General features: G+C 59.4%; 58 protein-coding genes, 1 tRNA gene and 3 pseudogenes (1 of these 62 running past the window's edge). 34 read left to right on the forward strand and 28 right to left on the reverse strand.

What is annotated here, in order from left to right; genetic code table 11:
- Positions 1-175, forward strand: a pseudogene (locus tag AC2FMY_RS14405) (DNA-3-methyladenine glycosylase 2 family protein); the annotation flags it as partial.
- Entirely contained in the window at positions 172-837 is a 666-nt protein-coding gene (locus AC2FMY_RS14410; RefSeq protein WP_496744429.1) for an alpha/beta hydrolase, read from the forward strand. The pseudogene AC2FMY_RS14405 and the gene AC2FMY_RS14410, both read left to right, overlap by 4 nt.
- Positions 838-930: 93 nt before the next feature.
- Here the strand turns inward: AC2FMY_RS14410 and AC2FMY_RS14415 are convergent, their stop codons facing one another.
- On the reverse strand, positions 931-1,533 hold the full coding sequence (locus tag AC2FMY_RS14415) for an rRNA large subunit pseudouridine synthase E (RefSeq protein WP_496744457.1): 603 nt from the start codon (positions 1,531-1,533) through the stop codon (positions 931-933).
- A 214-nt stretch (positions 1,534-1,747) separates the two neighbouring features.
- Between AC2FMY_RS14415 and AC2FMY_RS14420 the strand changes: the two genes are divergently transcribed.
- Positions 1,748-2,332, forward strand: coding sequence for an HNH endonuclease (locus AC2FMY_RS14420; protein WP_480750488.1), 585 nt, complete (start codon positions 1,748-1,750; stop codon positions 2,330-2,332).
- A gap of 8 nt (positions 2,333-2,340) precedes the next feature.
- Here the strand turns inward: AC2FMY_RS14420 and AC2FMY_RS14425 are convergent, their stop codons facing one another.
- The gene (locus AC2FMY_RS14425; RefSeq protein WP_496807626.1) at positions 2,341-2,805 is read right to left on the reverse strand and encodes a disulfide bond formation protein B; all 465 of its coding nucleotides are present in this window, start codon (positions 2,803-2,805) and stop codon (positions 2,341-2,343) included.
- Positions 2,802-3,380 (reverse strand): YqaA family protein, encoded by a 579-nt coding sequence (locus AC2FMY_RS14430; protein ID WP_480750490.1) that lies wholly within the window; start codon positions 3,378-3,380, stop codon positions 2,802-2,804. The genes AC2FMY_RS14425 and AC2FMY_RS14430 overlap by 4 nt, the downstream gene beginning before the upstream one ends.
- Before the next feature lie 137 nt (positions 3,381-3,517).
- Here AC2FMY_RS14430 and AC2FMY_RS14435 point away from each other — a divergent pair.
- Positions 3,518-3,603, forward strand: a tRNA-Leu gene (locus AC2FMY_RS14435).
- A gap of 484 nt (positions 3,604-4,087) precedes the next feature.
- On the opposite strand, the gene AC2FMY_RS14440 is transcribed toward AC2FMY_RS14435, so the two are convergent.
- Complete coding sequence (locus AC2FMY_RS14440; protein WP_480750491.1) at positions 4,088-4,510, reverse strand: hypothetical protein; 423 nt, start codon at positions 4,508-4,510, stop codon at positions 4,088-4,090.
- A gap of 200 nt (positions 4,511-4,710) precedes the next feature.
- Here AC2FMY_RS14440 and AC2FMY_RS14445 point away from each other — a divergent pair, with 200 nt between their 5' ends.
- Complete coding sequence (locus AC2FMY_RS14445) at positions 4,711-6,342, forward strand: winged helix-turn-helix domain-containing protein (RefSeq protein ID WP_496807627.1); 1,632 nt, start codon at positions 4,711-4,713, stop codon at positions 6,340-6,342.
- Positions 6,343-6,472: 130 nt separating this feature from the next.
- On the opposite strand, the gene AC2FMY_RS14450 is transcribed toward AC2FMY_RS14445, so the two are convergent.
- On the reverse strand, positions 6,473-7,216 hold the full coding sequence (locus AC2FMY_RS14450) for a methyltransferase domain-containing protein (protein WP_496744423.1): 744 nt from the start codon (positions 7,214-7,216) through the stop codon (positions 6,473-6,475).
- A 350-nt stretch (positions 7,217-7,566) separates the two neighbouring features.
- On the reverse strand, positions 7,567-9,336 hold the full coding sequence (locus AC2FMY_RS14455; protein WP_496744421.1) for an adenylate/guanylate cyclase domain-containing protein: 1,770 nt from the start codon (positions 9,334-9,336) through the stop codon (positions 7,567-7,569).
- A gap of 222 nt (positions 9,337-9,558) precedes the next feature.
- Between AC2FMY_RS14455 and AC2FMY_RS14460 the strand changes: the two genes are divergently transcribed.
- Entirely contained in the window at positions 9,559-10,422 is an 864-nt protein-coding gene (locus AC2FMY_RS14460; protein WP_496744420.1) for a proline iminopeptidase-family hydrolase, read from the forward strand.
- 201 nt (positions 10,423-10,623) lie between these two features.
- Here AC2FMY_RS14460 and tyrS read toward each other — a convergent pair whose 3' ends face one another.
- Entirely contained in the window at positions 10,624-11,877 is a 1,254-nt protein-coding gene (tyrS, locus tag AC2FMY_RS14465; protein ID WP_496744418.1) for a tyrosine--tRNA ligase, read from the reverse strand.
- Between the two features lie 119 nt (positions 11,878-11,996).
- On the opposite strand from tyrS, the gene AC2FMY_RS14470 reads away from it, so the two are divergent.
- On the forward strand, positions 11,997-13,106 hold the full coding sequence (locus tag AC2FMY_RS14470) for an anhydro-N-acetylmuramic acid kinase (RefSeq protein WP_496744416.1): 1,110 nt from the start codon (positions 11,997-11,999) through the stop codon (positions 13,104-13,106).
- Here AC2FMY_RS14470 and AC2FMY_RS14475 read toward each other — a convergent pair.
- On the reverse strand, positions 13,087-13,977 hold the full coding sequence (locus AC2FMY_RS14475) for a fatty acid desaturase (RefSeq protein WP_496744414.1): 891 nt from the start codon (positions 13,975-13,977) through the stop codon (positions 13,087-13,089). The two genes, AC2FMY_RS14470 and AC2FMY_RS14475, sit on opposite strands and share 20 nt — an antisense overlap.
- A gap of 146 nt (positions 13,978-14,123) precedes the next feature.
- Positions 14,124-14,543 carry a cupin domain-containing protein gene (locus AC2FMY_RS14480; RefSeq protein WP_480750499.1) on the reverse strand — a complete coding sequence of 140 codons (420 nt, stop codon included), beginning with the start codon at positions 14,541-14,543 and terminating at the stop codon, positions 14,124-14,126.
- An 87-nt stretch (positions 14,544-14,630) separates the two neighbouring features.
- Between AC2FMY_RS14480 and AC2FMY_RS14485 the strand changes: the two genes are divergently transcribed.
- Complete coding sequence (locus AC2FMY_RS14485; protein ID WP_480750500.1) at positions 14,631-16,049, forward strand: protein adenylyltransferase SelO; 1,419 nt, start codon at positions 14,631-14,633, stop codon at positions 16,047-16,049.
- Between the two features lie 70 nt (positions 16,050-16,119).
- Complete coding sequence (locus AC2FMY_RS14490) at positions 16,120-16,836, forward strand: endonuclease/exonuclease/phosphatase family protein (protein ID WP_480750594.1); 717 nt, start codon at positions 16,120-16,122, stop codon at positions 16,834-16,836.
- 145 nt (positions 16,837-16,981) lie between these two features.
- On the opposite strand, the gene AC2FMY_RS14495 is transcribed toward AC2FMY_RS14490, so the two are convergent.
- Positions 16,982-17,509: a nucleoside deaminase gene (locus AC2FMY_RS14495; RefSeq protein WP_496807628.1), complete on the reverse strand. Its 528-nt coding sequence runs from the start codon at positions 17,507-17,509 to the stop codon at positions 16,982-16,984.
- Between the two features lie 300 nt (positions 17,510-17,809).
- Between AC2FMY_RS14495 and AC2FMY_RS14500 the strand changes: the two genes are divergently transcribed.
- From AC2FMY_RS14500 to AC2FMY_RS14525, 6 genes are all read left to right on the forward strand, one after another.
- The gene (locus tag AC2FMY_RS14500; protein WP_480750502.1) at positions 17,810-18,223 is read left to right on the forward strand and encodes a Fur family transcriptional regulator; all 414 of its coding nucleotides are present in this window, start codon (positions 17,810-17,812) and stop codon (positions 18,221-18,223) included.
- Positions 18,224-18,436: 213 nt separating this feature from the next.
- Positions 18,437-19,321, forward strand: coding sequence for a DMT family transporter (locus AC2FMY_RS14505; protein WP_496744411.1), 885 nt, complete (start codon positions 18,437-18,439; stop codon positions 19,319-19,321).
- 173 nt (positions 19,322-19,494) lie between these two features.
- Positions 19,495-20,769, forward strand: a complete 1,275-nt coding sequence (gene eno / locus AC2FMY_RS14510) for a phosphopyruvate hydratase (protein WP_496744409.1) — start codon at positions 19,495-19,497, stop codon at positions 20,767-20,769.
- Positions 20,770-20,853: 84 nt separating this feature from the next.
- Positions 20,854-21,540, forward strand: coding sequence for a haloacid dehalogenase type II (locus AC2FMY_RS14515; RefSeq protein ID WP_496744407.1), 687 nt, complete (start codon positions 20,854-20,856; stop codon positions 21,538-21,540).
- Positions 21,533-22,051: a GNAT family N-acetyltransferase gene (locus AC2FMY_RS14520; RefSeq protein WP_496744405.1), complete on the forward strand. Its 519-nt coding sequence runs from the start codon at positions 21,533-21,535 to the stop codon at positions 22,049-22,051. The genes AC2FMY_RS14515 and AC2FMY_RS14520 overlap by 8 nt, the downstream gene beginning before the upstream one ends.
- A 312-nt stretch (positions 22,052-22,363) precedes the next feature.
- Positions 22,364-22,519 (forward strand): hypothetical protein, encoded by a 156-nt coding sequence (locus tag AC2FMY_RS14525; RefSeq protein ID WP_480750507.1) that lies wholly within the window; start codon positions 22,364-22,366, stop codon positions 22,517-22,519.
- An 11-nt stretch (positions 22,520-22,530) separates the two neighbouring features.
- Here the strand turns inward: AC2FMY_RS14525 and AC2FMY_RS14530 are convergent, their stop codons facing one another.
- From AC2FMY_RS14530 to mazG, 3 genes are all read right to left on the reverse strand, one after another.
- A complete protein-coding gene (locus AC2FMY_RS14530) occupies positions 22,531-22,980 on the reverse strand; it encodes a GNAT family N-acetyltransferase (RefSeq protein ID WP_496744403.1) in 450 nt (149 codons plus the stop codon).
- Positions 22,977-23,918, reverse strand: a complete 942-nt coding sequence (locus AC2FMY_RS14535) for a nucleoside hydrolase (protein WP_496744401.1) — start codon at positions 23,916-23,918, stop codon at positions 22,977-22,979. Before AC2FMY_RS14535 ends, AC2FMY_RS14530 begins: the two co-directional genes overlap by 4 nt.
- A gap of 63 nt (positions 23,919-23,981) precedes the next feature.
- The gene (mazG, locus tag AC2FMY_RS14540) at positions 23,982-24,848 is read right to left on the reverse strand and encodes a nucleoside triphosphate pyrophosphohydrolase (RefSeq protein WP_496744399.1); all 867 of its coding nucleotides are present in this window, start codon (positions 24,846-24,848) and stop codon (positions 23,982-23,984) included.
- A gap of 66 nt (positions 24,849-24,914) precedes the next feature.
- Between mazG and AC2FMY_RS14545 the strand changes: the two genes are divergently transcribed.
- From AC2FMY_RS14545 to AC2FMY_RS14560, 4 genes are read left to right on the forward strand one after another with little or no spacing between them, the layout of a single operon-like run.
- Complete coding sequence (locus tag AC2FMY_RS14545; RefSeq protein WP_496744397.1) at positions 24,915-26,078, forward strand: M20 aminoacylase family protein; 1,164 nt, start codon at positions 24,915-24,917, stop codon at positions 26,076-26,078.
- Between the two features lie 52 nt (positions 26,079-26,130).
- Positions 26,131-27,093 (forward strand): agmatinase, encoded by a 963-nt coding sequence (gene speB / locus AC2FMY_RS14550; protein ID WP_496744395.1) that lies wholly within the window; start codon positions 26,131-26,133, stop codon positions 27,091-27,093.
- Complete coding sequence (gene speB, locus AC2FMY_RS14555) at positions 27,090-28,037, forward strand: agmatinase (RefSeq protein WP_496807629.1); 948 nt, start codon at positions 27,090-27,092, stop codon at positions 28,035-28,037. The genes speB (AC2FMY_RS14550) and speB (AC2FMY_RS14555) overlap by 4 nt, the downstream gene beginning before the upstream one ends.
- A 2-nt stretch (positions 28,038-28,039) precedes the next feature.
- Positions 28,040-28,453: a DUF1499 domain-containing protein gene (locus tag AC2FMY_RS14560; RefSeq protein ID WP_496807630.1), complete on the forward strand. Its 414-nt coding sequence runs from the start codon at positions 28,040-28,042 to the stop codon at positions 28,451-28,453.
- Here AC2FMY_RS14560 and AC2FMY_RS14565 read toward each other — a convergent pair.
- Complete coding sequence (locus AC2FMY_RS14565) at positions 28,394-28,681, reverse strand: hypothetical protein (protein WP_480750515.1); 288 nt, start codon at positions 28,679-28,681, stop codon at positions 28,394-28,396. The two genes, AC2FMY_RS14560 and AC2FMY_RS14565, sit on opposite strands and share 60 nt — an antisense overlap.
- Before the next feature lie 62 nt (positions 28,682-28,743).
- Here AC2FMY_RS14565 and prfA point away from each other — a divergent pair, with 62 nt between their 5' ends.
- From prfA to AC2FMY_RS14585, 4 genes are all read left to right on the forward strand, one after another.
- Entirely contained in the window at positions 28,744-29,799 is a 1,056-nt protein-coding gene (gene prfA / locus AC2FMY_RS14570) for a peptide chain release factor 1 (RefSeq protein WP_496744455.1), read from the forward strand.
- 26 nt (positions 29,800-29,825) lie between these two features.
- A complete protein-coding gene (gene prmC / locus AC2FMY_RS14575) occupies positions 29,826-30,641 on the forward strand; it encodes a peptide chain release factor N(5)-glutamine methyltransferase (RefSeq protein ID WP_496744453.1) in 816 nt (271 codons plus the stop codon).
- 240 nt (positions 30,642-30,881) lie between these two features.
- Positions 30,882-31,493, forward strand: a complete 612-nt coding sequence (locus tag AC2FMY_RS14580) for a DUF4167 domain-containing protein (protein ID WP_480750597.1) — start codon at positions 30,882-30,884, stop codon at positions 31,491-31,493.
- Between the two features lie 189 nt (positions 31,494-31,682).
- Positions 31,683-33,260, forward strand: a complete 1,578-nt coding sequence (locus tag AC2FMY_RS14585; protein WP_496807631.1) for a trimethylamine methyltransferase family protein — start codon at positions 31,683-31,685, stop codon at positions 33,258-33,260.
- A 2-nt stretch (positions 33,261-33,262) separates the two neighbouring features.
- Here AC2FMY_RS14585 and rsmA read toward each other — a convergent pair whose 3' ends face one another.
- The 5 genes from rsmA to lptG form a co-directional block, all read right to left on the reverse strand.
- A complete protein-coding gene (gene rsmA, locus AC2FMY_RS14590; protein ID WP_496744389.1) occupies positions 33,263-34,102 on the reverse strand; it encodes a 16S rRNA (adenine(1518)-N(6)/adenine(1519)-N(6))-dimethyltransferase RsmA in 840 nt (279 codons plus the stop codon).
- Positions 34,103-34,186: 84 nt separating this feature from the next.
- A complete protein-coding gene (gene pdxA / locus AC2FMY_RS14595) occupies positions 34,187-35,152 on the reverse strand; it encodes a 4-hydroxythreonine-4-phosphate dehydrogenase PdxA (RefSeq protein WP_480750518.1) in 966 nt (321 codons plus the stop codon).
- Positions 35,149-36,363 carry a peptidylprolyl isomerase gene (locus tag AC2FMY_RS14600; RefSeq protein WP_496807632.1) on the reverse strand — a complete coding sequence of 405 codons (1,215 nt, stop codon included), beginning with the start codon at positions 36,361-36,363 and terminating at the stop codon, positions 35,149-35,151. Before AC2FMY_RS14600 ends, pdxA begins: the two co-directional genes overlap by 4 nt.
- 26 nt (positions 36,364-36,389) lie before the next feature.
- Positions 36,390-38,555 (reverse strand): LPS-assembly protein LptD, encoded by a 2,166-nt coding sequence (locus tag AC2FMY_RS14605; protein ID WP_480750520.1) that lies wholly within the window; start codon positions 38,553-38,555, stop codon positions 36,390-36,392.
- On the reverse strand, positions 38,555-39,655 hold the full coding sequence (lptG, locus tag AC2FMY_RS14610) for an LPS export ABC transporter permease LptG (protein WP_496744384.1): 1,101 nt from the start codon (positions 39,653-39,655) through the stop codon (positions 38,555-38,557). Before lptG ends, AC2FMY_RS14605 begins: the two co-directional genes overlap by 1 nt.
- A gap of 225 nt (positions 39,656-39,880) precedes the next feature.
- On the opposite strand from lptG, the gene AC2FMY_RS14615 reads away from it, so the two are divergent.
- From AC2FMY_RS14615 to AC2FMY_RS14640, 6 genes are all read left to right on the forward strand, one after another.
- Complete coding sequence (locus AC2FMY_RS14615) at positions 39,881-41,359, forward strand: leucyl aminopeptidase (protein WP_496807633.1); 1,479 nt, start codon at positions 39,881-39,883, stop codon at positions 41,357-41,359.
- A gap of 2 nt (positions 41,360-41,361) precedes the next feature.
- A complete protein-coding gene (locus tag AC2FMY_RS14620; protein WP_480750523.1) occupies positions 41,362-41,820 on the forward strand; it encodes a DNA polymerase III subunit chi in 459 nt (152 codons plus the stop codon).
- A 50-nt stretch (positions 41,821-41,870) separates the two neighbouring features.
- On the forward strand, positions 41,871-42,659 hold the full coding sequence (gene budA / locus AC2FMY_RS14625; RefSeq protein WP_480750524.1) for an acetolactate decarboxylase: 789 nt from the start codon (positions 41,871-41,873) through the stop codon (positions 42,657-42,659).
- 63 nt (positions 42,660-42,722) lie between these two features.
- A complete protein-coding gene (locus tag AC2FMY_RS14630) occupies positions 42,723-43,202 on the forward strand; it encodes a hypothetical protein (protein ID WP_496807634.1) in 480 nt (159 codons plus the stop codon).
- The gene (locus AC2FMY_RS14635) at positions 43,199-43,399 is read left to right on the forward strand and encodes a tetratricopeptide repeat protein (RefSeq protein WP_496744378.1); all 201 of its coding nucleotides are present in this window, start codon (positions 43,199-43,201) and stop codon (positions 43,397-43,399) included. Before AC2FMY_RS14630 ends, AC2FMY_RS14635 begins: the two co-directional genes overlap by 4 nt.
- A 146-nt stretch (positions 43,400-43,545) precedes the next feature.
- Entirely contained in the window at positions 43,546-43,740 is a 195-nt protein-coding gene (locus tag AC2FMY_RS14640) for a hypothetical protein (protein WP_496807635.1), read from the forward strand.
- On the opposite strand, the gene AC2FMY_RS14645 is transcribed toward AC2FMY_RS14640, so the two are convergent.
- Genes AC2FMY_RS14645 through AC2FMY_RS14660 form a run of 4 tightly spaced genes read right to left on the reverse strand, consistent with a single transcriptional unit; the run spans position 43,737 to position 47,218 of the window.
- Entirely contained in the window at positions 43,737-44,318 is a 582-nt protein-coding gene (locus AC2FMY_RS14645) for a retropepsin-like aspartic protease family protein (protein WP_480750526.1), read from the reverse strand. The two genes, AC2FMY_RS14640 and AC2FMY_RS14645, sit on opposite strands and share 4 nt — an antisense overlap.
- A gap of 37 nt (positions 44,319-44,355) precedes the next feature.
- Positions 44,356-44,976, reverse strand: coding sequence for a MarC family protein (locus AC2FMY_RS14650; RefSeq protein WP_480750527.1), 621 nt, complete (start codon positions 44,974-44,976; stop codon positions 44,356-44,358).
- Complete coding sequence (locus AC2FMY_RS14655) at positions 44,973-45,365, reverse strand: ACT domain-containing protein (protein WP_480750528.1); 393 nt, start codon at positions 45,363-45,365, stop codon at positions 44,973-44,975. Before AC2FMY_RS14655 ends, AC2FMY_RS14650 begins: the two co-directional genes overlap by 4 nt.
- Positions 45,362-47,218 carry an ABC-F family ATP-binding cassette domain-containing protein gene (locus AC2FMY_RS14660; RefSeq protein WP_496807636.1) on the reverse strand — a complete coding sequence of 619 codons (1,857 nt, stop codon included), beginning with the start codon at positions 47,216-47,218 and terminating at the stop codon, positions 45,362-45,364. Before AC2FMY_RS14660 ends, AC2FMY_RS14655 begins: the two co-directional genes overlap by 4 nt.
- A gap of 142 nt (positions 47,219-47,360) precedes the next feature.
- On the opposite strand from AC2FMY_RS14660, the pseudogene AC2FMY_RS14665 reads away from it, so the two are divergent.
- Positions 47,361-48,209 (forward strand): annotated as a pseudogene (locus AC2FMY_RS14665) (MFS transporter).
- A 64-nt stretch (positions 48,210-48,273) separates the two neighbouring features.
- Positions 48,274-48,522, forward strand: a complete 249-nt coding sequence (locus tag AC2FMY_RS14670; RefSeq protein ID WP_496744374.1) for a hypothetical protein — start codon at positions 48,274-48,276, stop codon at positions 48,520-48,522.
- Between the two features lie 19 nt (positions 48,523-48,541).
- On the opposite strand, the gene AC2FMY_RS14675 is transcribed toward AC2FMY_RS14670, so the two are convergent.
- On the reverse strand, positions 48,542-48,817 hold the full coding sequence (locus tag AC2FMY_RS14675; protein ID WP_496807637.1) for a hypothetical protein: 276 nt from the start codon (positions 48,815-48,817) through the stop codon (positions 48,542-48,544).
- A 199-nt stretch (positions 48,818-49,016) separates the two neighbouring features.
- Here AC2FMY_RS14675 and ndk point away from each other — a divergent pair, with 199 nt between their 5' ends.
- The gene (gene ndk / locus AC2FMY_RS14680; protein WP_068334875.1) at positions 49,017-49,439 is read left to right on the forward strand and encodes a nucleoside-diphosphate kinase; all 423 of its coding nucleotides are present in this window, start codon (positions 49,017-49,019) and stop codon (positions 49,437-49,439) included.
- A 77-nt stretch (positions 49,440-49,516) separates the two neighbouring features.
- Here the strand turns inward: ndk and AC2FMY_RS14685 are convergent.
- Positions 49,517-49,855, reverse strand: a pseudogene (locus AC2FMY_RS14685) (TfoX/Sxy family protein); the annotation flags it as partial.
- Between the two features lie 121 nt (positions 49,856-49,976).
- Here AC2FMY_RS14685 and AC2FMY_RS14690 point away from each other — a divergent pair.
- Positions 49,977-51,203: a cytochrome P450 gene (locus tag AC2FMY_RS14690; RefSeq protein WP_496807638.1), complete on the forward strand. Its 1,227-nt coding sequence runs from the start codon at positions 49,977-49,979 to the stop codon at positions 51,201-51,203.
- Positions 51,204-51,207: 4 nt separating this feature from the next.
- Here the strand turns inward: AC2FMY_RS14690 and AC2FMY_RS14695 are convergent, their stop codons facing one another.
- On the reverse strand, positions 51,208-51,789 hold the full coding sequence (locus AC2FMY_RS14695) for a peroxidase-related enzyme (protein ID WP_496744368.1): 582 nt from the start codon (positions 51,787-51,789) through the stop codon (positions 51,208-51,210).
- 148 nt (positions 51,790-51,937) lie between these two features.
- Between AC2FMY_RS14695 and AC2FMY_RS14700 the strand changes: the two genes are divergently transcribed.
- The gene (locus AC2FMY_RS14700; RefSeq protein ID WP_480750532.1) at positions 51,938-53,044 is read left to right on the forward strand and encodes a hypothetical protein; all 1,107 of its coding nucleotides are present in this window, start codon (positions 51,938-51,940) and stop codon (positions 53,042-53,044) included.
- A 9-nt stretch (positions 53,045-53,053) separates the two neighbouring features.
- Here the strand turns inward: AC2FMY_RS14700 and AC2FMY_RS14705 are convergent, their stop codons facing one another.
- Together AC2FMY_RS14705 and AC2FMY_RS14710 are read right to left on the reverse strand one after the other, a co-directional pair.
- Complete coding sequence (locus AC2FMY_RS14705; RefSeq protein WP_480750533.1) at positions 53,054-53,398, reverse strand: carboxymuconolactone decarboxylase family protein; 345 nt, start codon at positions 53,396-53,398, stop codon at positions 53,054-53,056.
- A gap of 10 nt (positions 53,399-53,408) precedes the next feature.
- Positions 53,409-53,468: the 3' portion of an amino acid ABC transporter permease gene (locus AC2FMY_RS14710; RefSeq protein WP_480750534.1), read on the reverse strand. It continues 702 nt past the right edge of the window; the window shows 60 of its 762 coding nt (coding positions 703-762); the start codon falls outside the window, past its right edge; the stop codon is at positions 53,409-53,411.

Raw genomic sequence — 53,468 nt, forward strand, 5'->3', positions numbered from 1 at the left:
ACCGGGCGACCTGGCACTTCAGGAGGCTGCGCGCGTTCTTTATGACCTTTCGGAACGGCCAACAGAGAAACAACTGCGGCAAATGGCCGAAGCCTGGTCCCCGTGGCGGTCGGTTGCAGCCCGTGTGTTGTGGGCCTATTACCGCGTGGCGAAGGACAGGGAAGGGATCAGATGACACGGGTTTTGAATGCGGGCCGCAAAGAGCCGGTTTCTGGCAGCACGCGCTCGGCTGTCGTGTTCGTTCACGGATACGGAGCCAATGGGGCCGATTTGCTGGGGCTGGCAGATGTGTTGGGAGAGCATTTGCCGGATACGCTGTTCGTCGCACCTGATGCGCCCGAATCCATTCCGGGGATGCCATTTGGATTTCAGTGGTTTCCGATTCCGTGGATTGACGGCTCGTCCGAGGAAGAGGCGCGTCGTGGCATGGAAATGGCTGTGGAGGATTTCAACGCCTTTCTGGACGCACTTATGGTGGATGAGGATCTATTGCCCGAACAGGTCGTTCTGTTCGGGTTCAGTCAGGGCACGATGATGAGCCTGCACGTGGCGCCGCGCCGCGAAGATCCGGTGGCAGGGATCGTGGCCTTTTCCGGACGGCTGCTGGAGCCCGACATTCTGGTCGACGAAGTGGTCAGCCGGATGCCGGTTCTTCTTGTTCATGGCGATGCCGACGATGTCGTGCCGCCACAATCCCTGCCAGAGGCCGCCGAGGCACTGCAAGGCGCGGGGTTCAAGGAAGTATATGCGCATGTGATGAAAGGCACCGGTCACGGTATTGCTACGGATGGGCTGAGTGTGGCGTTGGCGTTCATGCGCGACAAGCTGGGCTTGTAATCCGCTGGAGAGGATGAGGGGCGCTGCCCCTCTTGTCCTTTGGGCAATTCACCCCCAGGGTATTTCGAACCAGAAAGAAGCCCGTCTTGCTGGTCATCGCCTTGTCTTTTCGTGGTTGTCCGGTCTTCGTGCGACCGAAGCTGGAAGGGGAAGGGCTTCCCAAGCACCGGGAGCGAGATCATCCAGTGTCCACTCTCCGATACTATACCGGATAAGGCGCAGGGTGGGGTGACCGACGGCGGCGGTCATGCGGCGCACCTGCCGATTTCGGCCTTCACGAAGGGTCAGTTCGATCCAACTGTCGGGCACGGACTTCCTGACCCGGATTGGCGGGTTGCGCGGCCAAAGATTCATCGGCTCTCCGATCAGGCGGGCCTTGGCTGGTCGCGTCAAGCCATCTTTCAGTTCGACCCCCTGTCTCAAAACGGACAATGCGGCGTTGTCGGGAAGTCCCTCGACCTGAACCCAATAGGTCTTGGATGTTTTGTGTTTCGGGTCCGCGATCCGGGCTTGCAGCCTGCCGACATCCGTCAATAGCATCAGTCCCTCGCTGTCCCGGTCGAGACGTCCGGCGGGATAGACGCCAGGCAAGTCGATGAAATCCGACAGGGTCCGGCGCGGCGATGCGACGCTGCCGCGATCGGTGAATTGTGGCAGCACGTCATAGGGTTTGTTGAAGCGGATGAACCAGGACATGATCACTCACATATCCTGCTTAGGGGATACTGGGCAAGCTGTGGATAACTGTCACCCGCTTGTTGCCGAAGTACAGTATTCTTTCTTCGACATATTGTAGAAACTCTGGGCTTGTCAGAGTTTTGACACGATATATAGTCAAGGTAAGGCTGGGGCGGGTGCTCCCCGCTCTGGTGTCACGAACGGGCAGTAGAGAGCGAGGAGCGAGTCTGTGATGGACGGAGACTTCAGGACCGAATTTGTCAGGGAACCCGGTGCGTTGAAACACCATCCGGCGTTGGTTCTGAACGCGGATTATCGGCCTTTATCCTACTATCCCCTGTCACTTTGGCCCTGGCAGGAAGCGATCAAGGCCGCCTGGCTTGACAGGGTGGATATCGTGGCGGAATACGACGAAGTTGTCCGCAGTCCCAGCACAGTGATCCGAATACCGTCGGTGGTTGTGCTGAAAGACTATGTGAAACCTCAAAAGCGCGTGGCCTTCACGCGCTTTAATTTATTTTTGCGCGATGAATTCCGCTGTCAGTATTGCGGTGCAAAAGGGGATCTGACCTTTGATCACGTCGTTCCGCGTGCGGCGGGCGGGGTTACAAGTTGGCAGAATGTGGTAGCTGCCTGCAGTTCATGCAATCTGCGCAAAGGGTCGAAATCGCTCAAACGCGCCGGGATGACATTGCGCAAGCCGCCGCGCCAGCCACAGGCCGAAGAGTTGCGAAATATCGGGCGCAAGTTCCCTCCCAACCACCTGCACGACAGCTGGATGGATTTTCTGTATTGGGATGCAGAACTGGAAGCCTGAAATTGGCGCTATCTGGCGCGGGCGGCTGCAAGCCAGATTGCGGCCAGCCCCATTGAGACAACCGCGTTCCAGCTGGCCATGGATAGCCCGAACAATTCCCACGGCACTTCGTCGCAACGTACCAGTGGCGCCGCCATGATTTGCTCCATCAACTGTTCAGCCGACAGGCCGCCGATGTCTCCGGATGTGCAGGTTGTCGGACCTTCCCACCAACCGCGTTCAACCCCGGTGTGATAAAGCCCGATAACAGCTGTCGTCAGTGCGGCGAACGCACCTGCATAAGGTAAGGAGCGAAGCGAGGGCAGGGCGAGCGCCACGCCGCCAATCAAAAAAGCTGCTCCATGAGGATAGCGCTGCCAGATGCATAGCTTACAGGGAGCCATGCCGCCGAAATACTGAAACCCCCACGCCCCCAAAAGCATCGCCGCGGACCCGAGTGCGGCTAAGATGATAAGGTTTTTTTTGTTGGTCATAGGTATCTCACCAGCATGAAACCACCGATCAGAAGCACGATAAACAATGTGAAAACCAGACCGAGCCTTTTTTCGATGAAATCTCGGATTGGCTCACCAAAACCCCACAACAGCCCTGCAAGCACAAAGAACCGAAGCGCGCGGGCTAGGATCGAAGTTGCAATGAAAGTTCCAAGTGGCATTCCTGTCCAGCCTGACATGATGGTGATGACTTTGTAGGGGAATGGGGTCACACCCGCAGTCAACACCGCCCAAAAACCGAAATCGTTGAAGCGGGTGTTGAACTCCTCCATCGCCTGAGCCTTGCCCATGGCCTGCAATATTGGCTGGCCGACGCTGTCATAAAAGAAGGCGCCAATGGCATAGCCCAGCAATCCACCAAGAACCGACGCGACCAGGGCGACCGAGGCAATCAGCCAGGCTCGTGAGGGGCGGGCCAGAATCATCGGAATCATCAGCACGTCAGGCGGGATCGGAAAAACCGAGCTTTCTATGAAAGCAACCGCGGCAAGCGCCCACATGGCGTGCGGATGTTCCGCCAGACGAATTGTCCGGTCATAAAGAGAGCGCAGCATCGGGTTTCCGTTTCCACCAATCAATCTCGACTGCAGGGCAAATCATGCGGATCGCGAGCCGTCAACATCTGCAATAGGCAATTGCTGATTTTTGCCTCTGGACCTTCCTCAATTCGGACGCTAATCCAGTGTTCGTGGCCCAAGTGGCGGAATGGTAGACGCAGGGGATTCAAAATCCCCCGCCTTTGCGGGCGTGCCGGTTCGAGTCCGGCCTTGGGTACCATGAAAAGGGGCGCTTCCGAATTGCATCGGAGGAGCCCCTTTTTTTCTTTAGTAAATAAGGGTTTAGTTGTGCTGGTAGTGGCCGCGTCAGCGGCTTGAATCGCCCTGCAAGAAACTCGTCTTAAAGGCGACGCTTGTGATCTTGAAACGTTTTCTCGGACATTCAAAGCCTGCGTTTTTGAGATTGCGCGCGAGTAAACCGTGCCTCAGATAGGCAATTCTCATGCGGCCATATCGAGGGGCTGGACGTCTTCCAGCCCTTCGAAAAAGTGTGCGTAAACTTCCAGCGTGACAGACGGCGTGTGGTGAGTGGAATTATCTTCATCAATCGCATCGGGTTCGGGTGGCGAATCCCGCTGGATCAGTGCAAGGGAATTTCTTGCAGGGTTCGCTCGGACCAATGCGGGATGAGAAAGGTCGTTTGCAGGACCAGCATGCCAGTTTCTAGAAAAATCAGATCAATCTGAGGTTTTCTTGTGTAAGGGCTAGGGACTGGCCCGTGCATTCAACAACCTTTCGGCAAGCTTTTGTTTTTGCCATTTCAGATAGAGCAGATAGCTGAGCCGGTTGGTCTCGGAGCGCTGGATCGGGGACATCGCCTCAAAGTCTTCCAGCGAGATATTCGGCAGAAATGAAAGCTTGAATTCGAGGTATTTCGTCGCGCAACCCTGCGCCTCGATTGGGGACAGCACAGTTCTGGTGGCTTTGTTAGCGCAACGGAAGTAGGCCTGAGCCTTATCGCGTGAAGGCACCTCGACCGCGATGCCCGGTGCGCATTCGGTCTTGGTGCAACTGCCGAAACCTGGGGAGTGGCTGCGGCGCGGCGCCGAATTCAGGGACAGTGCTGCGGCGAATGCGATGATGGCGCAGGATGGTACGATTGCGGTAGCGGGCAGAGAATCCAGCATCTGTCGTCCTTTCGCGGGTTATCTAGGAATGGCATCCAGTCTCGGGGCAGCCGACGCCGGGGGGCAAACGAAATCCCATGAAACCTCATGAAATCAACGGACCCTGAGAGCGCGGTTGTGAACAGGAATAGTGAAAAGACGGGATTTTCGGTGTAATATCACTTTATGCGTCCGGCCTGACAGGAAGGAGCAAGACCCGAGTGAGGTACGTTTTCAGCGAATTCGAAATGGACTTGATGCGCCGTCAACTCTTTAGCGGCGGTCGTAAGGTTTCTCTGCGTCCAAAAAGCTTCGATGTTCTGGCCTTCCTGGTGCGGAGTGCCGGGAAGCCGGTGGAAAGACAGGCGCTTTTGAATGCCGTCTGGCCCGACACTATCGCGTCGGCCGATACGCTGGCCCACAGCATCTGCGATATTCGAGACGCGCTTGGTGACGTGGGTAAGCAGCTTGTGCTGACAATTCCCGGCAAGGGGTATCAGCTGGCAGCCCCCGTCGTGGTGGCCGAAGAGCCGCAAAAGGAATCAGTCAGGTTACAGCACAGGGGAAACAGCAGGTTTCCCGTGATACTGGGAGTACTGGTTGTTCTGGCGGTCATCGCTGCTTTGATGATCCGCAAGTCACCCACTCGAGAGGAAGTTGTACTTCTTGCTGACCCGCCTTCGATCGCTGTCATTCCTTTCAGGAACCTGTCCGGAGACCCCGAAATCGAGCCGTTCGTGGCTGGACTCAGCTCGGATGTCAACGTGGCACTGTCGCGGGTTCCGGAACTGCTGACCATCGCGGAAAACACGGCGGCGCGGTACCGGAACCGGGAAATTGACATTGCGGCTATCGCTGCTGAACTGGGGGTCAGCCATGTCATGACCGGATCGGTGCAGCGCGACGGGTCTTCTTTGCGAATCTTTGTCGAGGTTTCTTCGGGCCAGGATGCGTCTACTGTTTGGTCGAGACGGTATGACCGGAACCTGTCGCATTTTCTTGAACTGCAGGATGACATCGTACGTAATGTTCTTGTCGGCTTGCAGATCGAACTGACGCATGGCGATACTGCCGGATATCTCAGTGGCGGAACCAGAGACATCGAGGCGTGGCTGACCAATTTCGAAGCACTGTCGGAAGGCTTCAAGTTTCGCGAAGACAGCAACTTGCGCGCACGACATTTGTATGAAACGGCGGCGCAGCTGGATCCGAATTGGGCCGAACCGCTTGCCGGGCAGGCTTGGACCTATCGTGAAGCATTGCGGCGCGGCTGGTCGCATGACCCGGAGGGAGACAGAAAGAAGTGGCTTAACCTCGCGGAAGCCTGCGCCGAACTGGACCCGGCGAAACACAGCTGTTTCATACAGCTTGGCAACTATTACATCGAGAACGGGCAGGTGGAGCAGGGGCTGGAGCTGAGAGAAATCGCGCTGAAATTCGCGCCCAGCGATCTGTCGGCCCTGTCCGGCCTGGCATGGCAACTGATCCTTGTCGGTGATGTTTCTCGGGGGCTTGAGCTGTTGCAGAGGGCCAAGAAGGTTAGCCCGATCCATCCGCCCTGGCTGCTTGCGACCGAGGCCTATGGCTACCAGATGGTTGGAGAGTTCGACAAAGCCGTCGAGCTGTTCCGGGAGGCGCTGGATCGGGGTGATTTTCCAGACTGGCACGCGAGGCTGGCGGCGGTTTATGTCGAATTGGATGACATGGAAAACGCGAGGCTGCATGGCAGGACATTTGTCGAGAAAAGCCCAGGCAGGACGGTTTCTGACCTGACGAAAATCCTGACGATTCAGGATGCCGAACGCACAGAACACTATTCCGATCTGCTGAGACGGGCAGGGGTTCCGGATTGACAGGGTCTGTTTGCGCGGAGAAGTGCTGGAAAATCGACGGAGACGTTGAGTTCGCAGCGCATAGGAACATTGTTTTGTCTGTTGGAGAGCTTCGTCGTCTCCAGGTGCCTGGCAGCATCATTGGTCGGACCTAACTCGGCTTGAATCCTGTCACAACGAATTGAGGGGACACCAACAGGTAGGTTCCTCTGTCGAGAGCTCTTTCGATCTGTTCGACAACTTGCTTGATTGAGCCGGCGTCCAGAATTCGGCTTTCCATTGCATATTTGGCCATGTTGTGAACCATACCCAACAGACGGCCATTTACGTCTGCGTTCGCGAAAACCGAAATCCTTATATCGTGAAACCCCGCCTCCGCAAATGTCCGGTACAGCTTTCTGCCCATGTCCGAATTCCGGCAGGCATAAGACGCAGACTTGACGAAGGCCCGCCACAGATCGTGCTCGACCGGCTCGGCGACCATCATGTACCAATCGCTGTCGATGGCGTGAGTCAGGCCGCCAGGTCTAAGTGCGCGACGAAACTCCCGCAGGGTTTCAACCGGTTCGTCAACATACATGAGAGTATTGCGGGCGGTTACCCGGTCCAGGGAATTGTCGGCAAGCGGAAGCGTGATCCCGTCGCTATGATACGTGTGCAGGCGATCGGCGACACCAGCTTGGGTGGCGTTTCGTCTAGCAATTTCAAGAAAGTCGGAGTTGATGTCTATGGCGTGGACCTGGCCCTCATCGCCCACCCGTCGGGCCAATTCTACGGCGATTTTTCCCGGGCCACATCCAAAGTCGGCTACGATTTGGCCTGTTGAAATACCTGCCGGCGCGTAGAGTGTTTCGGCTGCGTTGTCCCATTGGAAGCCGGATTTGTATGCCGACATCCGGTCCTGCTCAATGTGGCGCCAATGTGCTTTGTAGAAAGGCTCACTTGTCAATTTGCAGTTCCTGATTGCAGGACAAGACAATGCCTAGCACGATCAGAGAGCAATGTCTGCCTTGACGGCCAATCGAACACAGATCACAGCCCGTCTGGTACCCAGAATTTCGCTACAGCGTGGCGTTTTTCTCCTGACCTCTGTTTGATCGGCCGAAACCCTTGCTTGGGTCACGGGAACTGTGGCAATGAGATCGGTCAAACCGCTCGTGCCGGTAAGGTTGGCAAGGTCGGGAGGCGGCTTTTGAGCCGTGAGCGGGCGTTTCGTTTGTCGAAAACCGCAATTGCCGTACGAGGTTACCGAATTTCCAGCAAATCCGCCTTTGCCAAACCCTGCAAGACCATCTCTTCGTGGGACGAGTCAGATAAAGACAGTCGTGCCAGCCGGGTTTTGATGGAAAATGACGGGTCAATGGCCTGCAGTTCCTTCCAAATCGCACGCGCTTGGTCGAGTTCGCCAAGGTGCCCCAATGCGGAGGCCAACCAGGCGCGTCCGATATCGGTGTCTTTCACGAGGAAAACACGTTCTCGCAACAGCACCGCAGCGGTTTCGAAGTTGCCTTTCAGGAAATGCGCCATGGCCAGAAACTGCAGGTATTGATGGCGAAATGACGGATCAAGCCGGATCGCGCGCTCAAGATGGTCGATCGCGCCTTCTAGCTTGCCCTGAGCCAGCTCAATTTCGCCTCTAGTGAACCAGCCCAAAGAATAATCGGAGCTTTTCGACATCGCCTTGTCAAGCAGTTCACTCGCTAGGTCCAGCTTTCCCTGCCAGCGCGCGATGACCGCAAAAGCGTGATTGGTCCACAGTCCGTCTGGCCTGATTTTCAGACCTTGTTGGGCAAATACCTCGGCCCTACGCATCGCTTCCTCGGAAGAGGTGCCAGACCAGTGGTTATGGAAATCCAACACATGCATTATTGCGAGAATGGCATGTGCGTCTGCATAATACGGATCACGGGAAATTGCCCGTTCGCCATAATAGACCGCCTGCTTCCAGCCGTCAGCGTTCAAACCGGGAAAGAACAGAAAGCCGCGCATGCGCATGAAGTCTTCGTGGGCCTCTATGTTGGCCGTGCCGACATCTGTGATGTTGGCACGCTCGGTGGAGGTCAGCGAAACCTTCAACGCCTTAACGATTTCAAGCGTCACCTCGTCTTGTACCGCAAAAATGTCGGTCAGGTCCCGGTCGTAGCGATCTGCCCAGACGTGACTTCCGTCTCTGGCATCAATCAGCTGCGCATTGATGCGGACACGTTGCCCGGCCTTCCTAACGCTGCCTTCCAGAACATGGGTAACACCCAGTTCCTGTCCAATGATGCGCAAATCAACGGCCTTTCCCTTGTAGGCAAAGCTAGAATTGCGTGCGATCACCGTCAAACCGGAGACCTTGGACAGATCGGTGATGATGTCTTCACTGATCCCGTCCGAAAAATACTCCTGTTCTGGGTCGCCGGACATGTTGTCCAGAGGCAGGACGGCGATGGAATGGGGTGCGTCGCGAGAGGATGAAGAATTGCGTTGCTTTGCAGGCTGTGCGTCAGTGGCATTCTGCGGATGCCAATGGAACACCCGCAGGGGACGGTCGATATTCTTTACTGAGACATTTCCGCCGTCCTGAAAGGCCATTCCCAAGCGGTCGCCGACGCTTTCCTGTACGACCGAGGAAATGCATATGCCCCCTGGTCGGGCCAGTTGTTCCAGCCTGCTGGCAACATTCACACCATCGCCAAAAATATCGTCGTCCTGAAAGATTATGTCGCCCAGATTGATTCCGATCCTCAGGGTGATGCCCGAGGTGTCATCCAGACCTGCCATCGTTTCCTGAATGTCTTTGCCACATTGCACGGCATCCAGAACACTCAGGAACTCCACGAGGGCACCATCACCCATGAGTTTCACCACGCGTCCGTTGTTGCGGGACACAATCGGAGCGAAAACGATCTTCCGGTGCTGATTGAGTGCGCCCAGAGTCCTTGACTCGTCTTCAGCCATCAGCCGGGAATACCCGACTATGTCCGCGGCAAGGATGGCGGAAAGGCGACGAGGCTGCAAAACGTCGGTCATTACAAAGTCGTATGGCAGTTCTCCACCGCGGTCTAGCCGGGTCTTCTTTCAAACCCGCTTTTCCCGGTTGAAAAGCCAAGGCGTTGCCTTGTCTCTCGTGAACAGCGCTGGATTGAGCTTTGCCCTTTCGTCGTGTCGTTTCCCTGGCAAGCATGTTTCGAGTAAAATGATGCCCCAAGGCTGTGGATACTAGCCTAGCATTCGACAAGGGGGAGAACTGCTGTGGAGCGCAGGATTGACCTGAATAATGGCCATAAGGTCTGGACTAAGACGGTAGGCGGCGGCCCCGGCTTGCCGCTATTGCTGCTACATGGCGGGCCTGGGGCCGGGCATGACTATCTCGAACCGCTTGAGGCGCTTGGAGCTGACCGTCCGGTGATTTTCTACGATCAGCTTGGCTGTGGGAAATCGGACAAGCCGAACAACCCCGCGCTATGGACCATTGAACGCTTTTCGGATGAGGTTCAGGAAGTGCGCGATGCCCTTGACTTGGGGCGCTGCCATATACTTGGACAAAGCTGGGGCGGTTGGCTGGGCATTGAATACCTGCTGCGTCACCCGCCGGGTCTGGCCAGTATGGTCCTGGCGTCGACCTCGGCCTCGATTCCGCAGTTTTCGGCGGAATGTGACCGCCTGATTGCGGAACTGCCAGACAAGCACCGAAAGGCACTGCAATACCACGGGCCGCGCGGTGAGTTCGAACATGAGGCCTATGCCGCGGCCGAACAGGTGTTTTATGGCAACCATGTTTGCCGTTTGGAGGAGTGGCCGGACTGCCTTATGCGCTCGGTAGAGAACCTGCATCACAATCAGGTCTACGAGACAATCAACGGCCCGAACGAGTTCACCACCATCGGCAACCTGCGTTACTGGAACCGCATTCCGGATCTCGGTCAGATCAAAATCCCGTGCCTGATCACCTGTGGCCGCCATGACGAACTTGGTCCGAACTGTGCTGAAACCTTGCAAAAAGGCATTCCCAAGGCTGAAATGGTGATCTTTGAAGCTTCGGCACATGTGGCGCACATCGAGGAAACGGAAGCCTACATCAGATGCGTGTCGGAGTTTCTGAAACAGCACGATTGATTTGCAGTTTCCCTTAAAAGAAAGGCATGAAAGCCAAAGCGACGAATGAAAAGCGAAGAACCGCGGTCACTGATAGCCATGGCTCGCGGAGAATATTTTCAGCTTATTGAAGGCTATGCTCGGCCAATGGGCGCATTCCGCCGCTTGGACGCTGCTTTGAATTTTTTTCAAGCAGCGCCAAGCTTGTTTCCTGCGGGTCTTCTATCCCAATTGCACCAGCGCGTGGCGTTTCTTGCCTGCGCTCAACTTGATCGGCGAGGCTAGGGTGCCTGCGTCGATCATCAGGCCTGCGTCGGTCAGCGGCGTGTCATCGAGACGGGCGCCGTTTTCGGCGATCAGGCGCTTGGCCTCTTTGCCCGATTTGGCGAGCCCCGATTTGACAATGATCTGCACGATGGACATTCCGTCACCCAACTCTTCGGCGCTGAGGGTGAGGGTTGGCAGGTCGTCGCCCACACCGCCCTTCTCGAACACCTCGCGCGCGGTCGCCTCGGCGGTTGCGGCGGCTTCAGCCCCGTGGCAGAGCGTAGTGACCTCGTTGGCGAGGATGATCTTGGCTTCGTTGATGTCCGAGCCTGCCAGCACACCCAAGCGGGCGCATTCCTCGACCGGCAGTTCGGTGTAGAGCTTGAGAAACCGGCCTACGTCGGCATCGGTGGTGTTGCGCCAGAACTGCCAGAATTCGTAAGGCGAACGCATGTCGGCGTTGAGCCAGACTGCACCGTCCTGGGATTTGCCCATCTTCTTGCCGTCCGAGGTGGTTAGCAACGGCGAAGTGAGGCCATAGACCTCATGGTCGATCACCCGGCGGGTCAGGTCGATGCCGTTGACGATATTGCCCCACTGATCCGAACCGCCCATTTGCAGGATGCAGCCGTAACGGCGGTTCAACTCCATGAAGTCATAGGCCTGGAGGATCATGTAGTTGAATTCCAGGAAGCTGAGCGATTGTTCGCGGTCGAGGCGGGATTTCACGCTCTCGAAGCTAAGCATCCGGTTTACGCTGAAATGCCGCCCGATATCGCGCAGGAAATCGAGATAGTTCAGGTCGTCCAGCCACTCGGCATTGTTGAGCATCAGCGCCGCGTTTTCGGCGCCGCTGTCATAGTCGATATAGGCGGCAAAGACCTTGCGGATGCCAGCGATATTGCCGTCAATCTGGTCCGGCGTCAGCAGCGGCCGCTCGTCGGCGCGGAAAGACGGATCGCCCACCTTGGTGGTGCCGCCGCCCATCAGCGTGATCGGCTTGTGCCCGGTCTTTTGCAGCCAGCGCAGCATCATGATCTGGATCAGGCTGCCCACATGCAGCGATTTGGCGGTGGCGTCAAAGCCGATATAGCCGGGTTGGCATCCCTTGATCAGCGCCTCGTCGAGGCCCTGGTAATCGGTGCAGTCGGCGAGAAAGCCGCGCTCCATCATCACCGCGATGAAATCCGATTTGGGATGGTAGGTCATGTCTTGCCTCGGGTTGGAATTGCGGGGCAACTTATAGAGAGCAATCCGGAAAGTGGAAACCGGTTTTCGGGGCAAAATGCGTGCGTATTCGGGGCGTCGTCAATCGAAAGGAAAAGGCCATGAGCAGGGCCATCAACAAGACAGGGCCGGTGCGGGCGCTGGGGGCGATGTCGGGAACGTCGATGGACGGGATCGACGTGGCCGTGGTCGAAACCGACGGGCACCAGATCAAAGCGTTCGGGCGAAGCGGATACAGGGCCTATACCCCGGACGAACGCGTCGTTTTGCGCGCCGCGATGGGTCAGTGGAAGGGCGACGATGTCGAGGCGGCGGAAATGCTGGTGACTTTGCTGCATGCCGAGGCGTTGGCCGGGTTCGCAGATGTCGCTCTGGTGGGGTTTCACGGCCAGACACTGGTGCATGATCCGCAGGGCAAGGGCACCTTGCAGGTGGGTGACGGAGCTGCGCTTGCCGAAAGACTGGGAGTGCCGGTGGTGTGGGATTTCCGCTCGGACGATGTGGCGATGGGTGGCGAGGGCGCGCCGCTGGCGCCGTTCTTTCATTTCGCCTGCGCCAAATGGTTCGACGCTGGCCAGCCCTTGTGTTTTCTCAATCTCGGCGGGGTCGGCAACCTGACCTATGTGGACCCGTCCTTTGCCCGACCCGAGGAGAAGGGCGCGCTGTTGGCCTTTGATACCGGGCCCGCAAATGCGCCGGTTGATGACCTGATGCAGGCGCGATTCGGTCTGGCAATGGACCGCGATGGCGCGGTAGCGTGCAAAGGGACGGTCGAAGAAGGCATTCTGGAGCGGGCCCTGGCCGAGCCCTTCTTTGCACGCATTCCACCCAAGTCGCTTGATCGCAACGATTTCGCTCGGATGGCGGCGCTGGTCGACCCCCTGGCCGACGCTGATGCGGTGGCAACACTGACGGCGTTGTGTGCGGCGAGCGTGGCGCAGGGGATGGACCATTGCCCGAAACCGCCGGCGCGCGTTCTGGTCACCGGCGGCGGGCGGCACAACCCGGTATTGATGCAGATGCTGCGAGTGTCGATAGATTGCCCGGTTGAACCGGTTGAGGCGGTGGGGCTGAATGGCGACATGCTCGAGGCGCAGGCTTTTGCCTATCTGGCGGTGCGTGTGGCGCGGGGGCTGCCGACCTCCTGTCCGGGCACGACCGGTGTCAAGGCGCTGGTGGGGGGCGGGATTGTCAGCGTTCCAGAGCACTGAGGTAGTCGGAAGTGAACTCTCCGTACCCGTGCGAGGTCGAAGTCAGATGTGTCCGCGTGAAGGTGTGAAAGGCGGGCAACTGGTGAAACGGCACATTCGGAAAGGCATGGTGCTCGGCATGATAGGGCATGTTCCAGGCCAGGAACCGAACGATCCGGTTGGTGAAAGTGGTGCGCGAGTTTTCCAGCATGTTGGAGACGGCCGGGCATAGCCCGTGTTCGGCCAGCAGGTAGGCGCGCAAAAACGGTTGACCCACCAGAACCGGCAGAACCCAGAGCCACAGGAGCACAGGAGAGGTCAGAAGGCTGAGCGCTGCCAGCGCATAGAGCACCAGTAGACCCTGCGCCTCGTGCCGCATTGCCGGGTGTCGGCGTTGCGGCAAATAGGGCGCGTCGATCCGGCCGATGGCGTTCTGCACCAGCACTTTGGCCATGCCCGTCCAATAAAACCAGCCGCTGAGATAGACGATTAGGCTGCCGCGGCTACGGGGCCGTGGTCTGCCAGCCAGTTCCGGATCCCGGTCGGGATCGTTGGTCCATTTATGATGGGCCAGATGAAAATAGCGAAACCAGGTGAAGGGCAAGGCGATGAGCAATCCCGCCGCATGCCCAACCGCCTCGTTCATCCAATCGGTGCGAAATGGCGTTTTGTGGGTGCATTCGTGGCTGAGCGTGAAGAGAAACACCAGCAACAGGCCCTGCGGAAGAATCAGCAACGGCCAAAGCGGAACCTGCAAGAATATACCTGCCGTCGTCACAGCCAGAGCCGTAAGATAGAGCGCCAGATGCCTCAACCCGGCCCGGTCCGAGCGTTGCTGCAGCGCCGCTTTGGTTTCGGCGGGAAGGGAAGAGATCAGGTCGCTATGGTCCATGGCTCATAGTCGCAATGCGGAGGGCTCGGTCAAGTACGTCATTTCGCCAAGGGCGCTGCCCCTCTTGCCCTTCGGGTAAAAAACCCCGGGGAGTTTGAGGGACTGCGTCCCTCATAAATAAAAGAATAAAAGCGCGCCAAAGGCGCTCAATTTGACGGGATGTCGAAACCGGGTGCGGCGAGTTCGAAGCCGCTGAATTCAAAGCCGGGTGAAACGGTGCAACTGACCAGTGTGAAATCGCCAGTGCTGCGGGCTGCCTGCCAGTGGTTTTCGGGTACGATCAGTTGCGGTGCTCCGTTTGTCAGGTCAGGGGTCAGCAGGTGGTCGGTAGCGGGGCCTGTTTCGGTGGCGCTTACAGACAGGGTCAGCGGTGCACCCGCGTGGTAGAGCCAGATTTCCGTCGCGTCGACCTTGTGCCAGTGGCTGCGTTCGCCGACCTGGAGCAGAAAGTAGATGCAGGTGCCAGTTGCGCGGCCGGGATTTCCGGCGCGCCAGGTTTCGCGGAACCAGCCGCCCTCGGGATGGCGTTGCAGGTTCAGGCGGTCGATGATCTCGTGCGCGGTCATTGAGACTCCGTGGTATTTTGCGCGATTATGCCGGGGGTTGATCGCTGAGGCTATGGCAATTCCGTGCGCGAAGCATATGTTCGGGCCATGACCCTGACGATCCCCTTCGACAACACCTATGCCCGTTTGCCTGGCAGTTTTTATGCGCGGCTGGCGCCGCAACGGGTGCGCGCGCCACGGTTGATTGCTTTCAACGAAGATCTGGCGCGGATCATGGGCATTGTGCCTGGTGAGGTCGACGAAATGGCGCAGGCCTTTGCCGGCAACGTTCTGCCCGAAGGGGCAGAGCCGCTGGCGCAGCTCTATTCCGGGCATCAGTTCGGGCATTACAATCCGCAACTGGGCGACGGGCGCGCCTTGTTGCTGGGTGAGACGGTCGGAGCCGACGGGGTGCGCCGTGACATTCAGCTGAAGGGATCGGGCCGAACGCCGTTTTCGCGGCAGGGCGACGGGCGGGCGTGGCTGGGGCCGGTGCTGCGCGAATACGTAGTGTCCGAGGCGATGCACAACCTGGGCATTGCGACCACGCGGGCGTTGGCTGCGGTCGAGACCGGAGAGGTGGTGCTGCGCGAAGGGCCGATGCCCGGCGCAGTGTTGACGCGGGTGGCACGGAGCCACCTTCGCGTGGGGACGTTTCAGGTGTTTGCCGCGCGTGGCGATATCAACGGTTTGAGGCGGCTAACCGATTATACCATTGCACGGCATTACCCTCAGGTTGAGGGGCCGATGGGATTGCTGCGCGCTGTTCGGGACGCGCAGGCGCGGTTGATCGCACAATGGATGAGCGTAGGGTTCATTCACGGGGTGATGAACACCGATAATTGCTCGATCGCCGGGGAAACCATAGACTATGGTCCCTGCGCGTTCATGGACAGCTATCATCCCAACACGGTTTACAGTTCGATCGATCGGACAGGGCGCTATGCCTATGCCAATCAGCCCGATATCGCCGTATGGAACATGGCGCAACTTGCCACCGCGTTGATCCAGCAGATGGAGGACCGGGAGGTGGCGGTGGAGGAGGCGACGGAGATCGTCCACGATATGCCTGGGGCGATCGAGGGAAACTGGCTGCGGCTGTTCCGTGCCAAGGTTGGGCTTGCGACGGAAGAGGCAGGGGATATGGAACTGATCGGAGATCTGCTGACAAGGATGGCACAGAACCAGGCGGATTTCACAAATACGTTCCGGGCGTTGGGGACTACCGTGGCGCGGGACCAGTTCGCCGATCCGACGGCCTATGACACCTGGATCAAGACATGGGGCGCGCGCGTAGAGAGAGAGGAAGGCGTGGCGAATCGGTTGGTGGAGGCCAATCCGGCCTTCATTCCGCGCAACCACCGGATCGAGCAGATGATCGAAGCGGCGGTGCGGGGTGATTGCGCGCCGTTCCATCGCCTGAACGATGTGTTATCGCGCCCTTATCAGGATCAGCCCGAGAACCGGGACCTCACCCGTCCGCCGACCGAGAGCGAAGTAGTGCATGCGACGTTCTGCGGAACCTGACATGCGGGGTGGGGTTGCGCATTGCGGTGACGGCGGCGATGCTCAGGGCATTCTGCCGGTCCGAGAGACAATGACCAAAACCGCGACCCTTCGCATTGCGAGTTACAACATCCAGAAATGTGTGGGCCTCGATCTGCGCCGCCAGCCGCAGCGCATCCTTAAGGTGCTGGACAGGCTGGGGGCCGATATCGTGGTGTTGCAGGAGGCCGACAAGCGCCTACCACCTCGTCCCGCCGCGCTGCCGCATTTCATGCTGGAAGAGGCCGGTTGGCAGGTAGCCGATCTGGGCGGCGCGGGCAGCCTGGGATGGCATGGAAATGCGGTGATCTGGCGCGGCGCGGGTATCACCGTGCATCGGACCGGCCATCACGATCTGCCGGGTCTGGAGCCGCGCGGCGCGGTGCGGGTGGAGTTCGAGACCTCGATTGGCCCTTTGAGGGTGCTTGGCATGCATCTGGGTCTGATGTCGCGATGGCGGCACCGGCAGGTGGTACACATGCGCCAGGACAGCCACAGGCTGGAGGCGATGCCGACTGTCTGGGCGGGCGATTTCAACGAATGGTCGCGCCACCCGGTACTAGATCATCTGGTTCCGGACATGCGCTTTCTGCCACCTATACCAAGCTTCCCGGCCGCGCAGCCGCTGGGGGCGCTGGACCGGATCGCGCTGGGTCCGGGGCTGGAGGCAAGGGCGCACGGGGTCTGTTCCGACCGGCCCGCGCACATCGCTTCGGACCATTTGCCGGTCTGGGCGGATCTGGGTGTTGCGCGCCCAGGGTCGTCTTGAATCCGCCGGTCTCCGGAGATTCTGACGTGATCGTCAAGGCTGAATGCGTGAAGTTCGTCAGCGTCGGATCGTGTGGACCCATCTCTGGTTGGAATGGCCCATTGGTTTTCCGGGTATTCTTGCCGTTTTCGAAGCTCCGCTCATGCTACCAGAAACCCTTGTGCCCTTCGGCAACCTCGTCCTCGATTTCGGAGTAGGGGCCACGGGTTTCCACAAGGCGCTGGCCCGCGGTGAATACCGCCTCGCAGGGCAAGTCCAACGTCAGGTTTTCGGGATTGTTGCCAGTCAATACCGCCAGACGCTTTTCGGTCATGCCATAGACGACTGTGCCAATCCCTGCCCAATAACAGGCCCCGGCGCACATGCAGCAAGGTTCGACCGATGTGTATAATGTGCATTTTTCAAGGAATTCCGGATCGTATTGACGGCTCGCTTTGCGTGCGACATTCAATTCGGCGTGCCCGACCCCCTTGTCATCCCCATAGCTGTTGCCGGAGCGGATGAGGATTTCACCGTGCGGGTCGACCAATGTTGCGCCGAACGGATGATTGCCTGAAGCGCGGCTTTGCTTTGCTATCCGGATTGTCTCGCGCAAATGCCGAAGATCGTGTTCCTTCATGTCGCCCTCCTGACGGTTGAAATCACCAAGTTCAAACAACTCTTCTTGTGACATTATCAGTGTTTGCGCGCATTTGAGCGTGCTTTCATATTCGTTGTGTGGAGACTTTCGAAAGGTTCCTTGTCAAAGTTCAGAATCCTAGTCGACGCAGGCTCGTAATTGGAGTTCGTACTTTTCAATCACGGCGCGACAGCCGGTGTGCCGGATCCATCTTGACGGCAGGCCTTGTGGTCAAACAGATCAGGCTAGGCAACCAATGTTGACGTCTTCCTGCGCCGGTGTGCCGCAAAACCCGGTGGCAGTACGGGCGCGAACGTATTATGACGGAACTCCAAAGACCGATGGGGACTGGTAATGTCGGACACGATCATCGCCCGATGCGAGGCCAAGGGCCTGCGTATGACCGGCCAGCGCCGGATCATTGCCCGAGTGCTGGAGGACAGCGACGATCATCCGGATGTGGAAGAGCTTTACGCCCGCGCCTCGGCGCTTGACTCGGGGATCTCGATCGCCACGGTCTATCGCACTGTAAAGCTGTTCGAGGAGTCCGGAATTCTGGATCGGCTGGAATTCGGCGATGGACGGGCGAGGTACGAGGATGCCGAGCGTGACCATCATGATCATCTGATCGACCTGAATTCGGGTGAGGTGATCGAGTTCGTCGATCCCGAGATCGAGGTGCTGCAGGAAAAGATCGCGGCCCGGCTGGGGTACAGGCTCAAGGGGCACAAGCTGGAACTATACGGGGTGCCGGTCAAGAAATCCTGACGGCGAGGGGCGCTGCCCCCCCTCTTGCCCTGCGGCAATTCACCCCAGGGTATTTCAAACCAGAAAGAAGCAGGTGCGCATCACGGATTGCGATGGTGTGCGTCACGTCTTTTGATGGCGCGCGCCGGGATTTTGCTTGCCGGGATAGCGATCTTGGGGTTTGGGTGGCGGTGTCACCGGGCAGGTTGGTCGCCCGGCTTTCAGGGAACGCGCATGAACAACGTCAACGGCATCTTGCTGGTCGTGGCCTCGATGGCCTTTTTTACGCTTGAGGACATGTTCATCAAGCAGTTGTCGGGCGCGGTGCCGACTGGGCAGATCATGATCGTGTTGGGTGTCTTTTGTTCGACTGCCTTTCTGGTTATGGCGGTCGTGGGGCGCAAAAGGGTGTTTCTGCGCGAGGCCTGGGCGCCTCTTCCACTTGTTCGGGCGGCCTCGGAAGCGGTGGGGGCATTATTCTTCATCACCGCCTTGTCGCTGGTCGACCTGTCGACGGTGGCGGCAGTTTTCCAGGCCCTGCCACTGACGATTACGATGGGTGCGGCATTATTCATGGGCGAGCAGGTGGGCTGGCGTCGCTGGTCTGCTATTTTTGTCGGACTTATCGGCGTGCTGATGATCATCCGCCCCGGTTTCGAGGGGTTCGAGCCCGAATCCCTGTTTGTCGTGGCCACTGTCGTCGCCATTGCCGCGCGTGATCTGATTACACGGGTGATCGATGCGAAGGTGCCCTCGGTCGTGGTAGCTTCTCAGGCTTATTTGGGGCTGATCTTTGCTGGTGTGGCGCTGATGCTGTTCTCGGGGCAGTCCGTGGCGCCGTTGGAGAGCGTGCAGATCGGGCCGTATTTCGGCGCCGTCGTCTTTGGGGTGCTGGGCTATTATGGCATCGTCAGCGCAATGAGGATCGGAGAGGCCTCGGCAGTCACGCCGTTTCGGTACACCCGGCTGGTATTCTCCATTCTGGCAGGCATGCTGGTGTTCGGAGAGCAGCCTGATGCCTGGACGCTGGCCGGGGCGTCTCTGATCATCCTGTCCGGGCTTTATACTTTTTTCCGCGAACGCAAACTGGCACGCAAAATGGCATTGGCGGCGGTCTGAACTGCGGCTTGCTGTCTCAGATCCGGAACGCTCCTGAAGATGTTGGCGCAAACAGCGAAATGTTAGCCCTAAACCACGGGAAATTGGAGCGTTAGCGATAACGGAGGCGGTTTACAATCTGCCCGGCAGTGCTATGACGCTGACAACTCTAGCCATCGTCAGGAACCGATTTCATGAGCACCATCATCGATATTCACGCGCGCGAAATTCTCGACAGCCGGGGCAATCCAACCGTTGAGGTGGACGTGATCCTGGAAGACGGCACCATGGGCCGCGCCGCCGTGCCTTCGGGCGCGTCGACCGGAGCTTATGAAGCGGTGGAAAAGCGTGATGGCGACAAGGCACGTTACTTGGGCAAGGGCGTGCTGGAGGCAGTCGCGGCCGTCAATGGCGAGATTGCCGAGGAACTGGTCGGCTTTGATGCCACCGAACAGGTGGCGATCGACAGTGCGATGATTGAGCTGGACGGTACCGAGAACAAGGGCCGTCTGGGCGCCAATGCGATTTTGGGTGTTTCGCTTGCGGTGGCGAAGGCGGCCGCCGATTTCACCACCCAGCCGCTTTACCGCTATGTGGGCGGCTCATCGGCCCGCGTTCTGCCGGTGCCGATGATGAATATCATCAATGGCGGCGAGCATGCCGACAACCCTATCGACATTCAGGAATTCATGATCATGCCGGTGAGCGCGGGCAATATCCGTGACGCTGTACGCATGGGATCGGAAGTATTCCACACGTTGAAGAAAGAGTTGTCGACCGCCGGGCTGGCGACTGGCGTAGGCGACGAAGGAGGATTTGCCCCCAATATCGCTTCGACCCGCGAGGCGCTGGATTTCATTCTCAAGTCCATTGAAAAGGCCGGGTACAAGCCCGGCGAGGAAATCTATCTGGCGCTGGATTGTGCCGCGACCGAGTATTTCAAGGATGGAAAATACGTGCTGTCGGGTGAAGGCAAGACCCTGTCGAGCGAGGAGAACGTGGCCTATCTGGCGGCCTTGGTGCAGGACTATCCGATTATTTCGATCGAGGACGGGATGTCGGAGGATGACTGGGATGGTTGGAAGGCACTGACCGACGAATTGGGCGGCAAGGTGCAGCTGGTGGGGGACGATCTGTTCGTGACCAATCCGGCGCGCCTGGCCGAAGGGATCGCGAAGGGCTGCGCCAATTCGATGCTGGTGAAGGTGAACCAGATCGGGTCGCTGACCGAGACGCTGAAAGCGGTCGATATGGCGCATCGCGCACGGTACACCAACGTGATGAGCCACCGTTCGGGCGAGACCGAGGACGCCACCATTGCAGATCTGGCTGTCGCCACAAACTGCGGCCAGATCAAGACCGGTTCGCTGGCGCGATCGGACCGGCTGGCCAAGTACAACCAGCTTATCCGGATTGAGGAAAGCCTGGGCGAGGTGGCTGAATACGCTGGGCGGTCGATTCTGCGCTGAGGCGCTTGGATCGGCTGGAAAGTTCTGGCCAGCCGTTCATTTCAGGGTACTCTGGCCGGGTCGTTCGATAGGGATGGCCCGATCATGATTCAGGCATTGATCTTTGACGTATTCGGCACGTGCGTGGACTGGCGCAAGTCGGTCGCGCGCGAGGTGGCCGAGCATGTGCCGCAGGTGGACGCCGCAGCGTTCGCGACGGCGTGGCGGGCGGAATATGATCCAGCGATGGCCCGAGTTCGGCGAGGCGCTCGGGGATATGTACCGCTGGACGACCTGCATCTGGAAAATCTGATGCGCGTGTGTGGTGCGATAGGGGTCCATTTGGTGAAGCCGCTGGCGCTGAACGCGGCGTGGGAAAGGCTCGACCCTTGGCCGGATGTGGTTGAGGGGCTTCAGCTGTTGCAGCGGGACCGGATAATCGCGCCTTGTTCCAACGGCTCGATTGCGCTGATGACGCGGTTGGCACGCTATGCCGGGTTGCCGTGGGATTGTATTCTGGGGGCCGATCTGGCGCGGGACTACAAACCCAAGGCGGAGGTCTATCTGAAGAGTTGCTCCGCGCTGCGACTGCCGCCCGAACGGGTAATGATGGTGGCGGCACATAACAGCGATCTGCATGCGGCCCGGACAGCGGGACTGTTGACCGGGTTCGTGCCGCGCCCGACCGAGCATGGGGTGGGACAGGTCACCGACCTGGAGCCTGACAACGACTGGGACATCGTGGCGGCCGATTTCATCGATCTGGCCGAACAGGTGCGGGTGCATGGATAGGCGGGTTTTGTCGGTATCGCTGGCGGAGGGCGACCGGGATCTGGCCGCGATCCGGCTGCTTTGCCGAGACTATCGTACGCTGCTTGACGAACGCTGGTCGGATGTGCCGGCCTTTCTGGATCGATACTATAACGAACAGACCTTCGAGAACCTGTTGCGGCGGCTGCCTGAACTGCATGCACGCCCAAAGGGGGCGCTGTTCGTGGCACGGTTGCAGGACCGTGTCGTGGGATGCGCGATGACGCATGCGGTCGGGGCAGGAGTCTGCGAGATAAAGAGGGTGTACGTTTCGGACGTGGCGCGCGGTCACGGTGCGGGTCTGGCCTTGTTCGAAGCGGCGATGAATCAGGCGCGCGAGGATGGCTATGTGCGGATGGTGCTGGACACGACCACGCGGCTGACCGAGGCGATTGCCCTTTATCGTAAGCTGGATTTTGTGGAAGTGGAGCCATTCTATACCCCGGACGCGGATCTGGAGGAGCACCTGATGTTCTTTGGGCGAGAGCTTTGAGCCGGATGCGACATTAAGGCTGGGTCTATTTCCTTGGAAGTGTTCACGGATTTCTCGCGAAAACTTGAATATGTGTGAACGAGGCTACATCTTTTTCAAACAGGGTCCGCTTTGATGGAGCCAGATCTTGGAAAGGGAAAACGATGTCTTTCAGAAAAGGAACTCTTGTTCTGACAGTGATCTCCCTGGGAGTTCTGGCGGCCTGCACAGGGGAAAGCAGTTACAATACCTGTTGCACCTATTACGGGGGGCGCTGAGCGGGCAGCGCGATTTGACCAGCCCGCAGGGGTTCAGTTTCAGAAGGGGAAGGCAATGACGTTGAACAGGCAGTTTTTGGTTCTTGCGGTGATGGCAATGGCGGTTCTGTCGGCGTGCACCGAACCGGATACATACCCGGTGACCGGTGAAAAGGCGTCGGCGAATGATTGGGTGAGAGAGGACTTTGGCAGCGCTTATTACGGGCGCTGAGGGAGGACCGGTCAGAGCTTGCGGCTCATCAGCATGTAGGTTTCTCGCGGAGTGAAGCCGGTGCGGCGGTAAAGCCCCTGGGCTTTTTCATCGTGACGGTCGACTTCGAGATGCAGGGCTCTGAGGCCACCGGCGGCAAGCGCCTTGGGCAGTTCCAGCAGCACCTCGGTAGCGATGCCGCGTCCGCGCACGGCGGGGCGGATATAGATCTCATCGACGAACCCGTCCATGCCGCCAAACTCGACCGACCAGCCGAAGGTGATAATGATGTAGCCCAGTGGCGCGCGCGACGGGCCGATCAGGTAGACGCAACCGTGCGGTATGCCCTGAAGCAGCGGCATCAGGGCAGTGCGGCGGTCTTCGTCGTCGCCTTGCAGGCCCATTTCGGCGTGGAAGGCAGAGACCAGCCCCATCAGCCGGTCGACGTCATCGGGACGGGCGAGGCGGAGTGCTGCGGTCATAACCGGGCCAGCCGTTCGGTGAGCAGGTGAAAGAAGCCTTCGGCATCAAGATCGCCCATGAAAGTGGCATTGGGCGCGCGGTCGGTCACGCCCCACCAGTCAGCCACGGTCATGCCGCGGGTCAGATCGGATTGGGTTTCAATCTCGACGTTGATATGGCGGCCTGTGAACAATTCGGGCCGGATCAGCCAGGCGGTAACGCAGGGATCGTGCAGCGGCGCGCCGGAGGAGCCGTATTTTTCCTTGTCGAACCGTTCGAAGAAATCGGTCATCTCGGCCACAGCGATGCCGACCGGGGTGGAGAGCGCGCGGAAGGCGTCGTTGCGTGGCTTGGTGACCAGTGCCTTGTGAGTTACATCGAGTGGCATGACCACGATCGGAGCGCCGGATTTAAAAACGATATCAGCTGCTTCGGGATCGACGTAAATGTTGAATTCCGCCGCCGGGGTGATGTTTCCGACCTCGAAATAGGCACCCCCCATCAGCACGATTTCCTGCACCCGATTCACGATGTCTGGGGCTTTTCCAAAGGCGGTAGCGATATTTGTCAGCGGGCCCAACGGACACAGCGTGACGGTTCCTGGCGCGTGCGCTCTTAAGCTTTCGATGATGAAATCGACGGCATGACCTTCGGCCAAGGGCATTTTCGGGTCGGGCAGGTCGGGGCCATCGAGGCCGGTCTTGCCATGCACATGCTCGGCGGTGACCAGCGTGTGTTTCAGTGGCCGGTCACAGCCCGCATAGACCGGAACCCGGGGCCGTCCTGCCAGTTCACAGATGATGCGGGCGTTCTTGGCGGTCAGCGCAAGCGGCACGTTCCCGGCAACGGCGGTGAGGCCAAGCACATCGATCTCGTCTGGGCTGGCCAGCGCCAAGAGGATGGCGACGGCGTCGTCCTGGCCCGGATCGGTGTCGATGATGATCTTGCGCGGAGTCATGGTGCCTCTCTGCGGTTCGGAAAACCGGACAGTCGCAAGCAAGGCCTGCCTTGTCCAGCAGGTTTATGCCTTGCGGCGTTCCTGGGCGTGTTCGGCGCGCGGGAGTTTGCCGTTTTCAGCGTGTTCGGCATGTTTGACCTCGTCCCAGAGCGCGTCCATCTCGATGAGCGTGCTTTGTTGCGGGGTCTTGCCGCGTTCGGCCAGTCGCGCTTCGACCTTGGCGAAGCGGCGGGTGAACTTGGCGTTGGTGCGGCGCAGGGCGGCTTCGGGTTCGATGCCCAGATGACGGCCCAGATTGACCATCACGAACAGCAGATCGCCGAATTCGTCCTCGAGCGCGTCTGCATCCATGCTGTCGCGGGCCTCTTCAAGTTCGGCCGCCTCTTCGGTGATCTTGGCCAGCACGTGGCTGGCGTCGGGCCAGTCGAAACCGACGCGGGCCGCGCGTTTCTGCAGCTTGTAGGCGCGCAAAAGGGCGGGCAGGTTGGAGGCGACGCCGTCCAGCGCGCCTTTCTGTTCCTTGCCTGCGCGCTCTGCGGCCTTGATCGCCTCCCAGTCGCGGGTCTGATCTTCGGCGGACTTGTCACGAGATTCGTTGCCAAAGACATGCGGGTGGCGATCGACCATCTTGTCGGACATGGTGCGCACCACATCCTGAAAGTTGAAATGTCCGGCCTCTTCGGCCATGCGAGCATGAAACACCGACTGGAACAGCAGGTCGCCCAATTCGCCTTTCAACTCGTCCCAGGCTTCGCGCTCGATGGCGTCGGCGACCTCATAGGCTTCTTCGATGGTATAGGGGGCGATGGTGGCGAAATCCTGCTCGATATCCCACGGGCAACCAGTTTTGGGATCGCGCAGGCGGCGCATGATTTCGACCAGCCGTTCGATCCCGGCGTCCGGGTCATGGATCAGCGGATTATCAGCCATTGCGAACCCCTTCGTTCCAGTGTCAGATGCATCCATCTCGCAGCTTGGATCAGGAGTCCACCCTTTATGCCTGTCGTGAACCGTATTGCAGAGTTTGCCGCTGACATGGCCGAATGGCGCAGGTACCTGCACGCCAACCCGGAACTGGGATTGGATTGCCATGAAACGGCGGCGTTCGTAGTCGAGCGTTTGCGCGAGTTTGGAGTGGACGAAATCCATGAAGGCATTGCGCGCACCGGGGTGGTGGCAATCATCAACGGGACCGAGCCGGGGCCGACCATTGGGCTGCGCGCCGATATGGATGCGCTGCCGATCATCGAGGAGACAGGGCTGGACTATGCCTCGAAAACCTCCGGCAAGATGCATGCCTGTGGTCATGACGGGCACACGGCTATGCTTTTGGGGGCCGCACGTTATCTGGCTGAGACGCGCAGGTTCTCAGGTCGTGCCGCACTGATCTTTCAGCCAGCCGAAGAGGCGGGAGGTGGTGCGGGTGTGATGGTCGATGAAGGCATCATGGACCGGTTCGACATTTCCGAGGTCTATGCTTTGCATAACGCGCCCGGAAACGAGGTCGGGTCATTCTATACCACACCCGGCCCGATCATGGCGGCCGTTGACACTTTTCACATCCATGTCAAGGGCAGGGGCGGGCACGGTGCGATGCCGCACGAGACCCGCGACCCGGTGATGGCGGCCTGCGGCATCGCTCAGGCGATACAGACGATCGTGAGTCGCAACAATTATGCACTGGACGATCTGGTGGTTTCGGTCACACAGATCCACACGGGCACCGTTGATAACGTGATCCCAGAGACCGCCTATATCAACGGCACCGTACGGACTTTTGACCCGAAAGTGCAGAAGATGGTGATGGAGCGGATGGCGCAGATCGTGCAGGGGCAGGCGGTCAGCTATGGGGTCGAGGCCGAGCTGGACTATGAAGTGGGTTACCCCGCGACCATCAACGATGAGGACAAGACATTGTTTGCCGCTGAAATCGCGCGCGAGATTGCCGGTTACGGGCGCGTAGTATCGCATGGCGAGCGTGAGATGGGGGCCGAGGATTTCTCCTACATGCTTCAGGCTCGGCCTGGGGCGTATCTGTTCCTGGGGCAGGGTGACAGCGCAGGCCTGCATCATCCGAAATACAACTTCAACGACGAGATCGCGCCGGTGGGTGCGTCTTTCTTTGCGAGGATCGTGGAGAGGGCGCTGCCGGTGGCTTGACGTTTTCGCGCATCACCATCCTACCGGGAACCAAGGCAAGGACCAGCAATCAATGGCACTGGAAGATTCAAAAACTCAGGTGGATGAAGCGTTCACCAATCCGGAACTCAAGGGGTTGTCTTTTGAAAACACGTTTGGCGGGGCGACATCGTTCCTGCGGCGACTTTACACCAAGAACCTGAAAGGGGTCGATATTGCCGTCACCGGCATCCCGTTCGACCAGGCGGTGACCAACCGGCCCGGTACACGGCTAGGGCCGCGCGCCATTCGCGAGGCGAGTTCGCTGCAATCGCCCGATGAACCCTATGGCTGGCCGTTCAATGCGCTGAGCGAGCTGGCCATCGTGGACTATGGCGACATGGCTTATGACTATGCCAATATCCCGGCCTTTCCCGACACTCTGACCGATCATATCCGAACCATTCTGGCGGCGGATGTGGCCTCTGTCGCGCTTGGGGGGGATCACTATATCAGCTTTCCGATCCTAAAAGCATACGCGGAAAAATTTGGCCCGATGTCATTGCTGCAATTCGATGCGCATACCGACACCTGGGCCGACGATGACATGAACCGGGTGGATCATGGCACCATGTTCTACAAGGCGGTGAAATCGGGGATCGTGGACCCCACGCGCTCGGTTCAGGTGGGGATACGCACCACCAACGAGGACACGCTGGGCGTCAATATCATCGATGCCCGCGAGGTCTATGAGGCCGGACCTGCGGCTGTGGCACAGAAGATCAAGGGTATTCTGGGCGACAATCCGGTTTATCTGAGCTTCGATATCGACGGGCTGGACCCGGCCTATGCCCCCGGCACCGGTACGCCGGTCTGGGGCGGGTTGAGTTCGATACAGGCGCAGATCATCCTGCGCGACATTGCCGGGATCAACATCAAGGGCGGGGATGTGGTCGAGGTCTCGCCGCCATATGACACCTCGGGCGCGACGGCGATTGCGGGTGCGCATATCGCGACGCAAATCATCTGCCTGCTGGGGTGGAACAAGTTGAGATGAGCACGTTCAACCAACCGATCAGCGGTAACGATCTGGCGCGGTTTTCCGGGCCAAATACCTTCATGCGATTGCCGCAGGTGGCATCGCCTGAGGGATTGGATGTGGCAGTGCTGGGGGTGCCGATGGATATCGGTACCTCGTGGCGGTCGGGCACTCGGTTCGGACCGAAACAGATCCGGGCCGAAAGCGCGATGATCAGGCCCTATAATATGGCGACCGGGGCTGCGCCCTTTGGCAGTCTGCAGATCGCCGATATCGGGGATCTTGCGATCAACACGTTTTCGCTGGCCGAGAGCCTGAAGATCATCAAGACAAGCTATGACGGCTTCCTTGCCAGCGGCGTGATACCGGTGGCGATGGGGGGTGATCATTCGATCACATTGCCGATCCTGCGCGCGATTGCCGCCAGGCACGGGCCAGTGGCGCTGGTGCATGTGGATGCCCATGCGGATGTGAATGACGAGATGTTCGGCGAGCGCGAGACCCACGGCACTGTGTTCCGCCGCGCATATGAGGAAGGTCTGATCGTGCCCGAGTTGACCTATCAGATAGGCATTCGCGGTTCGGGATATGCAGCCAGCGATTTCACCGAGGTGCAGGGGTGGGGCTTCAACCATTTCCCGGCGTGGGAATTGTGGCACCAGAGCCTTGCGCCCCTTGGCTCGCGGATCCGCGATGAGATCGGTGATCGACCGGTCTATGTCACCTATGACATCGACAGCCTCGATCCGGCCTATGCGCCCGGCACCGGCACACCCGAGATCGGCGGGCTGACGACGCCGCAGGCGCTGGAGCTGATCCATGCGCTGAAGGGGCTGAACATCGTCGGCTGCGACCTGGTTGAGGTGTCGCCGCCCTATGATCCGTCGGGGAATACCGCGTTGACCGGGGCCAACTTGCTGTATGAGCTGATCTGCATCCTGCCCGGTGTGGCCTCGCGCTAGTCATGAGACTGAGGATGGTGGTATTCTGGCTGGTGGCGGCTGTGATGGTTGCAGGATTCGGATATATCCGTCTTGCCCCGTCCGACCCGGCACAGTGGCACGTGGAGCCGGTAGGGGATGTGGACCGGACGTTCAAGGCGGGGGTGTTGCGGGTCGTCGAAACCGGGCCGGATGGACTGTCGCGTCTGGATGCCATTGCGCGGGCGACGCCGCGCACAGGCGTATTGATCGGGTCCGTGGAGGAGGGGATGGTAACTTACATCACTCGCACCCGAGTGTTCGGATTTCCGGATTACACAACCGTGCAGCAGGATGGCGACACTTTGCGCATTCATGCGCGGCTGCGGTTCGGGGGCTCAGATCTTGGGGTAAACCAGAAGCGGGTTGAAGAATGGCTTGGGCGGTTGCAACCCTGACGACAAACACCCCTCCTGCACTTCGCGCCACATTGGTACGTTCAGCGACATCTGGCATTGCGCCATGAACATGCGGCCATCCACCTGCAGGCAAATCATCTCGCCCAGTTCGACCCGGCTGCCCTTGCTGTCGGTGCAATAGCAATCCTGCACCTTGCCGCCGGGTCCGACGACATCGGCCCATGCGGGCGTGGCCAGCAGGCCAATCAGGATCAGCAAACGTTTCATGTCCCGAGTTTAGCACGGCTTGGGCTCTTGACCAGAGGCCTGGGATGATAGACACCGCCGCAATGGTCCCAGAAGAACGCCTTGAACAGATTACGCAGCGATTCCAGTATCTCGAAGCCGCCATGTCGGATGGCGCCTCGGGCGGGAATATCGCTGTTCTCGCCAAGGAGTATTCCGATCTGAAACCGGTGGTAGAGCAGATCATGGCGTGGCGGCAGCTGGTGAATGACTTGGCCGAGGCCGAGTCGATATTGGCGGACCCGGACATGAAGGATCTGGCCGAGGAGGAAATTTCAGTTCTTCAAGCACGTATTCCCGAGGCCGAACATGCGTTGCAATTGGCGCTTTTGCCCAAGGACGAGGCCGATGTTCGGCCCGCGATACTAGAGATCAGGCCAGGAACCGGAGGGGATGAGGCGGCGCTGTTTGCCGGTGATCTGTTGCGAATGTACCAGCGATATGCCGAGGCACGGGGTTGGAGGCTCGAGATCATCGAAGAGCACGAGACCGAACTGGGCGGCATCAAGGAAGTGGTGGCCCATATCAAGGGCGACAACGTCTTTGCGCGGCTCAAGTACGAATCCGGCGTGCATCGGGTGCAGCGGGTGCCCGAGACGGAAAGCGGTGGGCGTATCCATACTTCGGCGGCTACGGTGGCGGTGTTGCCCGAGGCCGAGGATGTGGACATCCAGATCGACGCGAACGACATCCGCATCGACACCATGCGCAGTTCTGGTGCGGGCGGTCAGCATGTGAACACTACCGATTCGGCGGTACGGATCACGCACTTGCCGACCGGCATCGTGGTGACAAGTTCTGAGAAATCGCAACACCGCAACCGCGAGATCGCGATGCAGGTGCTCAAAACGCGACTGTACGATCTGGAGCGTCAGCGCATAGACAGCGAACGCTCAGCCAACCGCGCCAGCCAGGTGGGGTCAGGCGACCGGTCGGAGCGCATCCGGACCTACAACTTTCCGCAGGGTCGGATGACCGATCACCGGATCAACCTGACGCTCTACAAACTGGATCAGGTGATGCAGGGCGATCTGGATGAGGTGATCGACGCGTTGACCGCCGACGATCAGGCGCGGCTTTTGGCGGAGATGGCGCAGTGACCGGCTTACAGACAGCGGCGCAGGCCATGGTGGCTGCTACCGCGCGGTTGCGGGCGGCGGGCGTGGCCGATCCGGCGCGCGACGCGCGGCTTTTGCTGGCCCATGCGGCGCGGATTGAAGCGAGCCGGGTAACGCTGATTGCCCCTGACGAACTGTCGCCGGAAATATCGGACCGCTACGAGCAGTTGATCTCGCTGCGGGCCATCCGGGTACCGGTGTCGCATCTGCTGGGCGAGCGGGATTTCTACGGCCGTCGGTTCAAGGTCAGCCGTGATGTGCTGGACCCGCGTCCGGAAACCGAGACATTGGTCGAGGTGGCTCTCAGCGAGCCGTTCGACCGGGTATTGGATCTGGGGGTCGGGTCGGGCTGCATTTTGGTGACGCTGTTGGCCGAACGGCCAAGCGCCATGGGCGTGGGCGTCGATGTGAGCGAAGCCGCTTGCCTGCAGGCCAGTGCCAACGCAGTGATGCACCGTGTGCAGGATCGGGCGGGCATTATTCAATCCGATTGGTTCGGGCGCGTCGGCGGGACGTTCGACTTGATCGTGTCTAATCCGCCTTATATCGCCCTGGATGAGATGGAAGGCCTGTCGGCAGAAGTGCGCGAGCATGAACCACGCCTTGCCCTGACCGACGAGGGCGACGGGTTGGGCGCCTATCGGCGGATCGCTGCGGGCGCGCCGGATTACCTGTTGCCCGGTGGACGGATTTTAGTAGAGATCGGCCCGACACAAGCGCGGCAGGTGAGCACCCTGTTCGATGCAGCCGGGCTGGCGGATATCCGCGCCATTCCGGATCTCGATGGCCGAGATCGTGTGATTTCGGCCCGTTCGCCGATCTAGATGTGGCAAAAAGGGCCGAAAAACGCTTGTTGGGATAAAAAAGCCGCGAAATTCGCCGATCCCCTCTTGTCTGTGCCGTCAGGACGTGTTTACTCAGGGATGTCGATGAGGTTGACGCTTTCTCAGCTCGCCTCCGACAATAAGCCCAAAAAAGTCGACTTCTCGTCACATCAAAAGGCCTCGGAAAGGCATAAGTTACGGGTTGATCGGCAGCGAAGTACAAGGCTGACGTTAGATAAAATGAGATCTTCCAAATCCCGCTCGCGGGCGAAGAATAACCGCAACCGTCCTACTGGCGGTAATGTTGTCAATCGGGTGTTCGACAGTTCCGGACCCGAAGGAAAAGTGCGTGGTACGCCGCAGCAGATCATCGACAAGTACAACCAGTTGGCCCGTGATGCGCAACTGGGTAATGACCGGGTTGCGGCCGAGAATTTCCAGCAGCACGCCGAGCACTATCTGCGTATGTTGGGCGAAGCCCAGCGCGAGATCGATGCGCGTCGCGAGGAGCAGGAGCGGCAGAACCGCGAGCGGCAGGCCGAGCGCGACCGCGAACGCGCCGAGCGTCAGGAGCGCGAGGCCGCGACACAACAAGCGGATCCGGCACAGACACCGCAGCCAGATGTTCTGGACTTGAGCGAGACCGGCGCGGGTGAGGACCATGGTCTGGTCGAAACGCCGGAGAGCAAGCCGAGGGCGAAAAGAGCCGAGAAAGCGGAAGCGGGGGAAGAACCCAAGCCCAAAAAGGCGCCGCGTCGCCCACGCGCAAAGAAACAGCCTGAAGAGGTCGCAACGTCCGAGTCGGGTCAGCCTTCGCCAAACGATGGTGGGCCGGCTGAAGCCGCAGAATAATTCGATCTGTCAGGATTGGAAGAGCGCCGTTCCGGTTGCGGGGCGGCGCCTTTCTTTTACCGTGATGTCAGCGGGCAATTGACTGATGCGTTCGACATTCCTAATCTCGCGCAGCTCAAGTCGGCAGGCAGTGAGCTTAATCGGTGTGTGCCATAACGCCCTGGAACTTCCATTTTTCGGGATCAAGTTATGGAAACAGATATCAGAACCCCCACCCGTCGTAACCGCCGTCGGTCTACCCCTGCGCCTGAAATCAAGGCACCCGGCGCCTTTCAGCTATCGCCTGCCTCCCTGGCCGGGACGCGATTCGGTTTTCTGAGCGATGCTGAGATCGAGGTGATGCGCGCCCGCAGCCTCGACCTGCTTGCGGATTATGGCGTGGTCGTCATCCACCCCAAAGCGCGCGAGGCACTGTTGGCCGCAGGTGCGACGCAAGGCCGGGATGCCGACCGGTTGCGCTTTCCCCGCGAACTGGTCGAGGAGGCGTTGACCGCCGCGCCTCGCGCGTTCACGCTGGCCGGAAAGACCCGCGAACTGGACCTGCCCATTCCGCGTGCCGATGGCGGGTTCATTATGCGCACTGGCACCGGCGCGCACGGTTATGTCGATCCCCGAGATTCGCGCTATCGCAATCTGGACCTCAAGGCAGTGCGTGAGATGGCTGCTGTGGCAAGCGGCCTTGATCAGGTCGGCTTCATCGCCCATCCTTTTGTGCATGGCGTGCCCGAGGTGACTTCGGACGTACATTCCTTTGCCGAGATGGTGTCGCACACCAACAAACATTGCTGGATGCAACCCTATGGCAAGGAGAACATCGAGTTCCTGCTGAAGGTGGCGGCAATTGCTGCAGGGGGTGAGGACACGCTGCGCAGGTATCCGATCACCTCGGTGATCACCTGTTCCTTTTCGCCACTGGAATTCAAGTACATGGATACCGAAGTGATCCTGCAGGCTGGTGCTTTGGGCTTGCCGCTGCATGCCTGTTCCCTGCCTTCGGCGGGGGGAACGGCACCCCTGACCTCGGCGGGGCTGGTGCTGATGGCGGCTGCCGAGATCCTGTCGATGCTGACGGTGGCGCATGTTTTGGTTCCAGGAACGCCGGTCATCGCGGTGCCGCTGATGTTCACATTGGATATGCGGACCGGCTCGGCGCTGCAATCCTGCCCTGAGTCGATTCAGGCCGCTTCGATGGCGGTTCAGTTGATGCGGTATGGGTTCGACCTGCCGACACATACCTATGGATCGGGGTCGGACACGCCGGATGCGGATCATCAATCGATGGCGGAACGAGCGCTGATCACGCAAACGGTCGCAACCTCTGGGGCCGATATTCTGGGCGGCGTCGGACAACTGGAGTGTGCCACCGTGTTCAGCCCGGTTCAGGCCGTTCTGGATGACGAGATTGGGGCGATGGTGCGACGGTTCATGCAGCCGGTCGAGATTAACGCGGAAAGCCTGAACTGGGACGAGATGCTGAAGGTGCGCGCAGGTGGCCATTTCCTGGATAGTACCCACACACTGGCGCTGTGCCGGGATCAGCATCAACCGGATGTCTTCTTGCGGCAGGGGCGCGACGATTACGAGAAATCGGGCCGCCGCACCGCGTTCGAGGTGGCCCGCGACAAGGCGCTGGCCGCGATCGGTTCAACCCCAGAAGGCGGCGTGTTGAGCGAGGAGCAGCGACGCGAAATCGCCGAAGTGGTCGAAGCGGCGGACCGGTTCATCGTGGATGCGGTGCATCACGGCGGCGGAACGCAGGTGATCTGAGGCTATTTCGCGATTTCCCGTGCCAGTGCGCAGAACGCCTCAATCGAGACCTGTTCTGCGCGTTCGGTAGGTTGGATGCCCGCTGCCAATAAACGATCTTCGATATCAGGGGCGGCGCCCTTGAGCGAGGCGCGCAGCATCTTGCGGCGCTGGTTAAAGGCTGCGGCGACGACGCGCGACAGTGTGGCGGCATCGGCGGGAAAGCGCGGTTCGGGCAGGGCGGTCAGATGCACCACCGCGCTTGAGACCTTGGGCGGTGGCGTGAAGGCACCGGGGGGTAGGGACATTGCGATGCGCGCCTCGGATCGCCATTGGGCAAGGATGGCCAAGCGGCCATAGGCCTTGCCTCCGGGCTGGGCGACAATGCGCTCGGCCACTTCGCGTTGGAACATCAGGGTCAGGCTCTGCCAGAAGGGCGGCCATTCCGGAGGGGTCAACCAACGCACCAGTAGTTCGGTGCCGATATTGTAGGGCAGGTTGGCAGTGATGCGGATTGGCGGGGTCAGGTGTTGCAGCGGATCGATTTCGAGCGCGTCGCCATTGATGATGTCGAGGCGATCCGGATAAACAGTGGCGATCTCGTTGAGTGCGGCAATGCAGCGGGTGTCTTTTTCGACCGCAACCACCTTGCGCGCGCCCTCAGAAAGCAGCCCGCGGGTCAGGCCACCCGGGCCGGGCCCGATTTCCAGCACGTCGCAGTCGGTCAGGTTTCCAGCCTGACGCGCGATCTTGGCGGTGAGGTTCAGATCAAGCAGAAAGTTTTGGCCCAGCGATTTGCGGGCCGACAGTTGGTGCTTGGCGATAACTTCGCGCAGCGGGGGGAGGGGGTCGATTGCACTCATGATCCGGTTACCGTGGCGCGGAATGGAGGGGATGCGCCAGAGAATTCTTGCCTGCGGCGGGGATATTTCCAGCCACGTGAAGGATCAAGGTTTTTGTGCCATGCGTTGGGCAAGTTTCAGGGCTTCGATCAAGCTGGAGGGGGTGGCAATGCCCTGTCCTGCGATATCGAAGGCGGTACCATGATCGGGAGAGGTGCGGATGAAAGGCAGGCCAAGCGTGACGTTCACACCGCGGTCGAAATCGAGCGTCTTGATCGGGATCAGGGCCTGATCGTGGTACATGGCGATGGCCGCGTCATAACGCGCCCGCGCGGCGGCGTGGAACATCGTGTCGGCCGGGTGCGGCCCTGTCAGGGTCATATCTTCCGATTGCATTTCGGCAATCAGTGGCGCGATCCAGTCCAGCTCCTCGCGCCCCATGGCACCGCTTTCACCAGCATGGGGGTTGAGACCCGCCACTGCAATACGGGGATGCGCGATTCCGAACTGGGTTCGCAACCCCTGGGCCGTGATAGCGATGGTGTCACGCAGCAGATCGGCGGTCAGGCGAGTAGGAACATCTGCCAGAGCGATGTGGATCGTCGCCGGAACAACACGGAGCTGGTCGCTGGCCAGCATCATCACCACGCGGTCGCGGGCCGCGAGGGCGGCGAGAAATTCGGTATGACCGGGATAGGCAAACCCGGCCCCGTCGATCAGTGCCTTCTTGTGAATTGGCGCCGTGCAGAGAGCAGATGCCGCACCGGATAAAACCAGAGAGACCGCCCTTTCGATGGCGGAAATCACGCCTGAGGCGTTGGCCGGTTCCGGCTGGCCGGGGCGTGCCGGGGCCGCAAAAGGCAGGGTCAGCACCGGCAGCGCCGTGGCGCAGGCGCTTGCGGTCTCGGCGGGATCGGAGATTTCGGCGACCGGTGTGCCGGTGGGTAGGTGCGACGGATCGCCGATCCAGAAGAACGGGCAGGTATCGCGTAACCGGTCCCAGGCCTTGGCGGCAATCTCGGGGCCTATGCCCGAAGGTTCGCCGCAGCTCAGGGCAATCGGCGCGCTCATTGTTCGATGATATGGGCGTCGGCGCGCAACTGCTCCAGCAGGCTGTCGGCAAAGGCTTGCAGACGTTGTTGCGCCAGCGCGTTTGCCACATCCTGACGCGAGACGTCCGCGCCAAAATCCTGCACACGGTTGCACAGCATTAGGAAGATCAGCGTCTGCCCGTTGTTGCGGGTCAGCGCAGTAGAGCTTTCGCCGGGATCGAGACGAGCCAGTTCCAGCGCGATGTCGCGCGGGATTTCGGAGGGACTCGCCGAAACGCGGTCAAGCACCTCGGACGGTTGACCCAGCGCCTTGGCGTAGAGGTCATCGCAGGTATCTATGCTCTCGCGAAGCTCGGCCGCAGTCTGGAGGGTTTCGGGGCTGCGTCCGCCCGCCAGATAGTAGGCGGCATAGTCGATCTTGGCGTAGTTCGGCGTTCCGCTGGCGGCCTCGCGGATGCCGCGCATCTGGAACAGGGCGATGGCGTTGGGTAGCGTAACCGGCTCTGTGATGTCGCCGGGATTGAGCGCCAGAATCACGGGCTGTAACGCCGGCGGAAGGTTGTTGAGAGGCAGCCAGTCGAGCCGCCCGCCATTGTTGCGCGTGTCGGATGCGGAATATTGCGTGGCGGCAGTGGAAAAGGCGTCGTAGTTGTCAAGCTGCGAAATCTGCAGCGCCAGATCCTCGGCTTGGGCGAGGGTCTGCTGATTGACCGGGATGATGATTTCCGACAGCAGGACCTGCAGGCCACCGGTGCTGGAATTTCCCATTGCGCGGTCGATCTCGTCGTCGGAGGGGCGTGCACGGGAGATGTAGCGTGCGCTGATATAGTCGCGCCATTCCAGCTGATTCTTGATAAAATCACGGACGGTTTCAGGAGCGATGCCCTGATCGCCCAGAAGTTTCAAAAATTCCTCGGAGGACAACTGCCCGCGTGAAGCAAACTCGTCGATCCCAACCTGAACATCTTCGGGTGCAATCTCGATCCCGGCGTCCTCGATAGCCTGGCGCCGAAGCCTGTCGTCTATCAGGGTTTTGCGAACCTCCTCCTCGGACGATCCAGGAATACCCAAAAGCTCCATGAACCGCATCCTCTGGTCCAACTCGTACCAGGTCACCACGTCCTGATTGACCTTGATGGCGGGGGCGAACAGGCTTTGCGCGGAGGTGTCTCCAGGTAGCAGCACGGCGGCTGAGACCAGCGCCGGGATCATTGATTTCAGCCAGCGCATCAGTGGTCGTGTCGGAATACTCGTATTCAAGTGCATGTTCGCCTGTATGTCTTGTTCCCGCCTTCAACCGCGTAACCAGTCAGGGCAACGGTAAACCCGAAATCGGTCGTGGGCTCAATACTCGATGTTTCGGTAAAGCGCCGCCTGACGGAGAAGTTAACGGTTACGCATTCGTTCTGATAGGCCAATCCGAACCCGGCGTTGATTGCGCGCGAGTCGTTGATGTCATACCGGATTTCGGCACGGGTGGTCCAGTTCTGGGACAGAATGTAGCGACCATTGAGCCAGACCTCGGAAATTGCCTGATCTCGGTCTTCCTGCGGGTCGCGCCCCAGCCAGACATATGTTCCGGTCAATCCCCCGCGATCCGCCCGCCAGTCGCCCCGCAGTTCCACTTTGTCAAAGTTGAACTGGCCGTTCAGCAGACCACGGGCGGTCAGGGACCAGCCGTTGTCGGATCTGATCTGACCGGCCATGAGTAAATCGGACGTGACGCCATCCAGACCGGAGGTTTTGGAAAAACGAGGATCGGCGGGGTCGCGGAACACGCCGCCGAGTGTTGCGTAGGTCTGCCATCCGCGCGGGTCATACATTGCCCAGTTCAAGCCGAGAACGGCGGTGGTTCCGTCCTCGCGCTGGTCATCTGCGGGAAAACGCGACAGCGACAGCAGGTTGCCCTGGTCGAATTCGACGAACTGGCTTTCGTCGTTTGGCACGTCACTGTCCGTGACGTTGGTCCATCCGATTTGGGCGATTGGTTCGAGGGTCTGAGTGACGCCGGAGGCGGTAACCAGAGACATCGGATAACGCAGGGTCAGAGCCGTGCGTGGGGTGATACGGGTCACCTCGCTGGGGAAGGTGCTGTCGTCCCAGATGCGGAACTTGTCTGCTGCTGCGCCGATTTGCCAGTCGGCGCGCAAGCCATTGCGGAATATCCATGACCGGAACCATTCAGCGTCAAACGTCGCGCTGGCCACATCGCGCCCTACGACATCCTCGGTGCTGGTGCGCTGGTGCCCGTGGCCATCAAATGCCAGACGCACCTCACCGCCGATCGCGGCTGGAAAGAAACGCTGTTCGAAATTCACGTCAAAAATGCGCGAAGGGATGTCGTCCTGATTCTCGCTTTCGCGCAGCGTCTTGTAGTGGATGAAGCTCGTGCGAAAGGCTTTGTCGCGTTTGATCTTTTCCAGTGCGATTTCACTGCGCAGGCGGTCAAGATCGGGAAGGCCGTAATCGACAAGATAGGCGTCATCGGATACCGCCTTGAGATCGAAGGTCAGGCGATAGTCGTTCCAGACTGAAAAGGCGCCGCCTGCGAAGAGGTAACCGCGAGCCTCGCCGGGGTACAGATCGTCGTCTGTTTGTGCGCCTTCAATCACGATCCGACCGTTCTTGAAGGCCTGGCGATAACGGTATCCAAGCGTGCGCGTACGTGGCGACAGATATGGCGTCAGCGTCAGGTCCTTATGATCGCCAAGTTTGAAGAAATAAGGAACCTTGATGCCGGTTTCGAGTTGCGATGTCGTGCGGATAGACGGCACCAGAAACCCGGTCGCGCGCTCCAGCGTAGGGTCGGGCAGGCGCAAGGCAGGAAAGTAAAAAACCGGCACGTCGAGAATGCGCAGTTGGGCGTTTTCGAAATATAGCTGCCGTTCAAGCTGGTCATGCGTGATCTTTTGTGCGCGGATCTGCCACAGGGGCGGTTTGCCGTCGTCGCAGACCTGACACGAGGTGGCCGAGGTTTTGTAGAGCTGGGTATACCGCCCGCCAACGCGGGTCATTTGCTGTGCGGCAAGCTGAATCTGTTGTTCGAAAACCAAACGGGCGCCTTGCAGCAGACCGTTCTGCATGCCCTCATCCAGTTCGGCCGCATCCGCCAGAATCGTGATCGAGCCGCCTTGATCAATGCGTATGGGGCCTTCGATCGAAAGCTGGCCGGTGGTGCGGTCGAAGGTGATCTTACGGGCGCGCAGGCGCACCTCGCCTTGATAGGCCTCGACATTGCCTTCGGCGACAAGCTGGCGGTCAGCGGTGATAAAGACCCGATCGGCCACCAGCAAAGCGGGTTGCACCTTGGGTTGTTCGCTCGTCTGGTCGGAAACCGGCCCGCTGCTGGTCTGCGCCTGCGCGTAGTGATACGGACAGATCAGGGACATGCCGGCAACGAATGCCGGAAAGAAGTACCGCATCAGCCGTCCTCCGCGTGCAGGAGCAGGCCGATGGACAGCAGGATCGCGGCAACCGGCGGAGCCCATGCAGCGAGCAGAACCGGAAGCTGGCCGTTCTGTCCCAGTATCTGGGCAAAATTGCGCATGAAATAGAGTGCAAAACCCAACAAAACTGCTGTCAGAACCGAAATGCCGGTACCGCCAAAGCGGACATGGCGCATTGTGAAGACCGCACCAACCAGAACCATAGAAATCAGGAATAGCGGACGTGCCAACTGGGCATGCAGCCACACTTCGTATTGCTTTGTCGAGAAACCGGCCTGACGCAGATCGCGGATCAATTGAGGCAGATCGTACACTGAGATCGTGTCCTGTTGGCCGAGCGTGTCGAGAATGCGGTCTTGCGTCAGCGTGGTTGGGATTTCCAGGCGTTCGTGAACCGCGGCGTTGACCTCGGGGTTGAGTCCCGAAATGAGCGGCCAGGCCTTGGCGTTTTCCAGAACCCATGCCCGGTCGGACAAACGGGCACTATCGGCCACGATCTGGCGAATGGGTATGCCCGCGTTGGAATAGGTCAGAATGGTGACGTCGAGCAGGGTGAATCCGCCCAGCGTCTCGGTTCCCGTAGCGTGAATCACCGATTGCCCTGTTTCTGAACCTTGGCGTAGCCACAGACCTTCGCGGCTGATCGACAGGGCAGAGGCGCCGTCGCTTCGGTACCCTTCGGCGAGGCGCTGATACTTTTCGGCGGTTGCGGCGACGATCGGATTCAGCATGCCCACACTCAGCAGACCGATGACAACGGCGACAAATACCGGTGCGGCCAGGGCTCGAATTCCGGACCTGCCAATGGCACGGGTGACCACCAGTTCCGAGCTGCGTGCCAGTCCGATGAACAGAACGATGGTCGACAGGATCATCAAAAGTGGCAGCATCTCGTTGATGGCGGCTGGTGTGTTCAGAAGGGTGAGCTGTAAAAGCTGTCCGAAGCTCAGCCCGTAATCCTCGAACCGGCGCACCTGCTCGATCATGTCGATCAGCATGATCAGCGTCAGAAACACCATTCCGATAAACAGAAAGCTTTGCACAAAACGGCGTGCGAAATAGCGGTCGAGGATCACTGTGTCTGCTCCGCCGTTCGATTCGACGGAATCGGGGGAAGGAAGCCAGAACAACACATCAAGCGCGACAGCATATGTCTGCTGTATCGAGTCACTGTGATCCCCCGGAACCTGCCAGTCGTTTTCCGGGGACCATAGTCGAATTGAAAGGCGGGGAAAACTGCTATCTGGTCATCCTGCCCGCAGCGCGTTACCTCTGGGCGGAAAGATGTTGAGGAGAGCCAAATGAGCAGTCTGACCCCGATCCGTTTTCAGCCCACTGACCTGGACGCGATGGCCGAAGCAGGCGGGCGGGTGGCGATTATTGTGCCGCCCGAGGGCAAGATGAGCCCTGCAGTGCGGCGTGCTAACCGACTGACCAAGGGCGCGGTGGCGCGGCTGATCGAAAGCGAACGGTTCGAAAAGGCTAAAGCGGGGCAGGTTTTTTCGATGGCTTGGCCCAGTGGCATGAAGGCAGAGGCACTGGACGTGCTGGTGTTATCGCGCCGACCGGATGCGGATCAGGCGCGTAAGGCTGGGGCCGATCTTGCCAAGGCGGCGAGTGGAAAATCCCTGCTGGTGATGGTGGGCAATCAGGTGCGTATCGAGGATCTGGCAATGGGTCTTGCGCTGCGCAGCTACAGTTTTGACGCGCACAAATCGGACGATCCGGAAAACCCCAGCGAGCAGGGCGAGATCACCATCTGCCATGGCAAACCGGAGGAGGCCGAGGCCGCTTTCGCACCGCTGCGGTCGGTGGCCGAAGGGGTTCTGATGACCCGCGATCTGACCAACGAGCCTGCGAATGTGCTTACAACCACCGAATTCGCCAATCGTCTGAAAGAGATGGAGGCGCTGGGTCTGGAGGTCGAGGTTCTGGACGAGGAACAACTGGCCGAGCTGGGAATGCGCACGCTGTTGAGCGTGGGGCAAGGCTCGGACAGCCCGTCGAAGGTCGTGGTTATGCAATGGAAAGGCGGCGACAATAACGACGCGCCGCTGGCGCTGGTCGGAAAGGGCGTGGTGTTCGACACCGGTGGCATCTCGCTGAAACCTGCCGCGGGCATGGAAGAGATGACCATGGACATGGCGGGCGCGGGCGTTGTGGCGGGCACTATGCGCGCGCTGGCGCTGCGCAAAGCCAAGGCGAACGTCGTGGGACTTGTCGGTCTGGTCGAGAACATGCCCTCGGGCCGTGCAACGCGCCCCGGTGACGTGATCAGATCGATGAAGGGCGACACGGTCGAGATCATCAATACCGATGCCGAGGGTCGCCTGGTTCTGTGTGACGTGATGTGGTACGCACAGGAGCGCTTCAACCCGGTGGGGATGATTGATCTTGCGACCCTGACAGGGGCGATCATCATCGGATTGGGGCACGAGAATGCGGGCGTGTTTTCCAACAATGACATGCTGTGCAACGCGTTCCTCCGTGCAGCAGAGGCCGAGGATGAGGGCGCGTGGCGGATGCCTTTGGGCAAGGCCTATGACGAGATGCTCAAGTCTCAGATCGCCGACATGAAGAACGTGGGCGGGCGCCCGGCGGGGTCGATCACGGCGGCGCAGTTCCTTCAGCGCTTCGTCAAGGATGAAACGCCTTGGATTCACCTCGATATTGCCGGGGTGGCGTCCGTGTCCAAGGAAACGTCTTATGCCCCCAAGGGCGCAACAGGGTGGGGCGTTCGGGCGCTCAGCCGGTTGATACAGGACCATTTCGAGCAATAATCATGGGGGCCGCCTATTTCTATCACCTGACCAGACGCCCCTTGGAGGAGACCTTGCCGGTGCTCCTCAACAAAGCGCGGCAGGCCGGGTGGCGGATCTCGGTGCGTGGTACCGACAAGGGGCGGCTTGACTGGCTGGACGAGAAACTGTGGCTGGGACCGGAAGAGTCGTTCCTGCCGCATGGTGTGTCGGGCGGGCCGCATGACGCAATGCAACCCGTTTTGCTTACGACCGAGCCAGAAGCTGCAAACAACCCGGACTGTGTGATGGCGATTGACGGAGCGAAGGTAGAGCCAGCCGAGGTTGCGGCGCTTGAACGGGTCTGTATCCTGTTCGATGGCACCGACCCGGAGGCGATTGAATGGGCGCGGAGACAGTGGAAGGCGCTGACCGGCGCGGGATGCGCCGCGCAGTACTGGTCGGAAGAATCGGGCCAGTGGGAGAAAAAGGCGGAAGCCTGAAAGTGGATTTCCTGTTAGGCTGGTAGCTCTGAACGCAAAAGGATGTCCTAATGCCACAGGACGAGGAATTGACGTTTGCAGCCGCCGTTGCGGCCCACAATGCAAAGCACGTCTTTCGGCCGCACGACCATCTGCATGAATACTATCAGGCATCGTTGCTGAGCGCGGTGATGCAGGGGGTCTATGACGGCGAATTAACTGTAGGCGAATTGTTGCGTCATGGCGATTTCGGACTTGGTACCTTCAACGCGCTGGATGGTGAGATGATCGTGCATGCGGGCGTTGCCTATCGCCTGACCGACGATGGCAGGGCGGCCATCGCGCCTGATGATGCGGTGACGCCTTATGCGGCGGTCCTGCCATTCGAGCCGGATGTTGAATTGGTTGTCTCGCAACCGGTCGAAAAGGCTGCGTTCGAAGCTGGACTGGACAAAATCGCGCAGTCGCGCAACCTGTTTTACGCGGTCCGGTTCACGGGCCGGATCGGTCGAGTCGGGTATCGCAATGTCTCGCGCCAGGAGCCGCCCTATCCACCGTTGCTGGAGGTGGTCAAAAATCAGGCCGAGTTCGACTTGCGGGATGTAACGGGTACGATCCTGGGTTTTCGCTGTCCGGATTATGCTGTCGGGATCGGTGTGCCGGGTTATCATCTGCACTTTATTTCCGAGGATTTGAAGACTGGCGGTCACGTGCTGGACTATTCGCTGGTATCGGGACGGTTAGAGATCGACCATACCGCCTCGCTGCATCTGGAACTGCCTGAAACCGGATCGTTTCTGGAAACCGATCTGACACCCGGAGCGGAGGTGTCCGCGATAAGGAAGGCCGAAGGCGGTTGATCCGGCGTCGTGGTCGTTTTGAGAAACCGCGTCCCGAGGTTTGAAAAGAGGCCGTGACGGCGCATGCTTTTGAAAGCAAGCCGTTCGGGGAGCGTTGCTTTTTTTTGTGAGGCGGATTTGGAACGCAGGCTGATTGTGCATTTTATCGATCTGGAGCGGCAAAAGCTGAAGAACATCGAAGGCGAGGTTCACGCCTTTGGGATCGATCCTGATCCGGCGCGGCTGACGGCCGAAACCTTTGAGGTTCTGACCGGAGAGCGGCTGGAAATCCCCGAACAGCCGTCGATTGCGGTTCTGCCCTTGGACAACATGTCCGGTGATGCGAAGCAGGATCTTTTCGCCGATGGTCTGACCGAGGATATCATCACCGCGCTGTCCCATATCGGCGGCCTGTTCGTGATGGCCCGCAACTCCACCTTTGTATGCAAGGGGCGGTCAGTTGATGTACGTCAGGTTGGGCTGGACGCTGGCCGCTGGCCGCTGGGGCGCGGTTTGGGTTCATGGCGAATGCAGGGAGCGCTTTTGCTGAAGCACGCGCTTTGAGCGACAAGCTGTTGGAGCAGAACACCAGTATGGCCGACGCCTACGACTTGCGGGGGTACATCCTGACGAACCAGGGGGATTTCGAAGGTGCGATTGCCAGTCTGAAAAAGGCGGTTGAACTACGCCCGACCGTGTCTCTGTTTCACGCGCGCAGGGCATTGCACATAACTATTGCGGTGAATTCGGGGCGGCGCTGAATAGTATGCGCAAGGTGATGCGGCTGTCGCCCTATTGCCCGGACTGGTATCTGACCCATTTGGGGGGCGTTTATCGTGGCATGGGCGATCTGGAATAGGCTAGAGTTGTTTACAAGCATCTCGAAACACGAATACCCGACAGTTTGTTGTCGCAAGTCCGGCTGGCGGTGATTCATGAGGATTTCGGCGGCTTGAAAGAGGTCGCAAAATGCGTTGCAGCGGTTTTGTCTATCAACCCGCGGTTTTCGGCCAGAAAGTTTGCGGCGCTGACTCCGTTCAAGATTGAAGCGTTGGGCGAGGCGTTTCGGTCTTCGATGTTGAAAGCCGGATTGCCGGACTAGCGCTTTAGGTTAAGCGTTCCGTTAGCAAAGCTCATCTGCGAAAAGCGTTGAAGATAATCCATGCCCAGAAGCGACTGGTCCATGTCTCCCTCGTTCACCCATGCCGAAAGGCCGGTGTCGGAGAAGGGACCGAGAGCGATACTGTCCAGACGCACGGGTGCGGTGCGAACCTGTCCGTTGGCGGTCATGGCGCGGCCGAAATAGTTCAGCCCGTCCAGGTCAATTCCGACCCGTTCGGCATCGCGGTGGCTGAGCACCACTTGGCTGGCGCCTGTATCGACAAGGAAGGTAACCGGTTTGCCGTTGATCAGAAGTTGAAGGTAGTAATGCCCGTCAGTGGCGCGCGGCACTTCGATGGCATTGTCCGAGACGACCATCTGCGGGGCGGGGCTGATGGTGGTGCGGACATCTTCCCACAGGCCCACGGCGGCAATAACGCCAACAAAGATCAACACCCAGGCGGTGGCCTGTTGCATGGTGCGGCTGAGGTTTTCGCGGTTGTGGGTGATGAACCACATCAGCACCGCCGATCCCAGCAGGACCAGATAGATCACGCGTGCGATGTTGTCGCCGTCCATGAAGCTCCCCTTTCTTGCCTGTCTCAGATATGGGGACTCAGGCGGCGAAACCAAAGGCCTTGAGGCCATCGAGAATGAACTGTACCGAAAGCGCGGCTAGCAACATGCCCAGAAGGCGGGTCACTACGTTCAGGCCGGTCTTGCCGAGCAATCGGCCCAGCGTGCCCGACGACAGATAAAGCAAAAAGACGAAAGCAAGTACCGACAGCATGACGGCAATGACCACGGCCAGCCCTTCGATCCCTGGTTGCTGGCCTGCGAGCAAGATCATGGTGGCAATCGAACCGGGACCGGCAATAAGGGGGATGCCCAAGGGAAAGACCGACGGGTCATGGTGTTCCTCGGCCTCGGCGCGGTCCTCGCGACGCTTGGTGCGGCGTTCGAACAGCATGTCGAGTGCGGTCAGAAACAATAGCACACCGCCCGCAACGCGGAAGGCGGGCATGGAGATGCCGACAAAGCCCAGAACCGCCTCTCCGAAGGCCGCGAACACGGCGAGGATGGCAGCGGCGGTCAGACAGGCGCGGACGGCGATACCGCGCCGAGTAGCCGCATCCATGCCCTGCGTCAGCGCCATGAAGATCGGGGTCTGCCCAGGTGGGTCGATCACAACGAAAAGTGTGGTGAAAGCAGTGACAAGAAAGGCTGTGTCGATCATTCCTTGGCGTCCTTCTGCAAGCGTGTCAGGATGTCGAGCGCCTGTAGGGCCTGTTCCGACGGCACATAGACGTGGTCGTGGTGATAGCCCGCGACCATATTGGCGGGAATGCCTTCCCTCGCCAGCGCGCTGGAGACGGCAGCGGTCAGCCCGACGCCGTCCAGCGCGGAATACACCTGCAATGTGATGCAGCGCATGGGCAGGGCGGCATCAGGGGCGTCGGCAAGGGGCACGATGAGCGACAGCCCCTCGTCCTCGGAATAGCTGGCCACGGTTCCTGCAGGCCTCTCGATGTCTTGGGGCCAAACAACAAAGGCGAACTCGCCGTCGCGCAGCACCGGCTGCATGCCTGAGATCATGGCGGTGGCGTCCTTGACGGGGTCACTCATGCCTTGGCCTCAGCCGCCTCGAGCCGCTCGGTGGCGGCGACCCACAGCGCCTCGGCGCGCTGCATGGCTTCGCTCACCTCGGCGAATTTGCGATTCCAGGTTTCCAGATCGGACACCTTGTCGCTTTGGTAAAGATCAGGATCAGCCAGCTTGGTGGAAAGCTTATCGTACATATCGGTCAGCTTCTCGATCCGTTCTTCGCATTTGCGCAGATCGGCGCGTAGGGCAAGGATGGCATCGCGCGAAGGACGTTTGGGTTTGGGCGCTTGCGGCGTTTCTTTGGTTTCAGGCTTGTCCCGGGTCAGCAACAGGTCGCGATACGCCTCCAGATCGCCTTCGAAAGGTTTAACGGCGCCGTCAGAGACCAGCCATAACCGGTCGGCCACAACGCTGAGCAAGTGCATGTCGTGGCTGACGAGGATCACCGCGCCGGAATAGGTGGTCAGCGCTTCGACCAGCGCCTCGCGGCTTTCGATGTCGAGGTGGTTGGTGGGTTCGTCGAGGATCAGCATGTGTGGCGCGTCGATGGTGGCGAGCAGCAGCGACAGACGTGCCTTTTGGCCGCCCGACAGCCGCCCGACCTCGGTTTCCGCTTGAGCCGCGCCAAGGCCGAAGCCGGCCAGTCTCGAACGGTGCTTCGCAGGGGCCTCGTCGGGGCGCAGGCGGCGCAGGTGGTCGAGAGGGGTTTCGTCGACACGCAACTCGTCGACCTGATGCTGGGCGAAATAGCCGATGCGCAGTTTTGAACTGCGGGTCATCCTGCCCGCCATCAGCGGTAGCCTGTCAGACAGCAGTTTCGAAAGTGTCGACTTGCCCTGACCGTTCTTGCCCAGAAGCGCGATGCGGTCGTCCTGATCGATGCGCAGGTTGAGGCGTTTCAGCACGGGCGTTTCGCCATAGCCGGTCATGCCGCCTTCCAGTTGGATAATCGGCGGGGCCATTTCCTCGGGTTCGGGAAATGTGAAGGCACGCAGGGCGGCCTCTTGCGGCGAGGTGATGGGCTGCATCTTTGCCAAAGCCTTGAGGCGTGATTGCGCCTGCTTTGCCTTGTCGGCCTTGTAGCGGAAGCGATCGACGTAAGATTGCAGATGGGCGCGTCGGGCTTCCTGCTTTTTGGCCATGGCGTTGGCCTGCGCCAGGTTTTCGGCACGCTGTCGGGCGAACTGGTCATAGGGACCTTGATAAAGCGTCAGCTTGCGGTCTTCGAGATGCAGGATTGCACCGACCGTCCGGTTCAACAGACCGCGGTCGTGGCTGATGATGATGACGGTATGGGGGTATTTCGCCAGATAGCTTTCCAGCCACAATGCGCCTTCGAGGTCTAGGTAGTTTGTCGGTTCGTCCAGCAGCAGCAGATCGGGTTGCGAGAACAACACCGCCGCCAAGGCCACGCGCATGCGCCAGCCGCCCGAGAAGTCGGAACAGGGTTTGAGCTGTTCCTCATCGTCGAAGCCCAGACCCTTGAGGATCGAGGCGGCGCGCGCCTCGGCGCTCCACGCGTCGATGTCGGCCAGGCGGGTCTGGATCTCGGCGATGCGGGTCGGGTCGGCCGCGGTATCGGCTTCGCTCATCAGGGCCGTTCGTTCGGCATCAGCGGCGAGAACCGTATTGATCAGCGAGACGTGTGAGGCAGGGGCCTCTTGCGCAACGCCGCCAATGCGGGCGCGGCGGGGCAGGGCGATGGCGCCAGATTCCAGTGCCAATTCACCCTGAATGAGACGAAAAAGCGTGGTTTTTCCTGTGCCGTTGCGGCCCACCAGGCCAACCTTGTGGCCGGTCGGAATAGTGGCGCAGGCGCCTTCGAACAAGGGGCGGCCTTCGACAGCGTACATGATGTTTTCTATCCTCAACATGGGCCGCTCTTAACAGAGTGGTGCAGCCGCTGCCAGCGGCTTGAGATGGTCAGGGAACGCAAGCTGTGACAACCCGCAAAGGGTTGCATCCTTTCGGATTCTGTTCATTCGTCCTGCTTCCGGCCCACCGCATATCCTGACGTTGATCCTTGCTACGACACTGGCGGTTCTGACGCTGAACACGTTCCTACCGTCGCTGGCCCATATCGGCGCCGATTTCAGTGCCAATTATGCGGTCGTGAACCTGTCTATTTCGGGTTATCTGATCGCCACCGCCGTTCTGCAACTGATCATGGGGCCGCTATCTGATCGTTATGGTCGGCGGCCTGTGCTGCTGGTTTCGATGGTGATCTTCGTGGCTGCTTCGGTCGGGTGCGTTATGGCGCAGTCAATTTGGGTGTTTCTGGGATTTCGATTGTTGCAAGGGGCGGTGATTGCGGGGCAGGTGCTGTCGGGGGCCGCGATCTGAGATATGTTCCCGCCGAGGGAAGCGGCCAGCAAGCTGGGCTATGTTTCCGTGGCGATGGCGCTTGCGCCGATGCTGGGGCCAATGCTGGGCGGGGTGCTGGAGATGGTGATCGGCTGGCGTGCCGGGTTCGTTTTGTATGCAATCCTTGGGTTCGCCATGCTGGTGCTGCTGCGGGCTGACATGGGAGAGACGAATATCGAGCGCTCGGCCACGTTTGGCCAGCAGATGCGGCAGCATCCACAGCTTTTCACAGCCCGCCAGTTCTGGGGCTACAGTTTGTGCGCAGCGATTTCTGTAGGGGGTTTTTATGCCTTCATCACCTGTGCGCCGCTGGTGGCGGCGGCGTGGTTTGATTTGAGTCCGGCGATGCTTGGAATAGGGATCGGGGTGATCACCATGGGCTTCATGGTCGGCAACTTCATCACCGGCAGGATTGCCGCGCGCAGTGATCTGGCAGGTCTGATCGTGTCGGGGCGGTTATTGCCAGCGCTGGACCGTTACTGGGGTTGTTCATATTTGTAATCGGGCAAGGGAGTGTTTGGGTGTTCTTTGCCGCTGCCGTACTGGTGGCTTTGGCAATGGGTTGATGCTGGCCAATGCCAATGCCGGGCTTATGTCGGTGCGGTCGCATCTGGTGTGTAGTGCTTCGGGCCTGTCAGGTGCGATGACTGTTGCGTTGGGGGCCTTGCTGACAACGGTGACAGGTGTGGTTGTCACGACTCAAAATACCCCGTTTGCGGTTCTAGGGATGATGTTCGGGTCGAGTTTTCTTGGCTTGCTGTCGGCGCTGTACGTACGCTGGGTGAACCAGCGCGATCCGTTGCCCGATTTCTGAAAAGGCTGGCTGAAAACGATCAGTTCAGATGTGCGGCCAGTTCCTCGAACGGGAAGGATTCAAATCCGACCAGCAGGTTGTCGCCTTCTTCGCTGAAGGCAAAGACGTGGATTTCGTCATGGCGCATGGTGGCACGGCAAAAGACGCCGTCCTTGGCGAGTGTCTTGGGGCATTGTTCAAGGTCGGCATGCGCGACGGCGGTTTCAAACAGGGCGTAAGTCAAGGGAAATGCATCGTTATCCGCAAGGGCGGGAACAGCGGTAAGGCACAGAGCGGCGATTGGACCAAGTTTCATGTTAGTTCCTCTTTGAGAATCGTGAGTTATTTCACAATTTGATATCTGACTATAATAGTCGGAAATTGAAACCCTTAAATCGAAACCGCGTCAAAGCTGTGTATTCCCCCCTTTATCCTTTACCAAGCCCATGTTATCGGGGCGACAATTCACAACAGGCCGGGCCGGATGCCCGGCTTTTCATCACAGGAGCACCCCCATGGCACTGGAACGCACGTTCTCGATCATCAAACCCGACGCAACCCGACGCAACCTCACTGGCAAGATCAACGCCAAGTTCGAGGAAGCGGGCCTGCGCATCGTTGCGCAAAAGCGCATCCACATGACTAAGGAACAGGCCGGCAAGTTCTATGAAGTGCACGCCGAGCGTCCGTTCTATGACGAACTTTGCGAATTCATGTCATCTGCTCCGGTTGTTGTTCAGGTTCTGGAAGGAGAAGGCGCCATTGCAAAGAACCGCGAAGTGATGGGCGCCACCAACCCCGCAGACGCAGCGCCGGGCACCATCCGCGCCGAGTTTGCTGAATCGGTTGGCGAAAATTCAGTCCACGGGTCGGATGCGCCGGAAACCGCAGCCGTCGAAATCGCCTATTTCTTCTCCGGCATCGAACTGGTCGGCTAATCCGCTGACGGATTGGAAGGAATTGGGCCGTGTCCTGAAAAGGGCGCGGCCTTTTCTGTTTGAAGGTGTTTGACTGGCTTCAGATCGGACGGTGAGATGCGCACACCAACTGCGTCCAACTCTGAAACGAGTTTCGAAGCAGAACTCGGTTTTGCGGCCGCCTTGATGGCATCGAACCGGTGTCGCAGCGCCGCTTTCTCGTCACCTTTGCAGTCGTTCCAAGGGCGACCTTGCAGGCCCATGACCAGAACGTAATACCCGATGAAATGAGGCCGCGTGCCTGTCTGGATGAGCCGGGTATAGGCCTCGTCAGCGCCCAGATCACGCAGGTCTTGCGCCGAACGGATACCCGCGCGAGCACAGGCCTGTTCATAAGCCGGGCCGAGGTTTCGGATCGAGGATACGGGATCGGTCATGGCTCTTTCTAGCGTTGAGTGGCGGCAGTGTCATCAGGGGACAAGCCGCTTGTGAGAGGTCTCGACCTGAGATACCCAAATGTTTGGGGACGCGCGTGTGAATTCGGTAGGGGAGACCGGCATGAACGCATTGGACATTGCTTGGGCAGCACAGCGATTGGATTTGACTCATCCGCCGGAGGGGTTTGTGGACAATCCGTTTCCCTTTTATGACGCGCTCTTGGCCAACGCCCCGGTATTGCCCCAACCGGACGGGTCGGTGTTGCTGAGCCGCCATGCGGATCTGGATCGGATCTATCGTGATACGATTCTGTATTCCTCGGACAAGAAGGCGATGTTTGGGCCGAAATTCGGAGTCGGCTCTCCTCTGTTCGAACATCACACAACATCGCTGGTGTTTTCCGACCCGCCGCTGCACACGCGGGTGCGCAAGATCATGACATCGGCACTGACACCGCGCGCAATTGCCAAGATGGAGCCGGGACTGATCGAGACGGTTGATCACCTGCTTGGCGCAATGGAAGGCAAGGTGCAGGTCGATCTGATCGAGGATTTCGCCTCGACCATACCGATCCAGATCATCGGCAACTTGCTCGACGTGCCGATGGGGGAACGTGCGCCGCTGCGCGATTGGTCACTGGTCATTCTTGGTGCTCTGGAACCTACGCTGACCGAGGATCAACTGGTTCGGGGTCATAGGGCAGTCGAAGAATTCAAGAGCTATCTCGAAGACCTGGTGGCGCGTCGCCGCGCCAAGCCAGGCGATCCGGAAACCGACGTGCTGACCCGACTGATCCGGGGTGAGGGTGGCGGCGAGAAGCTGAGCGAAATCGAGCTTTTGCAAAACTGCATCTTTATACTGAATGCCGGGCATGAGACCACCACTAATTTGATCGGCAACGGGCTAGCCCTTTTGAATGACAATCCGGATCAGAAAGTGCGCCTGTTGGATGACCCCGAGCTGATTGCTCCGGCAGTCGAGGAAATCCTTCGATTCCGCTCGCCCAACCAGTTGGGAAATCGGGAGACTACAGCCGTAGTTGAACTGGATGGGCTGGTTCTGCCGAAAGGGACCAATCTGCACCTTTGTATCGGGGCGGCAAACCGTGACCCCGCGGTATTCGATGACCCGACCCGGTTCGACATCGCGCGCAAGCCCAACAGGCATCTGGCGTTTGCTGGTGGTCCGCATATCTGTGTCGGGCTGACACTGGCCCGGATGGAAGGGCGGATCGCCATTGGCCGGTTGCTGCAACGTTATCCGAACTTTCACCTGCTGGATGGGCGGGTGCGCGGCGGGCGCATCCGGTTTCGCGGCTACGCTTCGCTGCCTGCGGCCATGAGTTAGGGCATCAGTCGTCGCCTTTGTAGTAACCGATCACGTCGTTGTCGGTAGTGCAGCCAAGCCCGTTCAGCAAACGGTTGGAATAGTTGAAATAGGCGCAGACCTGATTGACTTCGAGAATCTCTTCGTCGGTCGCACCCGCAATCTTGAGCGCTTCGAAATCCGACTTCACCATCTTACCGACTTCGGCAGTCAGTTTACCCGCATAGCGCAACAGTGCCAGTTCCTTGCCTTCAAACTCGTCCTCGGGGCGATGCGCCTTGAGCGCCAGAAATATCCGGTCGCTGCGGGGCTGGTCGCGCAAGAGGTTGCGGACGTTCATGAAATGATGGGTTAGTGAATAGGTGCAGTCATTTATGATCGAGGTGTACGAGGCCACCACCTCGAGGAACCAGAATGGTAGGGAGTTGTCGTCGGAATGCAGAACTGATCGATAGAGGGTGACGTGACCGTTCATCGTTTCAGGTCGCAATGAATGCACCCGCATGACTGTGTCGACCGTTCCATGTGGTGTGCGGGACTTGTCCAGCAAGTCCTTGAGGCGACCGGTTGCCTCGTCATCGTCAATCATTCGTATCCATGCGCTCATCTGTTGTTCCTCGCTTTTTGAGATATCTTAGAACATTGCAGTCTGGATGCTTAGGAAATAAATGTACTGGCGGTAAAATTTTGGGATGGGAATGCCGAGCAATCCCAGTAATGTTGTCGGGGTATTCAACTCTGGATTGGGGTTAGCGATGGATAGCGATCTTCAGATCGGTGCAGACAACCTGCTGCGGACCTGTGCAGGTCTTTCCGCGGGCAAGCGTTTGTTGGTTCTGCATGAAGACCGGGAAGAGGAATATTACGACACCGCCATCCTTGATGCAGTTTCGCGCCGGGCGCGTGAATTGGGCATTGAGGCCGAACTTGAACAGGTGCCGCTGTGCCCCGACGGGGCCGAGCCGGACGATGCACTGATTGACCGGATGCGGCGGGCGGACCGGGTGTTGTTTCTGGCTCGATATGGCGACCAGATCAGGTTCAATGCCGATATGGTGGGGATCAACCCGATCATGTGCTATGCCCTGGATGCGGGAATGCTCGGCTCGGGCTTTGGTCAGGGAAATTATCATGGGTTTGTAGCGCTCAAGAATGCCATCAATGCGATGATGGCGGTTGCAGATGATATCCGCGTGACTTGTCCGTTGGGCACGGATTTTGGTGGGGCCGGAGCCAATTATCCCACCTCCGGTGCGGATGTAACCGTGACCCGGTTCCCAATGTCGGTGTTCGCGCCGATCCCGGCAGGCAACTTCAGCGGCAAGGTGGTGCAGAATGGTTTCCTCGTTGGCACGGGGTCGCGGTTCTACGAACCCTATGCCTGCCAGTTGGAATCACCGGTGGCGTTTTGCATCGATCAGGGGAGACTAACCGGGCTGGAGGGCGCGGAAACGGATGTTTGCGCCGCGCGTCAGCATTATGAGCGGGTCGGGGCGCGATTCGGGATCGATCCATGGTTTGTTCATTCATGGCACGCGGGATTGCATCCCGGCTGTAGCTACAACCGGCCTGTTGCTGCGAATTTTGAGCGTTGGAGCGGTGCGGCATTCGGAAATCCACGCTTGCTGCACATTCACACCTGCGGCGCTTATGCCCCTGGTGAAATCTCGCTGAACGTCCTGGACCCAACGATATGGGTCGATGGCGTGGCAGTGTGGAAGGACGGGCGTCTGGACGCGACCAGAATCCGCGGCGGCAAGGACATTTTGGACCTTTATCCCGATATCGCCGAACTATTTTCCAACCCGTCGCGTCAGGTCGGTCAAAGCCCCGAAGAAGCCCTTTCGGGATTTTGGACCTGAGTTCCCCCCTCAACCCGACAAATTCGTAAAGGTGTCGTAAGCCTTGAGTGCCTTGGCGGAGTAGGCCAGCGACGGCCCGCCGCCCATATAGGTTGCCATGGCCAGCGCCTCGCACATCTCTTCGCGGGTTAGGCCAAGTCGAACAAGTGACCGGACATGAAAGCCGATGCAGCTGTCGCAGCGAGTGGCAATAGCGATGCCAAGCGCCATGATTTCTTTGGTCTTTTCATCCAGAGCGCCGCTTTTCTTGGCAGCGGTTCCCATAGTGCCGAACCCCTTCATCGTGTCCGGCACTTCCTTGGCATAGGTGCCGATATCGCCTTCGATCTCGGCCATGAATTCGTTCCAGTTCATCTCGGTCTCCTCAGCTGCGCTCGTCCGATCCCATGCGCCGCTCCAGCCAGCGTACCCCTGCGCTGATGAT

The sequence above is a fragment of the Ruegeria sp. YKSE079 genome, from assembly GCF_059612845.1.

What these genes read in the sequence shown, in the direction of transcription:
- prmC (WP_496744453.1), top strand. Translation starts at nt 29,826, where the DNA reads ATGGTGGCTGCTACCGCGCGGTTGCGGGCGGCGGGCGTGGCCGATCCG.
- AC2FMY_RS14475 (WP_496744414.1), bottom strand. Translation starts at nt 13,977, where the DNA reads ATGGACCATAGCGACCTGATCTCTTCCCTTCCCGCCGAAACCAAAGCG.
- AC2FMY_RS14690 (WP_496807638.1), top strand. Translation starts at nt 49,977, where the DNA reads ATGAACGCATTGGACATTGCTTGGGCAGCACAGCGATTGGATTTGACT.
- AC2FMY_RS14650 (WP_480750527.1), bottom strand. Translation starts at nt 44,976, where the DNA reads ATGATCGACACAGCCTTTCTTGTCACTGCTTTCACCACACTTTTCGTT.
- AC2FMY_RS14485 (WP_480750500.1), top strand. Translation starts at nt 14,631, where the DNA reads ATGACCCTGACGATCCCCTTCGACAACACCTATGCCCGTTTGCCTGGC.
- AC2FMY_RS14620 (WP_480750523.1), top strand. Translation starts at nt 41,362, where the DNA reads ATGGGGGCCGCCTATTTCTATCACCTGACCAGACGCCCCTTGGAGGAG.
- mazG (WP_496744399.1), bottom strand. Translation starts at nt 24,848, where the DNA reads ATGGCTGATAATCCGCTGATCCATGACCCGGACGCCGGGATCGAACGG.
- AC2FMY_RS14480 (WP_480750499.1), bottom strand. Translation starts at nt 14,543, where the DNA reads ATGACCGCGCACGAGATCATCGACCGCCTGAACCTGCAACGCCATCCC.
- AC2FMY_RS14530 (WP_496744403.1), bottom strand. Translation starts at nt 22,980, where the DNA reads ATGACCGCAGCACTCCGCCTCGCCCGTCCCGATGACGTCGACCGGCTG.
- AC2FMY_RS14630 (WP_496807634.1), top strand. Translation starts at nt 42,723, where the DNA reads ATGCTTTTGAAAGCAAGCCGTTCGGGGAGCGTTGCTTTTTTTTGTGAG.
- AC2FMY_RS14420 (WP_480750488.1), top strand. Translation starts at nt 1,748, where the DNA reads ATGGACGGAGACTTCAGGACCGAATTTGTCAGGGAACCCGGTGCGTTG.
- AC2FMY_RS14425 (WP_496807626.1), bottom strand. Translation starts at nt 2,805, where the DNA reads ATGACCAACAAAAAAAACCTTATCATCTTAGCCGCACTCGGGTCCGCG.
- AC2FMY_RS14660 (WP_496807636.1), bottom strand. Translation starts at nt 47,218, where the DNA reads ATGTTGAGGATAGAAAACATCATGTACGCTGTCGAAGGCCGCCCCTTG.
- AC2FMY_RS14535 (WP_496744401.1), bottom strand. Translation starts at nt 23,918, where the DNA reads ATGACTCCGCGCAAGATCATCATCGACACCGATCCGGGCCAGGACGAC.
- AC2FMY_RS14700 (WP_480750532.1), top strand. Translation starts at nt 51,938, where the DNA reads ATGGATAGCGATCTTCAGATCGGTGCAGACAACCTGCTGCGGACCTGT.
- AC2FMY_RS14655 (WP_480750528.1), bottom strand. Translation starts at nt 45,365, where the DNA reads ATGAGTGACCCCGTCAAGGACGCCACCGCCATGATCTCAGGCATGCAG.
- AC2FMY_RS14495 (WP_496807628.1), bottom strand. Translation starts at nt 17,509, where the DNA reads ATGTCACAAGAAGAGTTGTTTGAACTTGGTGATTTCAACCGTCAGGAG.
- AC2FMY_RS14520 (WP_496744405.1), top strand. Translation starts at nt 21,533, where the DNA reads ATGGATAGGCGGGTTTTGTCGGTATCGCTGGCGGAGGGCGACCGGGAT.
- AC2FMY_RS14455 (WP_496744421.1), bottom strand. Translation starts at nt 9,336, where the DNA reads ATGACCGACGTTTTGCAGCCTCGTCGCCTTTCCGCCATCCTTGCCGCG.
- AC2FMY_RS14490 (WP_480750594.1), top strand. Translation starts at nt 16,120, where the DNA reads ATGACCAAAACCGCGACCCTTCGCATTGCGAGTTACAACATCCAGAAA.
- speB (WP_496807629.1), top strand. Translation starts at nt 27,090, where the DNA reads ATGAGCACGTTCAACCAACCGATCAGCGGTAACGATCTGGCGCGGTTT.
- AC2FMY_RS14505 (WP_496744411.1), top strand. Translation starts at nt 18,437, where the DNA reads ATGAACAACGTCAACGGCATCTTGCTGGTCGTGGCCTCGATGGCCTTT.
- ndk (WP_068334875.1), top strand. Translation starts at nt 49,017, where the DNA reads ATGGCACTGGAACGCACGTTCTCGATCATCAAACCCGACGCAACCCGA.
- prfA (WP_496744455.1), top strand. Translation starts at nt 28,744, where the DNA reads ATGGTCCCAGAAGAACGCCTTGAACAGATTACGCAGCGATTCCAGTAT.
- AC2FMY_RS14645 (WP_480750526.1), bottom strand. Translation starts at nt 44,318, where the DNA reads ATGGACGGCGACAACATCGCACGCGTGATCTATCTGGTCCTGCTGGGA.
- AC2FMY_RS14410 (WP_496744429.1), top strand. Translation starts at nt 172, where the DNA reads ATGACACGGGTTTTGAATGCGGGCCGCAAAGAGCCGGTTTCTGGCAGC.
- AC2FMY_RS14675 (WP_496807637.1), bottom strand. Translation starts at nt 48,817, where the DNA reads ATGAAACTTGGTCCAATCGCCGCTCTGTGCCTTACCGCTGTTCCCGCC.
- AC2FMY_RS14600 (WP_496807632.1), bottom strand. Translation starts at nt 36,363, where the DNA reads ATGCGCTGGCTGAAATCAATGATCCCGGCGCTGGTCTCAGCCGCCGTG.
- AC2FMY_RS14525 (WP_480750507.1), top strand. Translation starts at nt 22,364, where the DNA reads ATGACGTTGAACAGGCAGTTTTTGGTTCTTGCGGTGATGGCAATGGCG.
- AC2FMY_RS14430 (WP_480750490.1), bottom strand. Translation starts at nt 3,380, where the DNA reads ATGCTGCGCTCTCTTTATGACCGGACAATTCGTCTGGCGGAACATCCG.
- AC2FMY_RS14670 (WP_496744374.1), top strand. Translation starts at nt 48,274, where the DNA reads ATGCTGGCCAATGCCAATGCCGGGCTTATGTCGGTGCGGTCGCATCTG.
- AC2FMY_RS14695 (WP_496744368.1), bottom strand. Translation starts at nt 51,789, where the DNA reads ATGAGCGCATGGATACGAATGATTGACGATGACGAGGCAACCGGTCGC.
- AC2FMY_RS14515 (WP_496744407.1), top strand. Translation starts at nt 20,854, where the DNA reads ATGATTCAGGCATTGATCTTTGACGTATTCGGCACGTGCGTGGACTGG.
- AC2FMY_RS14585 (WP_496807631.1), top strand. Translation starts at nt 31,683, where the DNA reads ATGGAAACAGATATCAGAACCCCCACCCGTCGTAACCGCCGTCGGTCT.
- AC2FMY_RS14415 (WP_496744457.1), bottom strand. Translation starts at nt 1,533, where the DNA reads ATGTCCTGGTTCATCCGCTTCAACAAACCCTATGACGTGCTGCCACAA.
- AC2FMY_RS14545 (WP_496744397.1), top strand. Translation starts at nt 24,915, where the DNA reads ATGCCTGTCGTGAACCGTATTGCAGAGTTTGCCGCTGACATGGCCGAA.
- AC2FMY_RS14615 (WP_496807633.1), top strand. Translation starts at nt 39,881, where the DNA reads ATGAGCAGTCTGACCCCGATCCGTTTTCAGCCCACTGACCTGGACGCG.
- AC2FMY_RS14470 (WP_496744416.1), top strand. Translation starts at nt 11,997, where the DNA reads ATGAGCAGGGCCATCAACAAGACAGGGCCGGTGCGGGCGCTGGGGGCG.
- AC2FMY_RS14605 (WP_480750520.1), bottom strand. Translation starts at nt 38,555, where the DNA reads ATGCGGTACTTCTTTCCGGCATTCGTTGCCGGCATGTCCCTGATCTGT.
- tyrS (WP_496744418.1), bottom strand. Translation starts at nt 11,877, where the DNA reads ATGACCTACCATCCCAAATCGGATTTCATCGCGGTGATGATGGAGCGC.
- budA (WP_480750524.1), top strand. Translation starts at nt 41,871, where the DNA reads ATGCCACAGGACGAGGAATTGACGTTTGCAGCCGCCGTTGCGGCCCAC.
- AC2FMY_RS14560 (WP_496807630.1), top strand. Translation starts at nt 28,040, where the DNA reads ATGAGACTGAGGATGGTGGTATTCTGGCTGGTGGCGGCTGTGATGGTT.
- AC2FMY_RS14500 (WP_480750502.1), top strand. Translation starts at nt 17,810, where the DNA reads ATGTCGGACACGATCATCGCCCGATGCGAGGCCAAGGGCCTGCGTATG.
- speB (WP_496744395.1), top strand. Translation starts at nt 26,131, where the DNA reads ATGGCACTGGAAGATTCAAAAACTCAGGTGGATGAAGCGTTCACCAAT.
- AC2FMY_RS14450 (WP_496744423.1), bottom strand. Translation starts at nt 7,216, where the DNA reads ATGTCGGCATACAAATCCGGCTTCCAATGGGACAACGCAGCCGAAACA.
- AC2FMY_RS14705 (WP_480750533.1), bottom strand. Translation starts at nt 53,398, where the DNA reads ATGAACTGGAACGAATTCATGGCCGAGATCGAAGGCGATATCGGCACC.
- pdxA (WP_480750518.1), bottom strand. Translation starts at nt 35,152, where the DNA reads ATGAGCGCGCCGATTGCCCTGAGCTGCGGCGAACCTTCGGGCATAGGC.
- eno (WP_496744409.1), top strand. Translation starts at nt 19,495, where the DNA reads ATGAGCACCATCATCGATATTCACGCGCGCGAAATTCTCGACAGCCGG.
- AC2FMY_RS14565 (WP_480750515.1), bottom strand. Translation starts at nt 28,681, where the DNA reads ATGAAACGTTTGCTGATCCTGATTGGCCTGCTGGCCACGCCCGCATGG.
- rsmA (WP_496744389.1), bottom strand. Translation starts at nt 34,102, where the DNA reads ATGAGTGCAATCGACCCCCTCCCCCCGCTGCGCGAAGTTATCGCCAAG.
- AC2FMY_RS14580 (WP_480750597.1), top strand. Translation starts at nt 30,882, where the DNA reads ATGAGATCTTCCAAATCCCGCTCGCGGGCGAAGAATAACCGCAACCGT.
- AC2FMY_RS14440 (WP_480750491.1), bottom strand. Translation starts at nt 4,510, where the DNA reads ATGCTGGATTCTCTGCCCGCTACCGCAATCGTACCATCCTGCGCCATC.